General features: G+C 71.6%; 47 protein-coding genes, 8 tRNA genes and 1 other RNA gene (1 of these 56 cut by a window edge). 30 read left to right on the forward strand and 26 right to left on the reverse strand.

Annotation, left to right across the window (positions count from 1 at the left end):
• From ACZ5WC_RS29885 to ACZ5WC_RS29895, 3 genes are all read right to left on the reverse strand, one after another.
• Positions 1-1956, reverse strand: a 1956-nt coding sequence (locus tag ACZ5WC_RS29885; RefSeq protein WP_468543732.1) for a DEAD/DEAH box helicase, incomplete at its 3' end; no start/stop codon positions are given.
• A gap of 239 nt (positions 1957-2195) precedes the next feature.
• Positions 2196-2786, reverse strand: a complete 591-nt coding sequence (locus ACZ5WC_RS29890; RefSeq protein ID WP_468543733.1) for a hypothetical protein — start codon at positions 2784-2786, stop codon at positions 2196-2198.
• Between the two features lie 496 nt (positions 2787-3282).
• Positions 3283-3633 carry a metallopeptidase family protein gene (locus tag ACZ5WC_RS29895; RefSeq protein ID WP_468543734.1) on the reverse strand — a complete coding sequence of 117 codons (351 nt, stop codon included), beginning with the start codon at positions 3631-3633 and terminating at the stop codon, positions 3283-3285.
• A gap of 135 nt (positions 3634-3768) precedes the next feature.
• On the opposite strand from ACZ5WC_RS29895, the gene ACZ5WC_RS29900 reads away from it, so the two are divergent.
• The 4 genes from ACZ5WC_RS29900 (at position 3769) to ACZ5WC_RS29915 (ending at position 5756) form a co-directional block, all read left to right on the forward strand.
• Positions 3769-5391 (forward strand): metallophosphoesterase family protein, encoded by a 1623-nt coding sequence (locus tag ACZ5WC_RS29900; RefSeq protein WP_468543735.1) that lies wholly within the window; start codon positions 3769-3771, stop codon positions 5389-5391.
• A gap of 80 nt (positions 5392-5471) precedes the next feature.
• Positions 5472-5544 (forward strand) — tRNA-Glu (locus ACZ5WC_RS29905).
• Positions 5545-5582: 38 nt separating this feature from the next.
• Positions 5583-5657: transfer RNA gene (locus tag ACZ5WC_RS29910), tRNA-Asp, on the forward strand.
• 22 nt (positions 5658-5679) lie between these two features.
• Positions 5680-5756, forward strand: a tRNA-Phe gene (locus ACZ5WC_RS29915).
• 38 nt (positions 5757-5794) lie between these two features.
• Here the strand turns inward: ACZ5WC_RS29915 and ACZ5WC_RS29920 are convergent.
• Genes ACZ5WC_RS29920 through ACZ5WC_RS29930 form a run of 3 tightly spaced genes read right to left on the reverse strand, consistent with a single transcriptional unit; the run spans position 5795 to position 8141 of the window.
• Positions 5795-6649, reverse strand: a complete 855-nt coding sequence (locus ACZ5WC_RS29920) for a cytochrome c biogenesis CcdA family protein (RefSeq protein ID WP_468543736.1) — start codon at positions 6647-6649, stop codon at positions 5795-5797.
• Positions 6646-7500: a DsbA family protein gene (locus ACZ5WC_RS29925; RefSeq protein WP_468543737.1), complete on the reverse strand. Its 855-nt coding sequence runs from the start codon at positions 7498-7500 to the stop codon at positions 6646-6648. The genes ACZ5WC_RS29920 and ACZ5WC_RS29925 overlap by 4 nt, the downstream gene beginning before the upstream one ends.
• A gap of 53 nt (positions 7501-7553) precedes the next feature.
• Positions 7554-8141: a hypothetical protein gene (locus ACZ5WC_RS29930; RefSeq protein ID WP_468543738.1), complete on the reverse strand. Its 588-nt coding sequence runs from the start codon at positions 8139-8141 to the stop codon at positions 7554-7556.
• 135 nt (positions 8142-8276) lie between these two features.
• Here ACZ5WC_RS29930 and hrpA point away from each other — a divergent pair, with 135 nt between their 5' ends.
• The 3 genes from hrpA (at position 8277) to ACZ5WC_RS29945 (ending at position 12854) form a co-directional block, all read left to right on the forward strand.
• On the forward strand, positions 8277-12218 hold the full coding sequence (gene hrpA, locus ACZ5WC_RS29935; protein ID WP_468543739.1) for an ATP-dependent RNA helicase HrpA: 3942 nt from the start codon (positions 8277-8279) through the stop codon (positions 12216-12218).
• Between the two features lie 127 nt (positions 12219-12345).
• Positions 12346-12420 (forward strand) — tRNA-Asp (locus ACZ5WC_RS29940).
• 173 nt (positions 12421-12593) lie between these two features.
• Positions 12594-12854 carry a DUF6274 family protein gene (locus ACZ5WC_RS29945; protein ID WP_468543740.1) on the forward strand — a complete coding sequence of 87 codons (261 nt, stop codon included), beginning with the start codon at positions 12594-12596 and terminating at the stop codon, positions 12852-12854.
• A gap of 525 nt (positions 12855-13379) precedes the next feature.
• Here the strand turns inward: ACZ5WC_RS29945 and bldC are convergent.
• Positions 13380-13586, reverse strand: coding sequence for a developmental transcriptional regulator BldC (bldC, locus tag ACZ5WC_RS29950; RefSeq protein ID WP_003949541.1), 207 nt, complete (start codon positions 13584-13586; stop codon positions 13380-13382).
• A gap of 623 nt (positions 13587-14209) precedes the next feature.
• Complete coding sequence (locus ACZ5WC_RS29955) at positions 14210-15064, reverse strand: DUF8083 family protein (RefSeq protein WP_468543741.1); 855 nt, start codon at positions 15062-15064, stop codon at positions 14210-14212.
• A gap of 176 nt (positions 15065-15240) precedes the next feature.
• On the opposite strand from ACZ5WC_RS29955, the gene ACZ5WC_RS29960 reads away from it, so the two are divergent.
• Together ACZ5WC_RS29960 and ACZ5WC_RS29965 are read left to right on the forward strand one after the other, a co-directional pair.
• Entirely contained in the window at positions 15241-16332 is a 1092-nt protein-coding gene (locus ACZ5WC_RS29960) for a Leu/Phe/Val dehydrogenase (protein ID WP_468543742.1), read from the forward strand.
• Positions 16333-16613: 281 nt separating this feature from the next.
• Positions 16614-16871, forward strand: coding sequence for a DUF3073 domain-containing protein (locus ACZ5WC_RS29965; RefSeq protein ID WP_007447468.1), 258 nt, complete (start codon positions 16614-16616; stop codon positions 16869-16871).
• 126 nt (positions 16872-16997) lie between these two features.
• Here ACZ5WC_RS29965 and purM read toward each other — a convergent pair whose 3' ends face one another.
• The 9 genes from purM to purS all read right to left on the reverse strand — a co-directional run bounded on the left by purM (position 16998) and on the right by purS (position 26545).
• A complete protein-coding gene (purM, locus tag ACZ5WC_RS29970) occupies positions 16998-18071 on the reverse strand; it encodes a phosphoribosylformylglycinamidine cyclo-ligase (RefSeq protein ID WP_468543743.1) in 1074 nt (357 codons plus the stop codon).
• A gap of 63 nt (positions 18072-18134) precedes the next feature.
• On the reverse strand, positions 18135-19661 hold the full coding sequence (gene purF, locus ACZ5WC_RS29975; RefSeq protein ID WP_468543744.1) for an amidophosphoribosyltransferase: 1527 nt from the start codon (positions 19659-19661) through the stop codon (positions 18135-18137).
• A gap of 375 nt (positions 19662-20036) precedes the next feature.
• Positions 20037-20903, reverse strand: coding sequence for an META domain-containing protein (locus ACZ5WC_RS29980; protein WP_468543745.1), 867 nt, complete (start codon positions 20901-20903; stop codon positions 20037-20039).
• A 47-nt stretch (positions 20904-20950) separates the two neighbouring features.
• Positions 20951-21754, reverse strand: a complete 804-nt coding sequence (locus ACZ5WC_RS29985) for a maleylpyruvate isomerase family mycothiol-dependent enzyme (RefSeq protein WP_468543746.1) — start codon at positions 21752-21754, stop codon at positions 20951-20953.
• Positions 21755-21791: 37 nt separating this feature from the next.
• The gene (locus ACZ5WC_RS29990) at positions 21792-22643 is read right to left on the reverse strand and encodes a M23 family metallopeptidase (RefSeq protein ID WP_468543747.1); all 852 of its coding nucleotides are present in this window, start codon (positions 22641-22643) and stop codon (positions 21792-21794) included.
• A 59-nt stretch (positions 22644-22702) separates the two neighbouring features.
• Positions 22703-23245, reverse strand: a complete 543-nt coding sequence (locus ACZ5WC_RS29995; protein ID WP_468543748.1) for an ArsR family transcriptional regulator — start codon at positions 23243-23245, stop codon at positions 22703-22705.
• A 128-nt stretch (positions 23246-23373) separates the two neighbouring features.
• Positions 23374-25623 (reverse strand): phosphoribosylformylglycinamidine synthase subunit PurL, encoded by a 2250-nt coding sequence (gene purL, locus ACZ5WC_RS30000; RefSeq protein ID WP_468543749.1) that lies wholly within the window; start codon positions 25621-25623, stop codon positions 23374-23376.
• Positions 25620-26300 carry a phosphoribosylformylglycinamidine synthase subunit PurQ gene (purQ, locus tag ACZ5WC_RS30005; RefSeq protein WP_468543750.1) on the reverse strand — a complete coding sequence of 227 codons (681 nt, stop codon included), beginning with the start codon at positions 26298-26300 and terminating at the stop codon, positions 25620-25622. Before purQ ends, purL begins: the two co-directional genes overlap by 4 nt.
• Positions 26297-26545, reverse strand: coding sequence for a phosphoribosylformylglycinamidine synthase subunit PurS (purS, locus tag ACZ5WC_RS30010; RefSeq protein ID WP_069744404.1), 249 nt, complete (start codon positions 26543-26545; stop codon positions 26297-26299). Before purS ends, purQ begins: the two co-directional genes overlap by 4 nt.
• Before the next feature lie 421 nt (positions 26546-26966).
• On the opposite strand from purS, the gene ACZ5WC_RS30015 reads away from it, so the two are divergent.
• The 8 genes from ACZ5WC_RS30015 (at position 26967) to ACZ5WC_RS30050 (ending at position 31952) form a co-directional block, all read left to right on the forward strand.
• Complete coding sequence (locus ACZ5WC_RS30015) at positions 26967-27302, forward strand: histone-like nucleoid-structuring protein Lsr2 (protein WP_468543751.1); 336 nt, start codon at positions 26967-26969, stop codon at positions 27300-27302.
• A 199-nt stretch (positions 27303-27501) separates the two neighbouring features.
• Positions 27502-27573 (forward strand) — tRNA-Gly (locus ACZ5WC_RS30020).
• 80 nt (positions 27574-27653) lie between these two features.
• Positions 27654-27726: transfer RNA gene (locus tag ACZ5WC_RS30025), tRNA-Gly, on the forward strand.
• A 129-nt stretch (positions 27727-27855) separates the two neighbouring features.
• A complete protein-coding gene (locus tag ACZ5WC_RS30030; RefSeq protein WP_468543752.1) occupies positions 27856-28863 on the forward strand; it encodes an ABC transporter ATP-binding protein in 1008 nt (335 codons plus the stop codon).
• On the forward strand, positions 28860-29684 hold the full coding sequence (locus ACZ5WC_RS30035; protein ID WP_468543753.1) for an ABC transporter permease: 825 nt from the start codon (positions 28860-28862) through the stop codon (positions 29682-29684). The genes ACZ5WC_RS30030 and ACZ5WC_RS30035 overlap by 4 nt, the downstream gene beginning before the upstream one ends.
• Before the next feature lie 73 nt (positions 29685-29757).
• Complete coding sequence (locus ACZ5WC_RS30040) at positions 29758-31230, forward strand: sensor histidine kinase (RefSeq protein WP_468543754.1); 1473 nt, start codon at positions 29758-29760, stop codon at positions 31228-31230.
• Entirely contained in the window at positions 31227-31853 is a 627-nt protein-coding gene (locus tag ACZ5WC_RS30045) for a response regulator transcription factor (protein ID WP_096631296.1), read from the forward strand. The genes ACZ5WC_RS30040 and ACZ5WC_RS30045 overlap by 4 nt, the downstream gene beginning before the upstream one ends.
• Before the next feature lie 23 nt (positions 31854-31876).
• A tRNA-Gly gene (locus tag ACZ5WC_RS30050) sits at positions 31877-31952 on the forward strand.
• A gap of 52 nt (positions 31953-32004) precedes the next feature.
• Here the strand turns inward: ACZ5WC_RS30050 and ACZ5WC_RS30055 are convergent.
• The 6 genes from ACZ5WC_RS30055 to ffs form a co-directional block, all read right to left on the reverse strand.
• A complete protein-coding gene (locus ACZ5WC_RS30055; RefSeq protein WP_468543755.1) occupies positions 32005-32919 on the reverse strand; it encodes a phosphoribosylaminoimidazolesuccinocarboxamide synthase in 915 nt (304 codons plus the stop codon).
• Positions 32920-33093: 174 nt separating this feature from the next.
• A complete protein-coding gene (locus ACZ5WC_RS30060; protein ID WP_468543756.1) occupies positions 33094-34554 on the reverse strand; it encodes a N,N-dimethylformamidase beta subunit family domain-containing protein in 1461 nt (486 codons plus the stop codon).
• A 181-nt stretch (positions 34555-34735) separates the two neighbouring features.
• The gene (locus tag ACZ5WC_RS30065; protein ID WP_468543757.1) at positions 34736-36388 is read right to left on the reverse strand and encodes a M48 family metalloprotease; all 1653 of its coding nucleotides are present in this window, start codon (positions 36386-36388) and stop codon (positions 34736-34738) included.
• A gap of 328 nt (positions 36389-36716) precedes the next feature.
• On the reverse strand, positions 36717-37967 hold the full coding sequence (purD, locus tag ACZ5WC_RS30070) for a phosphoribosylamine--glycine ligase (RefSeq protein ID WP_468543758.1): 1251 nt from the start codon (positions 37965-37967) through the stop codon (positions 36717-36719).
• A 97-nt stretch (positions 37968-38064) separates the two neighbouring features.
• Positions 38065-40296: a DNA polymerase III subunit gamma and tau gene (locus tag ACZ5WC_RS30075; protein ID WP_468543759.1), complete on the reverse strand. Its 2232-nt coding sequence runs from the start codon at positions 40294-40296 to the stop codon at positions 38065-38067.
• A gap of 105 nt (positions 40297-40401) precedes the next feature.
• Positions 40402-40498, reverse strand: an RNA gene (gene ffs, locus ACZ5WC_RS30080) — signal recognition particle sRNA small type.
• 131 nt (positions 40499-40629) lie between these two features.
• Between ffs and ACZ5WC_RS30085 the strand changes: the two genes are divergently transcribed.
• From ACZ5WC_RS30085 to ACZ5WC_RS30095, 3 genes are all read left to right on the forward strand, one after another.
• A tRNA-Ser gene (locus ACZ5WC_RS30085) sits at positions 40630-40717 on the forward strand.
• 308 nt (positions 40718-41025) lie between these two features.
• Positions 41026-43446, forward strand: a complete 2421-nt coding sequence (locus tag ACZ5WC_RS30090) for a helicase-associated domain-containing protein (RefSeq protein WP_468543760.1) — start codon at positions 41026-41028, stop codon at positions 43444-43446.
• 94 nt (positions 43447-43540) lie between these two features.
• Positions 43541-44446 (forward strand): phosphorothioated DNA-binding restriction endonuclease, encoded by a 906-nt coding sequence (locus tag ACZ5WC_RS30095; protein ID WP_468543761.1) that lies wholly within the window; start codon positions 43541-43543, stop codon positions 44444-44446.
• A gap of 89 nt (positions 44447-44535) precedes the next feature.
• Here the strand turns inward: ACZ5WC_RS30095 and ACZ5WC_RS30100 are convergent, their stop codons facing one another.
• The gene (locus ACZ5WC_RS30100) at positions 44536-45729 is read right to left on the reverse strand and encodes a serine hydrolase domain-containing protein (RefSeq protein ID WP_468543762.1); all 1194 of its coding nucleotides are present in this window, start codon (positions 45727-45729) and stop codon (positions 44536-44538) included.
• Positions 45730-45881: 152 nt separating this feature from the next.
• On the opposite strand from ACZ5WC_RS30100, the gene ACZ5WC_RS30105 reads away from it, so the two are divergent.
• Both ACZ5WC_RS30105 and ACZ5WC_RS30110 read left to right on the forward strand, forming a co-directional pair.
• Positions 45882-47123: a sensor histidine kinase gene (locus tag ACZ5WC_RS30105; protein ID WP_468543763.1), complete on the forward strand. Its 1242-nt coding sequence runs from the start codon at positions 45882-45884 to the stop codon at positions 47121-47123.
• The gene (locus tag ACZ5WC_RS30110; protein WP_468543764.1) at positions 47120-47827 is read left to right on the forward strand and encodes a response regulator transcription factor; all 708 of its coding nucleotides are present in this window, start codon (positions 47120-47122) and stop codon (positions 47825-47827) included. Before ACZ5WC_RS30105 ends, ACZ5WC_RS30110 begins: the two co-directional genes overlap by 4 nt.
• 419 nt (positions 47828-48246) lie before the next feature.
• Here ACZ5WC_RS30110 and ACZ5WC_RS30115 read toward each other — a convergent pair whose 3' ends face one another.
• The gene (locus ACZ5WC_RS30115) at positions 48247-48810 is read right to left on the reverse strand and encodes a TetR/AcrR family transcriptional regulator (protein ID WP_468543765.1); all 564 of its coding nucleotides are present in this window, start codon (positions 48808-48810) and stop codon (positions 48247-48249) included.
• Between the two features lie 109 nt (positions 48811-48919).
• Between ACZ5WC_RS30115 and ACZ5WC_RS30120 the strand changes: the two genes are divergently transcribed.
• The 8 genes from ACZ5WC_RS30120 (at position 48920) to ACZ5WC_RS30155 (ending at position 57338) form a co-directional block, all read left to right on the forward strand.
• Complete coding sequence (locus ACZ5WC_RS30120; RefSeq protein WP_468543766.1) at positions 48920-49528, forward strand: DUF2867 domain-containing protein; 609 nt, start codon at positions 48920-48922, stop codon at positions 49526-49528.
• A 768-nt stretch (positions 49529-50296) separates the two neighbouring features.
• Positions 50297-51100, forward strand: a complete 804-nt coding sequence (locus tag ACZ5WC_RS30125) for a class II aldolase/adducin family protein (RefSeq protein WP_468543767.1) — start codon at positions 50297-50299, stop codon at positions 51098-51100.
• 16 nt (positions 51101-51116) lie between these two features.
• On the forward strand, positions 51117-52106 hold the full coding sequence (locus tag ACZ5WC_RS30130; RefSeq protein ID WP_468543768.1) for a hypothetical protein: 990 nt from the start codon (positions 51117-51119) through the stop codon (positions 52104-52106).
• 20 nt (positions 52107-52126) lie between these two features.
• Positions 52127-53710, forward strand: coding sequence for an FAD/NAD(P)-binding protein (locus ACZ5WC_RS30135; protein ID WP_468543769.1), 1584 nt, complete (start codon positions 52127-52129; stop codon positions 53708-53710).
• A gap of 20 nt (positions 53711-53730) precedes the next feature.
• Positions 53731-54243: a tyrosinase family oxidase copper chaperone gene (locus ACZ5WC_RS30140; RefSeq protein ID WP_468543770.1), complete on the forward strand. Its 513-nt coding sequence runs from the start codon at positions 53731-53733 to the stop codon at positions 54241-54243.
• Positions 54244-54304: 61 nt separating this feature from the next.
• Positions 54305-55171, forward strand: coding sequence for a tyrosinase family protein (locus tag ACZ5WC_RS30145; RefSeq protein ID WP_468543771.1), 867 nt, complete (start codon positions 54305-54307; stop codon positions 55169-55171).
• Positions 55172-55290: 119 nt separating this feature from the next.
• Entirely contained in the window at positions 55291-55770 is a 480-nt protein-coding gene (locus tag ACZ5WC_RS30150) for a MoaF-related domain-containing protein (RefSeq protein ID WP_468543772.1), read from the forward strand.
• Positions 55771-55946: 176 nt separating this feature from the next.
• Complete coding sequence (locus ACZ5WC_RS30155) at positions 55947-57338, forward strand: amino acid permease (protein ID WP_468543773.1); 1392 nt, start codon at positions 55947-55949, stop codon at positions 57336-57338.
• Positions 57339-57376: 38 nt separating this feature from the next.
• Here ACZ5WC_RS30155 and ACZ5WC_RS30160 read toward each other — a convergent pair whose 3' ends face one another.
• Positions 57377-57413, reverse strand: partial view of a LuxR C-terminal-related transcriptional regulator gene (locus ACZ5WC_RS30160; RefSeq protein ID WP_468543774.1) — the final stretch only. The gene runs 905 nt beyond the window's last position; the window shows 37 of its 942 coding nt (coding positions 906-942); the start codon falls outside the window, past its right edge; the stop codon is at positions 57377-57379.

Consider the following 57413-nt stretch of genomic DNA (forward strand, 5'->3'; position numbering starts at 1 on the left):
GGAGCGGAAGCCGCCCGAGGGACGGTCGTCACGACGGTCACGGTTGAAGGAGGGACGGTCGTTGTCGCGGCGCTCGAAGGAACGGCCACCACGGTCATCGCGGCGGTCGTTGCCGCCGGAGCGGAAGCCGCCCGAGGGACGGTCGTCACGACGGTCACGGTTGAAGGAGGGACGGTCGTTGTCGCGGCGCTCGAAGGAACGGCCACCACGGTCGTCACGGCGGTCGCGGTTGAACGACGGGCGGTCGTCGCGGCGGTCGTTGCCGCGGTAGCCGCCACGGTCGCCGCCGCGGTTGTCACGGCGCTCGTAGTTGCCCCGCTCGTCGCGGCGCTGCTCGTCGCGGGCGGCCGGCTGCTCCGGTACGGAGACGGCTGCCACGAGGGCGGCCTCGGCCTCGGCGGCCACCTCGGCCACCGCCGCCTCGGGGTCCTCGCCCCGCTCGCGCGCGGCACGGGCGACCAGGCGGTCGGCCTCCTCGCGCAGCTCGACGGCGCGGCGCTGGACGCGCTCCAGCTGCTTCGTCAGGTCGGCGGCCTCGCGCTCGGCCTGCTTGGCCGCGTTGTTCGCGGAGTCGGCCTGGACCTCGGTGAGCGAGCGGGCGCCGGTGATCTCGGCGACCTCCGGCTCGAAGACGCCCGCGCCCTGGACGATGTGGCGCGAGGCGTCGACGCCCGCGTCCTCCATCAGGCGGAAGATCTGGCGACGCTGGTGCGGGAGCGCCAGCGAGACGACGACACCGGACTTGCCGGCTCGGGCGGTACGGCCCGAGCGGTGCAGGTAGTCCTTGTGGTCACCGGCCGGGTCCACGTTCAGAACCAGGTCGATGCCGTCCACGTGGATACCGCGGGCGGCCACGTCGGTCGCGACGAGCGCGTTGACGTAACCCTTCTTGAAGTCCTCCAGGACCCGCGTACGGGCGCCCTGGGTCATGCCGCCGTGCAGCGCGTCGGCCTTCACGCCGGACTCGATGAGCTGCTCGGCGATGCGGTCGGCGCCCAGCTGGGTGCGGACGAAGATGATCGTGCGGCCCTTGCGGGCGGCGATGGCGGCCGTGACCGGCGCCTTGTCCTTCGGCTTCACGACGAGGACGTGGTGCGACATGGTCGTGACGTTGCCCTGGGCGCTGTCGACCTCGTGCGTGACCGGGTTGGAGAGGTAGCGCTTGACCAGCGTGCCGATCTCGTTCTCCATGGTGGCGGAGAAGAGCATCCGCTGGCCGCCACCGGGGATCTGGTCGAGCAGCTCGGTGACCTCGGGCAGGAAGCCCAGGTCCGACATCTGGTCGGCCTCGTCGAGGACGGCGACCTGGACGTTCTCCAGGGAGCAGGCGCCGCGGTTGATGATGTCGCGCAGACGGCCCGGGGTGGCGACGAGGACGTCGACACCGCGCTCCAGCGCGTAGATCTGGTTGCCCATCGACGTACCGCCGCAGACGACCTTCATCTTGAGGCCGAGCACGTCGCCGTACGGCTGGAGCGCGTCCGCGACCTGCATGGCGAGCTCACGGGTCGGGGTGAGGATGACCGCGCGGGGCTTCTTCTTCTCGGTGTGGCCACCGGCCAGGGCGGCCAGGGTCGGCAGACCGAAGGAGAGCGTCTTGCCGGAGCCCGTACGGCCACGGCCGAGGATGTCCTTGCCGGCCAGGGCGTCCGGGATGGTCGCCGCCTGGATCGGGAAGGGCGTGGTGACACCGTTCTGCGCGAGCTTGCGGACGATGCCCTCGGGCAGGCCCAGGTCGCCGAAGGTGACGGTCGGCTCGGCGTCCGCCCCGGCCTTCTCGGCGTCGGCGGTCGCGTCGGCGGCCTTCTCGGCGTCGGCGGTCAGGGCGGTCGCGTCGGCGGCCGGCACGGCCTCGGCCTCGGCCTCGGCGGCCGGGGCGGTGGTGCCTGCGGGGGCCTCGGTCACAGCGGCCTCGACGAGCTCGGTGAGCTCGGCGTTGTCGATGTTCTCGGGCATGACGGTGCGGTCAGAACTGGAAATTGACATGCGAAATGCGAAACCTTCCGGAGTCTCGGCACGCGCCCATAACTCCGTGATTCGCAATTTCGACCGCCTCAATGCGGTCCAGCCACGGCAAGGGAGAGTACGCGCCACACGGCGCTCTTCTGTGTCGGCGCCGGGCAATGGGATCAAACGATCTACCACCATACGCACTCTCACCCACATTGCGCAAACCGCCCTCCCTGTGACCCCGGCTACACCGGCCCCACCTGCGGTGATGCCTCCGGCGTCCGCCGCGAGGCGGCATCGTCCGGTCCGCTCATCGCATGGGTGCGGTGCTGTGCGGCGGGCGAGGCCGAGGGCGGCGGCTCCGGGGGGTCGGTGGGCTCCGGCTCGGGCTCCGGGTCCGGTTCCGGGTCCGGGTCGGGCACCGGCGGGGCGGGCGGCTCCGGGCTCTCCGGCGGCGGCTCCCCCGGCCCCGGAGTCGAGGGCGTCGGCGTCGGGGCGTGACCCCCTCGGCTGGGCTGCGGGGCGCCGGGCTCGGGGAGCGGCTCCTTCGGGGCCCCCGACGCCTCCTCGCCCTCGGACGCGTCCGGGCTCGGGGTGCCGTCGGGGGACTTCCGGTCCGAGTGCGGGTGGGGGTCGCCCGCCCGCCCCCCGGACTGTCCGGAGCCGGGAACCGCGTCCCCGGCCGGGTCGGCGGCCGACCCCTTCGAACCGGCGGACCGCGAGGGGCCCGGCCGGGCACCCTCGTCGCCGTCACCGACGCTCATACAGCCGGTGGACGCGGCGATCGTCAACGCGGTGACGGCTGCCCAGCGGACAGGGACGGACAAATGGCGCACAGGGGCACCTCCGGGGCGAGGGGGCGGGAACGGAGAGCGGGAGCAAGGAGCAGGAGCGGAGAGCGGGGAGTACGGGCAGGAGCGAAGTGAGCCGTACGCGATACGGCGACGCACCGTGCCCAACTCCCCCGACCCCGCCGGAGACACGCCCGGAACACCACCCGCCCGCCCGGCCCCCGCCGAAGCGGCCCCCGCCGCGTCCCTCCTACGCCCGCACCAGCACCGACCGCCCCGCCCCCTCCGGGCCCGCCCCTTCCTGACTCCCGCACCCGCCCCTACCGCCGCGCTCCCCCTACGCCGATGAGGGCGCCGCCGGACACGTCGACCGCGAACACCGCCCGCCGGAAGCCGTTCCCTCCCGGCCGGAGCGCCAGGGCCCCGGAGCGGACAAGGGCTCCGAGCGCGCCGCCCGCCGGTGCCACCGCCGCGAGCACCCGGTCCTGCGGGGGGGGGGCAGGCGGTCAGGGCTCCGGCGGCTCGTCCGGCGGCTGCTCACTCACCCGTAGCCCAGCGCGTGCAGCCGCTCGTCGTCGATGCCGAAGTGGTGGGCGATCTCGTGGACCACGGTGATCTCGGTCTCCGCGACGACGTCCTCCTGCGACTCGCACATCCGCAGCGTCGGCCCCCGGTAGATGGTGATCCGGTCCGGCAGCACCCCGGCGTACCACTCACCGCGATCGGTGAGGGGGGTGCCCTCGTACAGCCCGAGCAGGTCGGGGTCGCCGGGGTCCGGTTCGTCCTCGACGAAGACCGCCACGTTGTCCATCAGCCGTGTCAGCTCCGGCGGAATCCGGTCCAGAGCCTGGCTCACCAGCTCCTCGAACTGTTCGCGCGTCATCTCCAGCACGCCGCCATTGTCGCGTACGACGAGCCGCCGCGGGCAGCCCGCGGCGGCTTCCCGCCCCCTCGCCCGCCCCCTCGCCCGGCGGACGCCCGGCCGGTGCCCGGCATGGACGAGGCGGTAACGGGGCATAGGGGCCCAATGGTCCGCGTCCCGTTCCGTGCCGCAGCCGAACGCGTACGGCACCGCCTCAGCCTGCTCGTCCGCCGCCCGAAGTCCCGCTTCGCCCCCCGCCCCCGTCCCCGCACGGCCGCCCCCGGCGATCCGACCGGACCCGCCCAGCACCCCTACCTCCGCGCGCTCGGCATGCTCGCCGTCGTCGTGCTGGGCGCCTGGCTCGGGCTGCTCGCCGTGGGGTCCATCCGTACGCCGGTCGGCCCCATGGACACCAACATGACCCTGCGCCCCTCCCTCTCCGGCGGCAGCAAGATCAACGTGGCGCCGCTCGGGGCCCTGGAGCTGGACTCGCACGTCGCGCCGCTCCGGCTGGACGTGGACGTGGACCGGCTCGACCCCGAGCGCTCCCAGGTCCTGGTGGACCAGCCGGAACGGTTCTCCGGTCTCCAGGACGAGGTCACCCGGGACGTCGCCGCCGGCACCCGGGAGCTCGCCGTGCGCTCCTGTGTCGCGGTCGTCTCCGGAGCGACCGCGCTCGGCCTCGTCGTCTACCGCCGCCCCCGCCGCGCCCTGGCCGCCGGCGGGCTCGCGCTCACCCTGCTGGCCGCGTCCGGTGTCAGCGCGTACGCCACCTGGAACCCGAAGTCCGTCCTGGAGCCGAAGTTCTCCGGGCTGCTCTCCAGCGCCCCGTCCGTCGTCGGCGACGCCCGGTCGATCGTCACCGAGTTCGACATCTACCAGCAGGAACTGGCCCGCCTGGTCACCAACGTCACCAAGCTGTACGACGCGACCTCCACGCTCCCCGTCTACCGGCCCGACCCCGGCACCATCCGGGTCCTGCATGTCTCCGACATCCACCTCAACCCGGCCGCCTGGCACATCATCACCTCGCTCGTCGAGCAGTACGAGATCGACGTCATCGTCGACTCCGGCGACACGATGGACCACGGCTCCTCCGCGGAGAACAGCTTCCTCGACCCGATCCGCGACCTCGGCGCGCCCTACGTGTGGGTGCGCGGCAACCACGACTCCCTCGTCACGCAGGCCTATCTGGAGAAGTTCGAGAACGTGCACGTCCTCGACGACGGGAAGGCGGTGAACGTGGGCGGGCTGCGGATCGCGGGCACCGGCGACATCTCCTTCACCCCGAACCGGACCGCCCCGGTCGGCGGCAAGGCGGCCGCCCAGCTGGAGGGCGCGCGCCTGGCCTCCGCGCTGCGCGACCAGAAGCGGGCCGGCACCCCGGTCGACATCGCCGTCGCCCACGACCCGAACACCGCCCGGGAGACCGACGGCACGGTCCCGCTGGTGCTGTCCGGCCACCTCCACCGCCGGATCAACGAACAGCTGGAGCTCGGCACACGGCTGAAGGTCGAGGGCTCCACGGGCGGCGGCGGGCTGCGCGCCGTGGAGAAGGAGAAGCCGGAGAAGGTGCACGCGTCGGTGCTCTACATGGACCGCGCCAGCCGCCGGCTCCAGGCCTGGGACGAGATCACGCTGGGCGGTCTCGGCCTGACGACCGCCGAGGTCAGCCGCCATCTTCCCGAGGAGAACCTGAAGGCCCCCGCCCCCACGTCGCCCGCCCCGCCGTCGCCCTCCGGCCCCTCCCCGACCGGCTCCCCGACGCGGCCGACCCCCTCGCCGTAAACCGTTTTGGCGATAGCTCCACCCATCCCATATGCTTCTCTCGTCCCCGACGCGCTGCAAAGCGAACCGGCGGGCCAATAGCCCTCATCGTCTAGTGGCCCAGGACGCCGCCCTTTCAAGGCGGTAGCACGGGTTCGAATCCCGTTGGGGGCACGTTTCACCGTGTGCGAGACTTGTTTCGCACATTGCTTGGTCCTGTGGAGCAGTTTGGAGTGCTCGCCACCCTGTCAAGGTGGAGGCCGCGGGTTCAAATCCCGTCAGGACCGCTTGCAGCCCCAGCGGCTGCGTGGCTGGGTAGCTCAGTTGGTACGAGCGATCGCCTGAAAAGCGATAGGTCGCCGGTTCGATCCCGGCCCCAGCCACCACTCGAAGGCCCCGTCCACCGGACGGGGCCTTCGCCGTGTCACACCTTCTCGGACTCCTCCGCGGGTACGTCCGCCTCGCGCCGCCGCCAGGCCCGCACACCGAGAGCCAGCAGCACCACGAGCACCACGACCCCCAGCAGCACCGCGTCCGGCACCCGCTCGCCCAGCTTCTGCGCCCACTGCTCGACCGCGAACGAGTCGTCGACGCCCAGCAGGCCGGGCAGCGCCGTCGTCCCGTCGTACGCGAGGAAGAGCGCCCCCAGGCCGATGAAGAACAGGCCCGAGAGCAGCGACGTGGTGTGCAGCTCGAACCGGCCCAGCCGGACGGTGCGGCCGCGCAGCCAGGCGCGGCGGCCGAGGTCGAAGCGCTCCCAGAGCAGGGCGAGCACGAAGAGCGGGGCCGCCATGCCCAGCGCGTACACCGCCAGCAGCAGCCCCCCGTAGACCGGGCTGCCGCTGACCGCCGCCACGGTCAGCACACTGCCGAGGATCGGGCCCGCGCAGAATCCGGCCAGACCGTAGACCGCGCCCAGGGCGTAGACCGAGAACGCGGTGGTGGGGCGGATTTGGCCGCTGAGCGCCGCCATGCGCCGGGAGGCGAAGCCGAGGCCGACGATCTGCGCCGCCCCGAGCGCGATGATCAACCAGCCCGCGCCCGTCACCAGGGCGTCCCGGTGGCCGTAGAAGAGCCGGCCCGCGTACGAACCGGCGGCGCCGAGCGGGACGAGGGTGGTGGCGAGCCCGGCGTAGAAGATGCCGGTACGGGCCAGCAGGCGGGAGGTGGAGTCGATGGAGTACGCGAAGAAGGCGGGCAGCAGCAGGGCGCTGCACGGGCTGATCAGGGCGAGCAGCCCGCCGAGGAAGGCCGCGAAGTATCCGATGTCCGAGGTCACTTGTCGGAACCCTTGCCGGCGTCCTTGCCGGAGTCGTCGGGACCCTTGCCGGCGTCCTTGTCGCTTCCGGCCCCCGCCGTGGACTTCGCCTGCTCGGCAGCCGCCTCGATGGCCTGCGTGAACGTCTCCTGCGGCTGCGCGCCCGCGATCGGACGGCCGTTGATCAGGAACGACGGGGTGGACGTGGCTCCGATCCCGTACGCCTGCTCCTGGTCCTTCGCGACCGCCTCGCGGGCCGCCTTGCCGTCGAGGTCCTTCATGAAGCGGTCGAGGTCCTCCACCCCGGCCTCCTCCGCGAGCGCCTTGACCCGCTCCTTGCCGAAGCCCTTCTCCTTCGCCCCTTCGGCGTAGGCGGCCCGGTGGAATTCCCAGAAGCGTTCCTGCTGCCCGGCGGCCCAGGCGCCGCGCGCGGCGTTCTCGGACTCCTCGCCGAAGATCGGGAAGTTGCGCCACTCGATGCGGAGCGTTCCGTCCTTCACGTACTTCTCGATCAGCTCTGGCTCGGTGTCCCGGGCGAACTTTCCGCAGTACCCGCACTTGAAGTCGGCGTACTCGATCAGGACGACGGGGGCGTCCGCGCGGCCGACGGCCAGCTTGTCGTCCGCGTCACGGCGGGCGAGCTTGGCGAGCTCCGGGTAGATGCCCTCGCCCGGGTCGGCGGAGGCCTCGGCGGCCGGGGTGGCGGCGGTGTCACGGGAGGAGTCGTCGGGGGAGGTGGCCTTGTAGGAGGCGAACCCGAGAAGACCGGCGGCGAGGACGACCACCGCGCCGTAGAGCAGGGGCTTGCGGGAGGTCGTCGGCTTCGCGGACTTCGCGGACTTGGCGGACTTGGCGTTGCTGGGCGTGGGCATGCGGCACTCCGTGCTGATGGTGCGGAAGGAGAGGGAAAGGGCGCGGGGCGGGCCTACACCCGCAGCACGGAGAGTTCGACCGGGGTCGGTGTGTACGGGACCGGGGCACGAGCCCGTATCCCCGGCGGCTCTGCCTCCGGCGCGCCCGTCGCGACGGGCGGCCCCCACGCGGCGAGGCCGGGCGCCTGGTCGTACGCGGCACGAGCCCGGGAGGGAACGGCGGGCTCGCTGTCGTGGTCCGGCAACTTCCCACAGCCCGGAATGCCTGGGTCGGGGTCGCCGACCTCCAGCGCATGGGTCACCGCAGAGGCCGTGGCGAAGGCAGAGGCCGTGGCGTCGGCAGAGGCCGTGGCGTCGGCAGAGGCCGTGGCGTCGGCAGAGGCCGTGGCGTCGGCCCTGGCAGTGGTCGTAGCCGTGGCGTCGGCCCTGGCAGTGGTCGCAGCCGTGGCGTCGGCCCTGGCAGTGGTCGCAGCCGTGGCGTCGGCCGGAGCGGCCGTCGCCCTGACTGCTCCCCCGGTTCCCCCGGTTCCCCCGGTTCCCCCCGCGTTCTCCGCCGCCGATACCGCCCCCACCGGCCCGCACAGCAGCCCCACGACGACCGCGAGCAGCGCCGCCAGGCTCCACCACTGTCTACGGGACACGGGACCGGACCTTTCTCGCGCCAGGAGCGGGGTGGGCTGAGCGTTCGACTGCCCGAAATGGTACGTGCCGCGTGACGCGGTCCGCGCGAAATGAGGTCGCCACTCCCCGGGCCCGGGTGAGATCCTGGAGCTCGTATGTCTACTTCCTTTGCCGATCTCCAGTCCCAGCTCGCACAGCTCTCGCTCCGCGACGCGAACCGGCTCGGCCGGCGCCTCGAAGGGGCGCGCCGCATCCGCAAGCCCGAGGCCCGCCAGTCCGTGCTGGACGAGATCGCGGCAGAGTCGGGCAAGGCGGCCGAACGGCTCGCGGCCCGCGCGGCCCGGCTGCCCGCCCTCTCGTATCCGGAAGAGCTGCCGGTCAGCCAGAAGAAGGACGAGATCCTGGAGGCGATACGCGACCACCAGGTCGTGATCGTCGCCGGTGAGACCGGGTCCGGGAAGACCACGCAGATCCCCAAGATCTGTATGGAGCTGGGGCGCGGGGTGCGGGGCATGATCGGGCACACCCAGCCCCGCCGGATCGCCGCCCGTACGGTCGCGGAGCGCGTCGCGGACGAGCTGAAGACGCCGCTGGGCGAGACCGTCGGCTGGAAGGTGCGCTTCACCGACCAGGTGAACCCGGAGTCGACGTATCTGAAGCTGATGACGGACGGCATCCTGCTCGCCGAGATCCAGACGGACCGCGAGCTGCTGGCGTACGACACGATCATCATCGACGAGGCCCACGAGCGGTCGCTGAACATCGACTTCCTGCTCGGCTATCTGGCCCGGCTGCTGCCCCGCCGCCCCGACCTGAAGGTCGTCATCACCTCGGCGACGATCGACCCGGAGCGGTTCGCGCGCCACTTCGGCGAGGCGCCGATCGTGGAGGTCAGCGGGCGGACGTATCCGGTGGAGGTCCGCTACCGGCCACTGCTGGAGGGGGCCGACGAAGACACAGCGGACTCCGACCGGGACCAGATCACAGCGATCTGCGACGCCGTCGACGAGCTGGGCCACGAGGCCCCGGGCGATGTCCTGGTCTTCCTCTCCGGTGAGCGAGAGATCCGGGACACGGCGGACGCGCTGAACAAGCGCAACCTCAGACATACCGAGGTGCTCCCCCTCTACGCACGCCTCTCGCACGCCGAGCAGCACCGCGTCTTCCAGCGCCACACAGGACGCCGCATCGTCCTCGCCACGAACGTCGCCGAGACCTCGCTGACCGTCCCCGGCATCAAGTACGTGATCGACCCGGGCAACGCCCGTATCTCCCGCTACAGCCACCGCACCAAGGTCCAGCGGCTGCCGATCGAGCGGATCTCCCAGGCCAGCGCCAATCAGCGCAAGGGCCGCTGCGGCCGTACGTCGGACGGCATCTGCATCCGGCTCTACTCCGAGGACGACTTCGTCACCCGGCCGGAGTTCACCGACCCGGAGATCCTGCGGACCAACCTGGCCTCCGTCATCCTCCAGATGACCGCCGCCGGGCTCGGCGACATCGAGAAGTTCCCGTTCATCGACCCGCCGGACCACCGCAACATCCGCGACGGCGTGCAGCTCCTCCAGGAGCTCGGGGCGCTGGATCCGGCGGAGAAGGATCCGAAGAAGCGGCTCACCCCGCTGGGCCGCAAGCTCTCCCAGCTCCCCGTCGACCCGCGCCTGGCCCGCATGGTCATCGAGGCCGACCGCAACGGCTGCGCCCGCGAGGTCATGGTCATCGCCGCCGCGCTCTCCATCCAGGACCCGCGCGAGCGGCCCTCGGAGAAGCAGACGCAGGCCGACCAGCAGCACGCGCGGTTCAAGGACGAGACGTCCGACTTCCTGGCGTATCTGAACCTGTGGCGTTACGTCCGCGAGCAGCAGAAGGAGCGCGGCTCGTCCTCGTTCCGCCGGATGTGCAAGCAGGAGTACCTGAACTTCCTGCGCATCCGCGAGTGGCAGGACATCTACGCGCAGCTGCGTACGGTGGCCAGGCAGATGGGCATCACCGTCGAGGAGCCCAAGGCCGACGAGGGCGTTCCCGAGCAGGCGGTGCACACCTCGCTGCTGGCCGGACTGCTGTCGCACATCGGGCTGAAGGACACCGAGAAGAACGAGTACCTGGGCGCGCGCAGCGCCAAGTTCGCGATCTTCCCGGGATCGGCGCTGTTCAAGAAGCAGCCCCGGTTCGTGATGTCGGCGGAGCTCGTGGAGACCTCCCGGCTGTGGGCGCGGGTCAACGCCAAGGTCGAGCCCGAGTGGATCGAGCCGCTGGCCCAGCACCTGCTGAAGCGCACGTACAGCGAGCCGCACTGGGAGAAGGACCAGGCGGCGGTGATGGCCTACGAGCGGGTCACGCTCTACGGGGTGCCGATCATCGCCCAGCGCAAGGTCAATTTCGGACGTATCGACCAGGAGGCCTCGCGGGACCTGTTCATCCGCAACGCCCTGGTCGAGGGCGACTGGCGCACGCACCACCAGTTCTTCCACGACAACCGCAAACTGCTCGGCGAGGTCGAGGAGTTGGAGCACCGCGCCCGACGTCGCGACATCCTCGTGGACGACGAGACGCTGTTCGACTTCTACGACCAGCGGATTCCCGAACACATCGTGTCCGGGGCGCACTTCGACTCCTGGTGGAAGCACAAGAAGCGCGAGGAGCCGGACGCCCTCGACTTCGAGCGCTCCATGCTGATCAACGAGAAGGCCGGGGCGGTCACCAAGGACGACTACCCGGACTCCTGGCGGCAGGGGAAGCTCAAGTTCAAGGTGACCTACCAGTTCGAGCCCGGCGCGGACGCGGACGGCGTGACCGTTCACGTGCCGCTCCAGGTGCTCAACCAGGTCACCTCCGAGGGCTTCGACTGGCAGATCCCGGGGCTGCGCGAGGAGGTCGTCACCGAGCTGATCCGCTCGCTGCCGAAGCCGATCCGCCGCCACTACGTCCCCGCGCCGAACTACGCGGAGAAGTTCCTGGACCGGGCCGTCCCGCTCCAGGAGCCGCTTCCGGTCACCCTGGCGCGTGAGCTCCAGCGGATGGTCGGGGTTCCGGTCACGGCCGACGACTTCGACCTCTCCCGGGTCCCGGACCACCTGAAGATCACGTTCCGCATCGTCGACGAGCGGCGGCGCAAGGTCGCCGAGGACAAGGACCTGGAGGCGCTGAAGCTCCAGCTCCGCCCGAAGGCCCGCCAGGCGCTCTCCAAGGCCGCCGCGGCGACCGCGGGGCCCTCGGGCGAGTCCATCGAGCGTTCGGGCCTCACGGACTGGACGATCGGCACGCTGAACAAGGTCTTCGAGACCCGGCGGGCGGGGCAGCCGGTGAAGGCCTACCCGGCGCTCGTCGACCAGGGCGACACCGTCGCCGTACGCCTCTTCGACACCGAGGCCGAGCAGCAGCAGGCCATGTGGCGCGGCACCCGGCGGCTGATCATGCTGAACATCCCGGTGCACCCCGCGAAGTTCGCCTCGGACCGGCTCACCAACCAGCAGAAGCTGGCCCTCTCCCGCAATCCGCACGGCTCGGTGCAGGCCCTCTTCGAGGACTGCGCCACCGCCGCCGCCGACCGGCTGATCGCCGCGCACGGGGGCCCGGCGTGGGACGAGAAGGCGTTCCGGACGCTGTACGACAAGGTCCGCGCCGATCTCGTGGACCTGACCGTCCGCACGATCGACCAGGTGCAGCAGATCCTGGCCGCCTGGCAGGCCTGCGAGCGCCGGCTGAAGTCCACGAACAGCCTGACGCTGGTCGCCAACGTCACCGACGTACGCGACCAACTGGCCCGACTCGTACCGTCCGGTTTCGTTACGGCCACCGGTCTGCGCCGGCTGCCGGACCTGATGCGCTACCTCGTGGCGGCCGACCGGCGGCTCCAGCAGATGCCGACGGCCGTGCAGCGGGACACCACGCGGATGGCGAAGGTCCACGAGATGCAGGACGAGTACGCCTGGCTGCTCGAACAGCTCCCGCAGGGCCGCCCGGTGCCGCAGGAGGTCCTGGACATCCGCTGGATGATCGAGGAGCTGCGGGTCAGCTACTTCGCCCACGCCCTGGGCACCGCGTTCCCCGTCTCGGACAAGCGGATCGTGAAGGCCATCGACGCCGCGGCGCCCTGACTCCGTCACCGCCCCGCGGGCCGCGGGGCGGTGACGGAGTCACCACCAGGAGTGAAGTCGACCTGGACCTCATCCCTCCTGTACAGTCTGGTTTCGCAGCAAGCCGCACGGCAAGCAGCGAAAACCTGGTCCTGTGGAGCAGTTTGGAGTGCTCGCCACCCTGTCAAGGTGGAGGCCGCGGGTTCAAATCCCGTCAGGACCGCAGTAGAGAAAGCCCGGATCGTTTCGATCCGGGCTTTCTCGCGTCGTGCCCCGCGTCTTGACGGCGGCACCTGCCGCGGGTACCCCGTAGAAGCAGAGGCTGTCCCTGTTTCTCGGCGTTCCTCGGCGCTTCAGACGGCGGGGGACGGCCGGGCCCACCGGGAGGTGGCTCGTATGTCCGCGTCCACAGCACGACACGAGACCCGCGCGCTGCTGCGCGCCCATCTGGCGGCCGCTTCCGGCTATCGCCACCTCACCCGGCACTGCGCGGTCTGCCACCGCCTGCTGCGCCTCGCCATGGACCCCGGGGACCCCGGCGGGCGGAGCGGGCCCACCAGCCCCTCCGACGCCCCTCAGGAGGCCGCCGGGCAGCCGGACGACCGCGGGGACGGGGGCAGGGACGGGGGCAGGGCCGAAAGGCCCTCCGCGACATGACCATCGGCCGGGTGATTCCGCGTTCGGACCGTGGCAGGCTCGTAGTTGGCAAGCATCGCGCGGTGTGACGGTAGTCACCGAAACAGTTTTCAGACCGGGGGATTTTACGCCTCCCCTACAACTGGTGAATTTAATATGTGCAATTGCACGGGGGGGGGCAGGTGCACGAGGACCGTTCCGTCCGGGGCTGTCCCACCGCGTCCGGGACGCTCACCCACACTCCCGCACAGACCCGCTCACAGGCCCACGAACACCCCCGCCGACCTCCTGAAGCCGACCGACCGCCCGGTTCCGAGGAGCCCCGCGGAGAGCGCGGGCAGAGGGCACAAAAAAGATCGCGCTGGACCCGGCGGAGTCCAGCGCGATCGATACGACGCACCCGCAGAACACAGGTATGACGCCCGTTGGGGCAGGCGTCCGTCGAGTGGAGCTATGGGCGGGCGGCTGGGGTTGGGGGACCCGGGAGCTGCCCGATGGTGCTGCTGTACTGCGTTACTGCTGTGCTGCTTGCGCGGCAGGGGTGTGTCAGGCCTCGCTGCGCTGCTGCGGAATACCCGCAAGCAGTGCGCGGACCTCTGCCTCGCGGTACCGGCGATGTCCACCGAGCGTGCGGATGGACGTGAGCTTGCCAGCCTTGGCCCAACGGGTGACCGTCTTCGGGTCCACGCGGAACATCGTGGCAACCTCAGCCGGGGTCAGCAGCGGCTCGGCATCAGGGGTGCGAGCGGTCATGAGCGGCCTCCTCGGGAGAACCGAACCTTCTCGGTTCTTTCCTCTAAATTCTGCACCTTGACCCGCGTTGCCCGAAATGGCGGACGCGGGCCGAGTCGGTTATAGGACGAACGGCTTGTCCTCGGCACTACAACTACACCATCCGTCCAGCCACGTCGGCCAAACCGATGGAATTGCCCTCCCAGGTGTTCATCAGCGACGGAAGCCGATGGACCATGCCATAGCGGACAGTCACGCCACAGTGACGATCAGTCACAGAGCGATCAGGAGTCGTCAGACCCCCCATAGAGTGCAATGCTGAGCATTCTGCTCTTACTTGGACAGAAGGAGCCCTCCCCGGACTCCTTGTCCTATTTTGGCATGAGGAGTAGGGATGGGCGCAAGGGCCCCGTAAGTGCTGTCCATCACGCTTGAGACAAAGGCCCGGTTCGGGACGTAGGTCCTGCGCCCAGCGACGTACGCTCCCGCCCCACTCGTCCCATGAGACCTCACGCATCACACGGGCCACCGGTTCACAGCCCGTCAGTTCTGCCTCCTCCCTTCGGTCGGCGTCCTCTGCCTTTCGTCCTGGACGAAGGATGCCCCGGTTCCATCACGTTGATGCCGCTGTGGGTCTTTTCACGTCAATTGGTGAACTGGCGGTCCCGGACCGCCCGCCAGCGCTCCGCCAGCCGCGCGTAGGCCGCGCCCGCCGCCTCGCTGTCACCGTCCCGGAGCGCGGCGAGCCCCTCCGCCACATCGGCCGCCGACCGGTCCGCGTCCAGCTGCTCCGCCGGCAGCGCGTGCACCAGGCCGCCGTAGTCGAGCTCGACCAGCGAGCGCGGATGGAACTCCTCCAGCCAGCGGCCCACATCCACCAGGCCCTCGGTCAGCGGGCCCTCGGCGACGCTCTCGCGCAGCGTGCGCAGCGCCCGCGCCAGCCGCCGCCGGGCCTCCACCATCGGGGTGCGGTAGCGCAGAACAGGGCCGGCGCCCTCACCGTCCGCCGCCGCGTACTCCCGCTCCTCGTCGTGGAAGAGGACGAACCAGCGCACCGGGACCTGCCACACCGTGGTGCGGATCCACGGCCGCGCGTCCGGGTGCCGGGCCTGCCAGCGCTCGTGGTCCGCCCTCGCCTGGCCGCGCACCACCGACGGCAGCAGGGCGTCCAGCACGTTGGCCGGAAACACTCCCCCCTGCTCCTCCAGCCCCTCCAGGGCAAGCCAGCCCCGCAGCCGGGTGCGCCACGGGCAGACGCACACCGCCCCGTCCAGCTCCGCCACGAACGCGTCGCCGCTCTCGTGCACGGGCACGCCCACCGGCGGCGTCGGCACCAAGTCGGCCAGCGAGCGGCGCAGTTCGTCCTGGGCCGTGGGAAGGTCCGCACGCTGCGCGTAGCGCGCCCAGTGACTTCGCTCGGGCTCGGCGAACGCGGCGAGCGGCTCGTAGATCCGGAGGTAGGACGCGTAAGGGACGAGCACCGAAGACACCACCGACATGCAGCGCATCGTGTCACGGCCGTACACCCCCAGGGGGTGATCCTCCGCACGGGGGCAGATCCGCGCCGCCGGAGGACTTACGCTCTTGCCCATCGGACCGGCCGTGCCGGTCGGTCCGGGGTCCTCCCCACCCTCAGGAGGGCCTCCTGCCGCTTCGTTATTTGGGAGTCACCACAGTGACCGATGTGACCGGCGCGCCTGTCGATGTACTGCACACCCTGTTCCACTCGGATCAGGGTGGCCACGAGCAGGTCGTGATCTGCCAGGACCGTGCCAGCGGCCTCAAGGCCGTCATCGCCCTCCACTCCACCGCCCTGGGCCCGGCCCTCGGCGGCACCCGCTTCTACCCGTACGCCTCCGAGGCCGAGGCCGTCGCCGACGCGCTGAACCTCTCGCGCGGAATGTCGTACAAGAACGCCCTGGCCGGGCTCGACCACGGTGGCGGCAAGGCCGTCATCATCGGCGACCCGGAGCAGATCAAGAGCGAGGAACTCCTCCTCGCCTACGGCCGGTTCGTCGCCTCTCTCGGCGGCCGCTACGTCACCGCCTGCGACGTCGGCACGTACGTCGCCGACATGGACGTCGTCGCCCGGGAGTGCCGCTGGACCACCGGCCGCTCCCCCGAGAACGGCGGCGCGGGCGACTCCTCGGTACTCACCGCCTTCGGTGTCTTCCAGGGCATGCGCGCCTCGGCCCAGCACCTGTGGGGCGACCCGACGCTGCGCGGCCGCACGGTCGGCGTCGCCGGGGTCGGCAAGGTGGGCCACCACCTCGTCGAGCACCTGCTCTCGGACGGCGCGAACGTGGTGATCACCGATGTCCGCGAGGAGTCGGTACGCCGGATCACCGACCTGCACCCCGAGGTCGCGGTCGCCGCGGACACCGACGCGCTCATCCGTACCGAGGGCCTGGACGTCTACGCGCCGTGCGCGCTCGGCGGCGCGCTCAACGACGACACCGTGCCCGTCCTCACCGCGAAGGTGGTGTGCGGCGCGGCCAACAACCAGCTCGCACACCCGGGCGTGGAGAAGGACCTGGCCGACCGGTCGGTTCTCTACGCACCCGACTACGTGGTCAACGCCGGTGGCGTGATCCAGGTCGCCGACGAGCTGCACGGGTTCGACTTCGACCGGTGCAAGGCGAAGGCCGCGAAGATCTTCGACACCACGCTGGAAATATTCGCACGTGCGAAGAAGGACGGGATTCCGCCGGCCGCGGCGGCCGACCGGATCGCCGAGCAGCGGATGGCGGAGGCGCGCGGCCGCTGAGCCGGGCGCGACCCCGGACCGCCGACCGGCGAGACAAGACTCACGCCGGTCGGCGGGTCGTACGCCCACAAGAGGTTAAAATCGCAGTTGACCAGCGAGGACGGGGCTCCTCACTGGCCCTGTGCCGGGGACCGTGATGCGGGCGGCGTACCGTATGGCCACGGAAGCAGGTACCGTTAAAGCCCTACAGGCGCGGTCTCTCTGCCGAGAGTCCGTCCTGAAACATGAACGCGTGTCAAGACTCTGGGGCCGTCGAGCCCCGTCACCGAGGGGGTCGAGCCATGGGGCGCGGCCGGGCAAAGGCCAAGCAGACCAAGGTCGCCCGCCAGCTGAAGTACAGCAGCGGCGGGACGGACCTGTCGCGTCTGGCCAATGAGCTGGGCGCATCGCCTTCGAGTCAGCCACCGAACGCAGAGCCGTTCGAGGACGACGACGAGGAAGATGACCCGTACGCACAGTACGCGGATCGCTACAACCAGGATGATGACGAGGATCAGGACGATCAGTCCGGTCCCTCGTCCCAGCGCCGCGGCGCTTGACCTCGCGCTGACACAACAACCCGGTCCGGGCCTGCCCCGGGCCGGGTTCTGTGCTGTCCCGACACGGAGCGGACACCTTCGTCCGTTGTGCGCCGGGCGGACGCCCGGCGCACAACGGCATGCTTCCTAGCGTGCGTAGCTGCCGGTCAGCTCGGCTCCCGTGGTGCGGTCACCGCGGTCGGTGATCTCACCGGCGACCCAGGAGTCGACCCCGCGGTCGGCCAGGGTCGTCAGCGCGGCGTCCACCGAGTCCGCCGGGACGATCGCGATCATGCCGACGCCCATGTTCAGCGTCTTCTCCAGCTCCAGCCGCTCCACGTTCCCGGCCTTGCCGACGAGGTCGAAGACCGCGCCGGGCGTCCAGGTGGAGCGATCGACGGTGGCGTGCAGCCCGTCCGGGATGACCCGGGCCAGGTTGTTCGCCAGGCCGCCGCCGGTGACGTGGCTGAAGCCGTGCACCTCGGTCGTCCGGGTGAGCGCCAGGCAGTCCAGGGAGTAGATCCGGGTGGGCTCCAGAAGCTCCTCGCCGAGCGTCCGGCCGAACTCCTCGACCTGCCGGTCCAGCGTCCAGCCCGCCCGGTCGAAGACCACATGGCGGACGAGCGAGTACCCGTTGGAGTGAAGACCGGAGGACGCCATGGCGATGACCGCGTCACCCTTGCGGATACGGTCCGGGCCGAGCAGGCGATCGGCCTCGACCACGCCCGTACCGGCTCCGGCGACATCGAAGTCGTCCGGTCCCAGCAGACCCGGGTGCTCGGCGGTCTCGCCGCCGACCAGGGCGCAGCCCGCCAGGACACAGCCTTCGGCGATCCCCTTCACGATGGCCGCGACACGCTCGGGGTGCACCTTGCCGACGCAGATGTAGTCGGTCATGAACAGCGGCTCGGCACCGCAGACGACGAGGTCGTCCACGACCATGCCGACGAGGTCGTGGCCGATGGTGTCGTACACGCCCATCTGCCGCGCCAGGTCCACCTTGGTACCCACGCCGTCCGTGGCGGAGGCCAGGAGCGGGCGCTCGTAGCGCTTGAGCGCCGAGGCGTCGAAGAGACCGGCGAACCCGCCGAGGCCGCCGAGGCCCGCGACCTCGGGACGCTGCGTCTTCTTCACCCACTCCTTCATCAGCTCGACGGCACGGTCACCGGCTTCGATGTCGACGCCGGCCGCCGCGTAGGAAGCACCTGTTGTCTCAGACATGGCCTGGGATCTTTCGTGTGGAGATACGGGGCTGGGGAGGGAGGGACGCGGAACCGGTCCGGGTCACGGACGGCGCAGCGCGTCGGCCGCGGCGGTCGCCGCGGGGCCCGCCGCCAGCTCGGTCTCCAGCAGCTGCTTGCCGAGCAGCTCGGGGTCCGGGAGCTCCATCGGATATTCACCGTCGAAGCAGGCGCGGCAGAGGTTCGGCTTGTCGATCGTCGTCGCCTCGATCATCGAGTCGATCGAGATGTACGAGAGCGAGTCGGCGCCCATGGAGGTGCAGATCTCGTCGACGGTCATGCCGTTGGCGATCAGCTCGGCGCGGGTCGCGAAGTCGATGCCGAAGAAGCAGGGCCACTTGACCGGCGGGGAGGAGATCCGGATGTGGATCTCGGCCGCTCCGGCCTCGCGGAGCATCCGGACCAGGGCGCGCTGGGTGTTGCCGCGGACGATCGAGTCGTCGACGACCACCAGGCGCTTGCCCTTGATGACTTCCTTGAGCGGGTTCAGCTTGAGCCGGATGCCGAGCTGGCGGATGGTCTGCGAGGGCTGGATGAAGGTCCGGCCGACGTAGGCGTTCTTCACCAGTCCGGCGCCGAAGGGGATGCCGCTGGCTTCCGCGTACCCGATCGCGGCGGGGGTGCCGGATTCCGGGGTCGCTATGACGAGATCCGCCTCGACGGGGGCCTCGGCGGCCAGCTTGCGGCCCATCTCCACGCGGGAGAGGTAGACGTTCCGCCCGGCGATGTCGGTGTCGGGGCGGGCCAGGTACACGTACTCGAAGACACAGCCCTTGGGCTTCGCTTCTGCGAATCGCGAGGTGCGCAGACCGTTCTCGTCGATGGCGACGAGCTCGCCCGGCTCGATCTCGCGCACGAAGCTGGCGCCGCAGATGTCGAGGGCGGCGGACTCGGAGGCGACCACCCAGCCGCGCTCCAGCCGGCCGAGGACCAGGGGGCGGATGCCCTGCGGGTCGCGGGCGGCGTAGAGCGTGTGCTCGTCCATGAAGACGAGGGAGAAGGCGCCCTTGACGTCGGGGAGCACCTTGGCGGCGGCTTCCTCGATGGTGAGGGGCTTGTCGTCCTCGTCGCGCTGACCGGCGAGCAGCGCGGTCACCAGGTCGGTGTCGTTGGTCGCGGCGACCTGGGTGGCGCGGCCGTCCTTGCGCGGGAGGTCGGCGACCATCTCCGCGAGCTGGGCGGTGTTGACCAGGTTCCCGTTGTGGCCGAGGGCGATCGAGCCGTGCGCGGTGGCACGGAACGTCGGCTGCGCGTTCTCCCACACCGAGGCACCGGTGGTGGAGTAGCGGGCATGACCGACCGCGATATGGCCCTGGAGAGAACCCAGAGACGTTTCGTCGAAGACCTGCGAGACCAGTCCCATGTCCTTGAAGACCAGGATCTGGGACCCGTTGCTCACTGCGATGCCCGCGGACTCCTGTCCACGGTGCTGCAGGGCATACAGTCCGAAATAGGTGAGCTTGGCGACCTCTTCACCCGGAGCCCAGACACCGAAGACGCCACAAGCGTCCTGGGGGCCTTTCTCTCCGGGGAGCAGGTCGTGGTTGAGTCGTCCATCACCACGGGGCACAGCACCGAGTGTAGGCGAGATCGACCACTGGTCCGAATTCGGGACCGGTCGGCAAAGGCACGGCGGAGCACGGGGAACGCGTCGCGGGCCGGTGCCGGGAGGGCGTTTCGGGGGGCTTCGGCCGGTCACCCAGGGTGAGTGGCCGAAGGGCGGGCAGGCCCCCCGTGGCCGGCGTCCGGCGCTTGCCGCCCGGCTGAGGAGCCGGTTACCGGCCGGTCGGGGCGTCCGCCGGGACCGGAGGCCGCGACCCGGTGACGACCGCCCGGCCGTGGCGTTCGGTGAGGCCCCCGGGCCCCGGCCCGACCGCTGGCCGAACGCTCGTTTCGTGGTGAGCCTCACACCGTACGCGCGGTGTGCCGGGGCCTGTGGCCGGAGTCAGCCGTGCTGCCGCGGGGTCTTCGGGGCGCCCTCCGCGTCCGCGACCGTGGCGGCGATCCCCTTGTCGTCGGCGGCGGTGAGCGTGAGCGTCTGTCCCTTGATCGTGTACGTCACCTTGCCGTCGAGGGCGGCGAGCACCGCGCGCTCCGTCTCCATCTCCGCCTTCGGGCACATCCTGCGGGTCCCGGCCACCGGCCCGAAGGTGATGGTGTCGCCCTTCACCGTGGCCTTGGCGTGGAAGGCGTTGCAGCCGGAGTCGCCCTCGACCGTGCCGTTCTCGCGGAAGGTGAGGTGCGGCGTCCGCTCCTGGGGCAGATCGGCCGGGACGGAGGTCGCGCTCTCGCCGCTGAGCAGGGTGTTCACCGCCCAACGGGTGTCCACGAGATCGGCGGCGGACTGCTCGCTGAGCGCGACGGTGTCGCCGCCGCCGGTGGTGAGGGTGAGCTCCTTGCCCGCGAGCTTCGCGGTGAGTTCGCCGGTGAGCACGCGGGTGGCGGCCCTCTCGAACGCCTCGATGTCCTCCTCGCACGCCATCTGCGTGGAGACGGGCCCGCCCACGGTGATCCGGTCGCCCTCGACCCGGGCCTCGGCGCTGATGTGGTTGCAGCCGAAGTTCGCGGTGGCCCGGCCCTTCGGGTCGATCTCCAGCCGGGCACCGTCGGGCGCCTCGGTCTTCTTGCCCCCGACGGTGACCGAGTCCACGTTCCACCGCACCCCCGTGACGGGCACATCGCTCCGCACGGTGTCGCCGCGGTCGCCGGAGCCCGCGCCGGAACCGGACCCGGAACCCGGCTCCGTACCGCAGGCGGCGAGGGTGAGGAGGGCCAGGACGCTGACGCTGAGGGCCATACGTTGTGTGTGCATGGCGATGGGACGGTACGAGGGGCCGATCCGGTTTCGCGCCCTCGGGCTCAGCTCATCAGGGGCAGCAGCGCGGCCAGGTCCGCCCGCTCGCCGCCGGCGCTGACCTCGGCGTCCGCCAGGGCCCGCGCCCATTCCGTACGCCCGGTGGCGAGCCGGATCCAGGTCAGCGGGCCGGTCTCCACGACATTGGGCGGGGTGCCGCGCGTGTGCTTGGGGCCGCCGATGCACTGGACCACCGCGAACGGCGGGACCCGCACCTCGACGGAACCGCCGGGCGCCCGGTCCGCGAGGGCGTCCGCCAGCAGCCGGGTGCAGGCGGCCAGGGCCTGCCGGTCGTACGGGATCTCCAGTCCGAGCGCCTCGTTCAGGTCGTCCGTGTGGACGACCAGCTCGACGGTCCGGGTGACCAGGTAGTCGGTCAGGCGCATGGAGCCGACCCGGGTGGCCAGCAGCCGTTCTCCGGTGCCGGACGCCGGGACAGCCGCGGTGAACCCCGCCTCCGCCTCCTCGTACAGCGCGGCCAGGTCGCGACGGGCGGCCGCCAGCTCCTCGACGTCCTCGGCGATCCGGCCGGCGTGGGCCGCGGTGACCGAGGGCCACCGGGGCAGGATGACCTCGGGCTTGGGGCCGGGCGGCTCCGGCTGGTCCAGGGACCGGCCGACACTGGCGAGCCCCATCGCGACATGCGCGGCGAGCTCGCGCACCGTCCAGGGGCCGAGCCGGGTGGGCCGGGCGAGCTGGTCGGGCGTCAACGTGCGGACGGCGTCCCGCACATGGCCGAACTGTGCGAGGACGGCGGTCCGGGTCCTGAGGTGGTCGTAGGCGCGCGGGCGCTTCTTGGCCGGGGTCATGGGGCCGAGACTAACCGGCCCCTCCGACATCGCCCGGTCAGGCTGGTTCGACCTGCTCCCCGGCCGTGAACGTCTCGCCGCCCGCCGGGACTCCGACGCCCCGCCAGGTGAACGGGACGCCCCGGGCGGTGTCGAGATCCGGGCCGTCCATCAGCTGGAAGTGGAGGTGGGGTTCGGTGGTGTTGCCGGAGTTCCCGCACCGGCCGATCCGCTGCCCGGCCCGGACCGTGTCCCCCGCCTTCACCGTCAGCGAGCCGCGCTGGGCGTGGGCGTAGGCCGCGTACGTACCGTCCCCGAGGTCGAGGATGACGTGGTTGCCGAAGACCCGGTGCACGCCGAGGACCGACCGGATGCTGGCCTCGACGAGCATCAGATAGGCGAGCGCGGGAAGCGAGTTGCGGCTCAGGTGGTCGCGCTGGCCGTCGCTCGCCGCCACGACCGTGGCGTCGGCCACCGCGAGCAGCGGGGCGCCGAAGGCCGGGAAGTCGCGGTTGCGGCGGAAGACCGGCCACAGCATCCGGAACGGCGGACGAGCCGGAGCCCCGCCGTCCGCCGGCTCCGGGTCGGCCAGGATGTCGATCGCGTACGTCTGACCGTAGACGTGCGTCCCGTGGCTCGGGGCCTTGTCCGCCGGGCTGTTGAGGGCCGCCCAGCGCCCGGCCACCGGCGGGTCGACCGCCACCGGGTCCCGCGGCTCGCCCCGGGGCGCGGCGGCCCTCGTCTGGAGCGCGAGCGTCGTCAGCAGGAGGACCGACACGACGGCCGCGGGCAGCAGGGTGGTCGTCCACCCCGGTCCGGGCAGATCCGTGAGGAACTCGGCGGTCACCAGCGCGAACAGGACCACCCAGGAGATGCGGTGGGCCCTCTCCACGGCACTGCGAACGGACATCTTCAGCTTCCCCCTGTTGTCGTAGGTCGTCTCGTCGTAAGCCGTCCGCGGACGTCGGTCTACGGCCGCGCCGCCGTCAGCACCACCAGCAGCGGTACGACCCGGGCGGCCGGAACCTCGTACCGTCCGCGCCCGGCCGCGTGCAGCCAGCCCGAGCCGGTCAGTTGGCGCAGGTGGTGGTAGATCTGGCCGGTGGTGCCGACCCCGTCGAGCGCGGCCAGCTCGGCGGTCGTGCGCAGGCCGCCGAGGATCTCGCGGAGCAGGCGCAGCCGGACCGGGTGGCCCAGCGCGGCCAGGGCCTCGGCGGCACCCGCCCAGGCGTCGCCCTCCTGGCCCTCGTCCCCCTGCTCCGCGCCCCCGTCGAGCAGCGCCTCGGTCAAGGCGCCGTACTGCCATTCGTACTGCTCGCCGGTGGGCAGCCGGACCGAGCCCGTGTAGAGGACCCCGCCGTCGGCTGCGGCCTCCCCGGCGTCGGCGAGCTGCTGCTTGAGCCCTTCCAGCGCCCAGAGGCCGCCGTCGCCCAGGCGGGGCGCCTCGCGGTCCTGCCGCTCAAGCGCCGTGAGCCGCCTCTCCAGCTCGGCGACCCGCTCCTCCAGCTCCATGACACCAACCTTACGTAATTACGTAATTTCCATCAAGAGAGTTCCGGAACAGGTTCCGGGAAGGCCGAAGCCCCCGCCCGGGTCATCCGGGCGGGGGCTTCGGGCGTACGGTGCGACGCGGCTCCGGCTCAGGCGAGCAGCGCGGGGATCGTCGCCTCGTGGGCCGTACGGAGCTCGCTCAGCGGGATGGAGAACTCGCCCTGGAGCTCGATCTCCTCGCCGTCCACGACACCGATGCGGGTGACGGGCAGACCGCGCGCCCCGCACATGTCGGTGAAGCGGAGCTCCTCGCTGCGCGGGACCGCGACGACCGCGCGGCCCGCCGACTCCGAGAAGAGGAACGTGAACGCGTCCAGGCCGTCCGGCACGACCAGCCGGGCGCCCTTCCCGCCGCGCAGGCAGGACTCGGTGACGGCCTGGATCAGACCGCCGTCGCTCAGGTCGTGCGCGGCGTCGACCATGCCGTCGCGGGAGGCCGAGATGAGGATCTCGGCGAGCAGCTTCTCGCGGCCGAGGTCCACCTTCGGCGGCAGGCCGCCGAGGTGGTTGTGGACGACCTCGGACCAGGCCGAGCCGCCGAACTCCTCTGCCGTGTCGCCCAGCAGGTAGAGGAGCTGGCCCTCTTCCGCGAAGGCGACCGGCGTACGCCGGGTGACGTCGTCGATCACGCCGAGCACGGCCACGACCGGCGTCGGGTGGATCGCCGTCTCGCCGGTCTGGTTGTACAGCGAGACGTTGCCGCCGGTGACCGGGGTGCCCAGCTCCAGGCAGCCGTCCGCGAGACCGCGGGTGGCCTCGGCGAACTGCCACATGACATCCGGGTCCTCGGGCGAACCGAAGTTCAGGCAGTTGGAGATGGCCAGCGGCTTGGCGCCGGAGGCGGCCACGTTGCGGTACGACTCCGCCAGCGCGAGCTGGGCGCCCGCGTACGGGTCGAGCTTGGCGTACCGGCCGTTGCCGTCGGTCGCCATGGCCACGCCCAGGTTGGAGTCGGCGTCGATGCGGACCATGCCCGCGTCCTCGGGCATCGCGAGGACGGTGTTGCCCTGTACGAAACGGTCGTACTGGTCGGTGATCCAGGACTTCGAGGCCTGGTTCGGGGAGGCGACCAGCTTGAGGACCTGCTCGCGCAGCTCGGCCGCGTTCGCCGGACGGGCCAGCTTGCCCGCGTCGTCCGCCTGGAGCGCGTCCTGCCAGGACGGGCGGGCGAACGGGCGGTGGTAGACCGGGCCTTCGTGGGCGACCGTGCGCGGCGGCACGTCCACGATCTGCTCGCCGTGCCAGAAGATCTCCAGCTGGGAGCCCTCGGTCACCTCACCGATGACGGTGGCGATGACGTCCCACTTCTCGCAGATCTCCAGGAAGCGGTCCACGTGCTGCGGCTCGACGATCGCGCACATGCGCTCCTGCGACTCGCTCATGAGGATTTCCTCGGGCGAGAGGGAGGAGTCGCGCAGCGGCACGGTGTCCAGCTCGACGCGCATCCCGCCGGAGCCGGCCGAGGCCAGCTCGGAGGTGGCGCAGGAGAGACCGGCGCCGCCGAGGTCCTGAATACCGTCGACGAGCTTCTCGCCGAAGATCTCCAGGGTGCACTCGATGAGCAGCTTCTCCTGGAACGGGTCGCCTACCTGGACGGCGGGGCGCTTCGCCGGTCCGGTGGACTCGAAGGTCTCGCTCGCCAGCACGGAGACGCCGCCGATGCCGTCGCCGCCGGTGCGGGCGCCGTACAGGATGACCTTGTTGCCCGCGCCGGAGGCCTTGGCCAGGTGGATGTCCTCGTGCTTCATCACACCGATGCACCCGGCGTTGACGAGCGGGTTGCCCTGGTAGCAGGCGTCGAAGACGACCTCGCCGCCGATGTTGGGCAGGCCCAGGCAGTTGCCGTAGCCGCCGATGCCCGCGACGACGCCCGGCAGGACGCGCTTGGTGTCGGGGTGGTCGGCAGCGCCGAAGCGCAGCGGGTCGACGACCGCGATCGGGCGGGCGCCCATCGCGAGGATGTCGCGGACGATGCCGCCGATGCCGGTGGCCGCGCCCTGGTAGGGCTCGATGTACGAAGGGTGGTTGTGCGACTCGACCTTGAAGGTGACCGCGTACCCCTGGCCGACGTCGACCACACCGGCGTTCTCGCCGATGCCGACGAGCATCGCGTCGTTGGCGGGGACCTTCTCGCCGAACTGCTTGAGGTGGACCTTGCTGCTCTTGTACGAGCAGTGCTCCGACCACATCACCGAGTACATGGCGAGCTCGGCGCCGGTGGGACGGCGGCCCAGGATCTCGCGGATCCGGGCGTACTCGTCCTCCTTGAGGCCGAGCTCCTTCCAGGGCTGCTCGGCGTCCGGGGTCTCGGCCGCGTGCTTGACCGTATCCAGGCTCATGCGTTGACCAGCTTCTTGATGATCGAGGTGAAGAAACCGAGGCCGTCGGTGCGGCCGGTGCCGATGAGCGGCTCCACGGCGTGCTCGGGGTGCGGCATCAGGCCGACGATGTTGCCCGCGGCGTTGGTGATGCCCGCGATGTCCCGGAGCGAGCCGTTGGGGTTGCCGTCCAGGTAGCGGAAGGCGACGCGGCCCTCGGCCTCCAGCTCATCCAGCGTGCGCTCGTCGGCGGTGTAGCGGCCGTCCATGTTCTTGAGCGGGACGCTGATCTCCTGGCCCGCGCTGTAGTCCGCGGTCCAGGCCGTCTCCGCGTTCTCCACCCGCAGCTTCTGGTCGCGGCAGATGAAGTGCAGGTGGTTGTTGCGCAGCATCGCGCCGGGCAGCAGGTGCGCCTCGGTCAGGATCTGGAAGCCGTTGCAGATGCCGAGGACCGGCATACCGGCCTTCGCCTGCTCGACGATCGTTTCCATGACCGGCGAGAAGCGGGAGATGGCTCCGGCGCGGAGGTAGTCCCCGTAGGAGAAACCACCGGCGAGGACGACCGCGTCGACCTGGTGCAGGTCCTTGTCGCGGTGCCACAGGGACACGGGCTCGGCGCCCGCGATCCGGACGGCGCGCAGGGCGTCCTGATCGTCGAGGGTGCCGGGAAAAGTGACGACGCCGATACGGGTGGTCACTTCTCCTCCACCTTCACGACGAAGTCCTCGATGACGGTGTTGGCGAGGAACGTCTCGGCCATCTCGTTAATGCGGGCGAGGGCGGCGTCGTCGACCGGCCCCTCGACCTCCAGCTCGAAACGCTTTCCCTGACGAACGTCCGCGATTCCCTCGAAGCCGAGACGGGGCAGTGCGCGCTGCACCGCCTGTCCCTGCGGGTCGAGGATCTCGGGCTTGAGCATGACGTCGACTACGACGCGTGCCACTGGCACTCCCGGTGTGGTGGTGTGGTGCGGCTGTCTCTCCGGGGGGTTCCCCAGACCCCCGCGGGTCCACTCAGCGTACCTGCCCAAAATTTCTACGCGGGTAGATATCGGGCGGCACGGAGACGGAGGGGACCCGACGGAGATCACGTCCAGATATCGGCCGGGACACCGCACGGGAAAAGGTCCGGAAAAAATCTCGCCCGGATTGTGCACGGATTGCGCACGGACACGCGGATGCAATTGGCTGGGCTTCACAATGCGGTACCCGTCGCTGTACAAATGATTACCGGGGAAAGCAGCATTGCCCCGGGACAACGGAACAGTCGACATCATGTCGATCCGCATCCGCCCGCCTGACAGCCGGAAGGCCGGCATCCGCGTACGCAGAACGCGCCGATGCCGTAGGAAAGGACCGATATCCGTGGCTCAGCGCGTAGTGGTGACACTCTCCGACGACATCGACGGGGGAGCAGCGGCGGAAACGGTGACCTTCGCCCTGGACGGGAAGACGTACGAGATCGACCTCAATCCCGCCAACGCGAAGAAACTGCGGAAGACCCTGGCGCCTTACATGGCGGCCGGTCGAAAGCAGACAAATGCCAGCAAACACGGCAGGACGCCCACGGCCTACCGCCACACCGCCCTCGCGCCGGACCCGGCGGCCGTCCGCGCCTGGGCCCGCTCGCACCGCATGGAGGTGCCGGCCCGCGGCCGCATCCCGAAGAAGGTCTACGAGGCGTTCCAGGCCTCCGATTGAGAGCACGGCGTCCGCCATCGGGCCCCGGGGTCCGGCGGCGGACGCTCCGTCAGGCGGGGCGCGGGGCACCGCGAACGCCCCCTCGGGGACCCGTGCGACGGGACCCGCCGGGAGCCGACTTGCGCGACACCCCCGCAGGTCGGCTAGAGTCTGGAGCACGCCGAGGGGCGAGGCCGCAAAGCCGAATCCCACGCAGCGTGCGGGTGTAGTTCAGTAGTAGAACATCCCCCTTCCAGGGGGAAGGCGCAGTGTGCAATTCCTGTCACCCGCTCTGCACGACCTCTTCAGACCACTTCGCTGGATCAGGTAGAGTAGTGCTCGCTCCACCGGTGAAAGCCGAGTGGCTGCAATGCGGACGTAGCTCAGTTGGTAGAGCGCAACCTTGCCAAGGTTGAGGTCGCCAGTTCGAACCTGGTCGTCCGCTCGGATCAAAGGCCCCGATCGATTTCGATCGGGGCCTTTGTCGTGCCCGCACTCCGCCCATGACGTTTGTCATGGGCAGTCATGACAGCGCGCACTGCCGACGGGCCCTCTCCGGCGGAAACCTTGAAGCATGACCAGCGACGACATCCTCAGCGACCGCGTGGACGCTCCCGTGATCGAGGCGAACGGGGTCCGGCGCCGCTACGCCGGCGGCTTCGAGGCCGTGTCCGGGATCTCCTTCTCCGTGGCCCGCGGCGAACTGTTCGCCCTGCTCGGGACGAACGGGGCGGGCAAGACCTCCACCGTGGAGCTCCTGGAGGGCCTGGCACTGCCGACCGACGGCACCGTCCGGGTCCTCGGCCACGACCCGTACCGCGAACGCGCCGCCGTCCGCCCCCGTACCGGGGTGATGCTCCAGGAGGGCGGCTTCCCCTCCGACCTCACGGTCATGGAGACCGTTCGCATGTGGTCGGCCTGCACCACCGGCGCCCGCCCCGCCGCCGAGGCCCTGGAGATGGTCGGCCTGACCGCCCGGGCGAAGGTCCGGGTCAAGCAGCTGTCCGGCGGTGAGAAGCGCCGGCTCGACCTGGCGCTGGCCCTGACCTCCCGGCCCGAGGTCCTCTTCCTCGACGAGCCGACGACGGGGCTGGACGCCGAGGGGCGGCAGGAGACCTGGGAGCTCGTCCGGGCGCTGCGGGACAGCGGCACGACCGTGCTGCTGACCACGCACTACCTGGAGGAGGCCGAGGCGCTCGCGGACCGGCTGGCGATCATGCACCAGGGGAGGATCGTGACGTCCGGAACCATCGCCGAGGTGACCGCACAGCAGCCCGCCCGAATCCGGTTCGTCCTGCCCGAGGCCGTGCCCGCGGCCCGCCTGCCGCTCTCCCTCCGGGCGGCGGCCGAGGGGCAGCGGGTCGAGATCCGCACCCCCGCCCTCCAGGAGTCGCTGCACGAACTCCTGGAGTGGGCCCGGGAGTCGGGCGTACGGCTGCACGGGCTCGACGCCCGCTCCGCCTCGCTGGAAGAGGCGTTCCTCGACATCGCGAAGACCCAGCACGCACCCCGGGACGAGGACCCCCGCCAGGTTCCGGCCCGGCCCACCCGCACCACCCGGACGAAGAAGGTGACGGCATGACGACGACCACGCCCCCCGTGCACGACCGGGCGGCCGCGACCCGACCCACCGCGAACACCCCGGCCGTGGCCCGACGGCTGGCCGCGCTCGGGCGCGCCGAGCTGATCCTCCTGGTGCGCAACCGGACCGCGATCGTCGTGGCCCTGCTGGTGCCGCTCGTGATGATCTTCGCGATACGGTCCTCGCTCGAACAGATCGACCTCGGCGGCACCGGCCTCACCGTCGCGGGCGCCACCCTCACCGGCGGCATCGGCATGGTGCTGGTCCAGGTCGTCTACATGAACCTCGTCTCCGCGTACGTCGCCCGGCGCGAGGAGCTCGTCCTGAAGCGGCTGCGCACCGGCGAGATCTCCGACCGCGAGATCCTCACCGGCACCGCGCTGCCGTCCGTGGCGCTGGCCCTGGCCCAGTGCGTGCTGCTGGTGGTGGCGGGTGCGCTCGCCTTCGACCTGAGCGCACCGCACCGGCTCGATCTGCTGGTGGCCGGGCTGCTGCTGGGCTTCCTGCTGATGTCGGCGCTGGCCGCGGCGACCGCCGTGGTGACCCGTACGGTGCAGACCTCGCAGCTCACCACGTTGCCGCTGTACTTCGTCTCGCTGTTCGGCTCCGGGCTCTTCGTCCCGCTGGAGGTGTTCCCGGACCGGCTGGCGTCGGTGTTCGAGCTGCTGCCGATGACGGGCGTGATGACCCTGATCCGGCACGGCTGGCTCGGCGGCGTGGAGAGCGGTGACCTGGTCACAGCCGGGGTGACCGCGCTGGCCTGGACCGCGTTCGGGGTGTTTGCTGTGCAGCGGTGGTTCCGCTGGGACCCGCGCGGCTGAGCGGCGCACCGGGCGGCTCCACCGGGAGCCTTCCGCAGGGGCCGTCCGCAGGAGTCTTCCGCGCGGGGGCGAGATGAAAGGGCTGACAGGCGTGATCGGTCGGGTACGGGGCTGGCGGCGGGGCTGGCACGAGGGCACCAAGCTCCAGCGCATCGACCTCTACACCCGGGTCACCCTCTGCGCGATGACCTGGATCTTCCTGCTGACCTGGGGCCTGCTGCCGCTCGGCACGATCCTGGACCGGGGCGCCTGGGCACTGGCCATCGGTGCGGCCCTGTTGGTCCTGAACATCACCCAGTCCGTGCTGAGCAACCTCAACGTGCGACCCGCCTTCGCCCACTACCGGGGAGCGGAGCCCTTCCCCCTGCGCCTGCTGCGGCTCCCGGCGGTGCTCCTGGTGGCGATGTCCGGGCTGGCGATCGCCCTGGCGGCGGTGGGCGGGATCGACGACGAGTCGCTGCCGGTGCTGGCGATGGACCTGCCGGTGGCGTTCGGAGTGCCGTACGCCCTGCTCGTACCCGCCCGGAAGTTCCTGCTGCACGGCGCGGCCTACATCGCGGCCTTCCTCGCGCTGCTGGCGGTCTTCGGAGGCAGCGGGACCCCGCTGCTGGCGACGGGCGCCACGATGGCGATCGCCATCACGCTGGTGGTCAGCTCCGTACGCCCCAGCGGCTGGAGCCTGTCGGTGATGTGGCAGGCGGAGGAGGCGCGGGACATGCAGGCCCGGCTGGCGGTGGCGGAGGAGCGGCTGCGGTTCGGCCGGGACATGCACGACGTGCTGGGCCGGAATCTGGCGGTGATCGCGCTGAAGAGCGAGCTGGCCGTGGAGCTGGCACAGCGCGGCAACCCGGCTGCGGTGGACCAGATGGTCGAGGTGCAGCGGATCGCACGCGCCTCCCAGCAAGAGGTACGCGATGTCGTACGGGGCTACCGGGAGGCCGACCTCGCCACCGAACTCATGGGCGCCCAGGGCGTGTTGCAGGCCGCCGGAATCACCTGCACCGTCGAGGGCGCCGACGGCCCGGCGGGCCTCGGCGCTCCGGCGGCCGTCCAGGCCGCCCTGGGCTGGGTGGTGCGGGAGGCGGCGACGAACGTCCTGCGCCACGGCGATCCGCGCCACTGCGCGATCCGCCTCACCCGGACCCGGGACGCGGTGGTGCTGGAGGTGCAGAACGACGGGGCCTCCACGGGTGCGCCCGGCCCGGACGGCGGCGGTTCGGGACTGGCCGGACTGCGCGAGCGGCTGGGCGCGCTGGGCGGATCGCTGACGGCCGGAGTCGTCGGGGGCGCTACGGGCTCGGGGGCCGCCGGGGGCGGCAAGGGGCCCGGTGGCTTCGGCGGCGCCGGGAGCACCAGGGGTTCCGGAGCCGCTACAGGCGTCGGCGGCGCTGCGGATTCCGATGGCTCCGGAGCCGCCGAGGGCTCCGGGGGCGGCCTCTTCCGGGTGACGGCCACGGTGCCGCTCGCCGCCGACCCGCGTCCGGGTGCACACGGCCGCCCGCCCCTCGCCGCCACCCCTCTTCCCACCATCCCGGAGGAACGATGACCACCGGCACCGACCGACCCCTGCGGGTCCTGCTGGCCGATGACGAGCACCTGATCCGGGGAGCACTGGCCGCGCTGCTCGCCCTGGAGGAGGACCTGATGGTGGTCGCGGAGGCGGCGAGCGGCCCCGAGGCGCTCGCGATGGCCCTCGCGCACCGGCCCGATGTCGCCGTCCTCGATCTCCAGATGCCGGGGGCGGACGGTGTGAAGGTCGCCACATCCCTGCGGGCGGAACTCCCCCGCTGCCGCACCATGATCGTGACCAGCCACGGCCGCCCCGGGCATCTCAAGCGGGCCCTGGCCGCCGGGGTGCGCGGGTTCGTCCCGAAGACGGTCAGCGCCCGCAGGCTCGCCGAGATCATCCGTACCGTCCACGCCGGAAACCGTTACGTGGACCCGGAGTTGGCGGCCGACGCGATCTCCGCCGGGGACTCGCCGCTGACCGCCCGGGAGGCCGAGGTGCTCGAACTGGCGGCGGACGGGGCGCCGGTCGCGGAGATCGCCGAGCGGGCCTCGCTGTCCCAGGGAACGGTACGCAACTACCTGTCGTCGGCCGCCACCAAGATCGGTGCGGAGAACCGGCACACGGCAGTGCGTCTCGCACGCGAGCGGGGTTGGGTATAGTAGGCATCGCGCTTCGGCGCACTGCGAACGTAGCTCAGCTGGTAGAGCGCAACCTTGCCAAGGTTGAGGTCGCGAGTTCGAACCTCGTCGTTCGCTCCACAACAGAAGCCCCGGTCCTCTCGGACCGGGGCTTCTGCGTATCCGCCTGCCGCTACGACCAGCTGGTTCCGGTCAGCACCTCGTACGCCTCGATGTACTTGGCGCGGGTCGCGTCCACGATCTCCTGCGGCAGCGCCGGGGGCGGCGTCTCGCTCGCGCGGTCCCAGCCGGAGGCGGGCGAGGTCAGCCAGTCGCGTACGAACTGCTTGTCGTAGCTGGGCTGTGCGCGGCCCGGCTGCCAGGTGGCGGCGGGCCAGAAGCGCGAGGAGTCCGGGGTCAGCACCTCGTCGGCGATGACCAGGCGCTCGCCGCCGTCCTCGGTGGTCTCGAAGCCGAACTCGAACTTGGTGTCGGCCAGGATGATGCCTCGCTCGTGCGCGATGCCCCGGGCCCTGCCGTAGACGTCGAGCGTCGTCCGCCGCAGCTCGGCGGCCGTCTCGACGCCGACCTCGTGGGCGACCTCCTCGTAGCTGACGTTCTCGTCGTGGTCGCCGACGGCCGCCTTGGTGGCCGGGGTGAAGATCGGGCCGGGCAGCTCGGAACCGTCGACCAGCCCCTCGGGGAGACCGATGCCGCAGACCGTACGGGAATCGTTGTACTCGACGAGCCCGGAGCCGGTCAGATAGCCGCGGGCCACGCACTCCACCTGGACCATGCGCAGGGAGGTGCAGATGAGGGTGCGGCCCTCCCAGTCCGCCGGGGCGCCCGGGGGCAGCTCGGTGGAGATCACATGGTTGGGGACCAGATCGGCGAGCTGGTCGAACCACCAGAGCGAGAGCCGGGTGAGGACGCGGCCCTTGTCGGGGATCTCGGTGGGCAGGACCCAGTCGTACGCGGAGATACGGTCGCTGGCGACCATGACGAGCTGCCCCGCCTCGTTCCGGTACAGGTCACGCACCTTGCCGGTGTGCAGGTGGGTGAGGCCCGGAACCTGCACGGGCTCGGGCTTTTCTACAAAACCGGACACGGTGCCTCCGCGTAGATTGATCCAGGAGCGGTTCCGATTGTCCCGTACGGGGGGAGCGGGGCGCGCGCGGGGCTCGGCGAGGTGCGTTCGGGACGCGGCCGGATGCGCTCGGGGCTCGGCCGTGGCCTGCCCGCGCTTGGTCCGGACCCCGTCCGGTCGCTGTCCGGGCCCCGATCAGTCGCGCTTGCAGATCCGGTCGAGGAGGTTGGCCGTCGCCTGCTGAACGCGGGGGTCGACATGGCCGGGGCGGTCCAGGGCCGGGGACCAGGCGAAGGTGCCGGAGGCGAAGACGAGCGCACCGGAGGGGGACTGGTACAGCGAGGTCTCCTGGTGGCGGAGGGAGCCCTCGGAGTCCGCGTACGGGGAGTGGGCGAGCAGGATGCGGCTGTCGTGCTCGGGCAGGCTGACGCGCGGGAAGTAGCGGTCGGCCTCGCCCGCGACCAGGCCCTCGATCTCGTCGCCGTCGACCGCGCCCGTGGCGTCCCAGAGCCAGTGCTCGGCGTTGCGCACGACCAGCGGGCGGGGCTCGGGCACCCGGCCCGCGTACTGGATGCCCAGGAGCTGCTGCTCGGGGCGGTCCACCTCGCGCCACAGCGCGGACTTCCCCGGCCCCCGGCGCTTGCGGCAGGTCAGCAGGCGGTCCGGTTCGCCGGAGGCGGAGGGGGCGAGACCCACCTGCCAGTACATGGTGTTGGCGGAGAGGAAGACGAGCGAGGTGCCGGAGTCGCGGGCGCGTTCGGCGGCCCGGCGCATGGGCGTGGACCAGTACTCGTCGTGGCCGGGGAAGACCAGGCCCCGGTAGCGGCTGGGGTCGACGCGCCCCGCGTGCAGGTCGCGGGCGTCGGCGTAGGCGAGGTCGTAGCCGTACCGCTCGGCCCAGCGGATGAAGTCGTAGGCGTGTCCCACGTGCAGCGGCAGGCCCGCCCCGGCGTAGGGGCGGTCGAAGGAGATCGTGACGGCCGCGTCCTCCTCGCCGAGCAGCCGCCCCTTCTCGTCCCACGCGTGGTAGAGGCTGGCGCCGGTGCGGCCGTCCTCCGGATAGAGGTTGTACGCCTGCCAGGTGATGTCCGGCAGCAGGAGCAGCAGGTCGGCGGGATGGTCGTGGCGCACGGTGAAGGGGACGTGCGAGCGGTGGCCGTCGGCGGTGGTCAGGACGGCCACATGGGCGCCGACCGACCAGTAGCTCGGGATCTGGAGCCGCCAGGACATCCACCAGTGGTGGCAGGAGACGGTCCGGTCGGCGGCGAGCGGCGGGGGCTGGACGATGCCGGAGAGCCGCGGGCTCGTGGTGATCTTGGCCGCGCCGTCGCCGCCGTAATGGCCGATCCGGTAGACGTCGACGGAGAACTGCTGGGGCGGATCGACGGTGATGTGGAAGTCGATGGCCTCGCCCGGGGCCGCCGCGCCGGGCGAGACGAAGCCCTTGATCTGCCGGTGCACGTCGTCGGCGGTACGGGTGCCTCCGCCGGTGCCACGGCCCAGCGCCACGTCCGCGTACCAGGGGACGACCTGGCCCGTGTCGTCGAAGTAGTGCTCACTGCCGCGCAGCCAGGGCAGCGGGCCCTGTCCGAAGGGATCGCTCACCGCGTGCGCGAGGGCACCCGACTCCCACCGTCGAATCTGCTCCGCCCCCATGCCGCGCCCCTCCCTCACGTCCCCCGGACAACTGTGGTGCGCCGGATGTCAGCGCCGGTCCCCAGCACATCACATAACGCATGCAGTCCGTCACCGTTCGTCGCGAATTGACGGGAACGGAACGTGGGCTTCCGATTTGTGACCCGCGGCCGAAGCCTGGTGCTTCCGCGACGGGGGCCGCTCACACCAGCCGGACCGGTTTGTCGGAGCGGACTCCGACCTCCGCGAGCCAGGAGCGCAGCGGGTCCGGGTCGCCGTCCTCGACGAGGCTCAGGACGGGCGTCGCGAGGTCCGCCCGGCGCTCCCCGTCGACGAGCAGCGCGGGGCCGTCCAGCCAGTCCAGGCCGGGCGCCGCGCCCGCCGTGTCCACGGCCGCGCAGCAGACCATCGCCGCGACGTGGTCGACGAGCAGCTCCGTGCCCGTACGCGGCGGCTGGAGCGGGAAGAGGGGCAGCGGGCCGGAACCCCAGAGGTCGAGGGGATCATCGACGGCTGGACCGGGCTGTGCCGCCGGGACCTTCGCCTCCTCGCGGGCTACCGCGGCGCCGATACCCGCGGCGAGCGCGTCGCCGGGGCCGCCGGGCCCGGACAGGTGCTCCATGACCCGGGCCAGGGTGGGCACGGCCGGGTCGGCCGCGGGCGCCGGAGGAACGTCCATCGTGTCGAGGACCCGGTGGAGCCGGGCGGCCTCGGTGCGCCACTTCCGGTCGACGACCTCGTCGGGATACTGCTGCCAGTCCACCGGCGCCCAGTCCGGACCGCTCTCCGCGGGGCCGCCGTGGAACAGCCGGGCCGCGAGCAGCGAAGCCGCCTCGTCGGCCACACCGGGCTCTTCGAGCAGATCGCAGGCGGGGCGCTCGCCGAGCCGGGAGGCGAAGCCGTCGGCCAGCCGGTCCCGGCGGGAGAGCTCGGTGAGCGCGGAGACGACCCCGGCGTCCAGCCGGGACGGCCAGCGCCCCATCCGCCAGGCGGGCAGCGCGACCCGGGTGAGCAGCCGGTCCCAGCCCGCATAGGCGAGGCCGACCTGCTCCTGGGCGGCGATACGGAGCCCGTAGTCGACCGACTGGGCACGCAGGGAGGCGGCCGTGGCCACACAGCGCTCCATCTCGGCGGCATGGCCCCGGCAGGCACGCAGCAGCAGCCGGGCGACCCAGCCGACGAAGGTGAGCGGCGCCCCGCGCACCGCACCCCGGCCCGGGGCGGCGGCATCGGCGACCGCGGCGTCCAGACCGCGGACGAAGCGGCGGGCGGCGGCTATGTCGGGGTGCGCGGCGGGGCCGGTGCCCGCCACGACGGGGGCGAGCACGGCGCGGAGCTCGGCGACCCGCATCCACCACAGGAACGGCGAGCCGATGACCAGCACCGGGGCGTCCTGCCGGGACGCGGCGCCGTGCTGCCCGTGCCGGAGGCGCCGGTGCGCGCGGTGCGTACGGTCCTCCAGCCAGCTGTCGCAGTCCGGGGTGAGCGCTATGGCCGAGGGCGCCGGGACGTCGAGGCGGTCGGCCAGGTCCCGGACCAGGCGGTAGAGGTCGGGGGCCCCCTCCTCCGGCACCGGGACGGTCGGACTCATGGCGGGCCGTGCGCGGGCCACGGAGACCGCCACCAGGACGGTCACCAGCAGCACGACGACGGCCACGCCGAGGGCCGCCCAGCGCACGGCGTCCCAGACCGGGCCGCCCAGGTGCCCCTGCGCACCCGCGGCGAACAGCACGACGGCGACGGCCGCGGGCAGGATCGCCACGGCCAGCGCCCTGCCGCGGATCCGCAACAGGGAGAGCGCTCGCGCCTGCGCGGCCCGCGCACCCAGCTCCTCACCCACATCGATACCTGACACGGCCGGACGTCACCCCCTCTGCCCTCACTGCCCTCGCGACGGTGTTGCTCACTCCCCCACTGTGGCACCCGCCACCGACATCGCAATGCCGGTGGGCCAAGTGCCGGAACGCTTGCGCCGCACCCTAGTTGGGCCTCAGGCGGCCGTCATCCGGATGGCCCAGTCGTCACCCGATGGAATGGCTTTGGGTAAAGCTGCTGACGTGTTCGCGCCCATGGGGCAGGTCACGGGCAGACCTGGGCGCCCATGGGTCAGCCCCTCGCGCCCGGCGCGTACGCCGGTGGCGTACGAGGGCGGGCGGAGGGGCTGGGGGCGGTCCGGGGGCGGGTCAGCCCCGGGCGGCCTTCAGGGCGATGTCCGTACGGTGCTGGGAACCGTCGAGGCGGATGCGGCCGAGGGCGGTGTAGGCGCGCTCACGGGCTGCAGCGAGGTCCTTGCCGGTCGCGGTCACCGAGAGCACCCGGCCGCCCGCGCTGACGATCGCGTCGCCCTCGGCGCGGGTCCCGGCGTGCAGGACGTACGCGTCGGGTCCATCCTGTGCCGCGACCTCGGCGAGCCCGTCGATCGGGTCGCCGGTGCGCGGGGTGTCCGGGTAGTTGTGCGAGGCGATGACCACGGTGACGGCGGCGTCGTCGCGCCAGTTCAGCGGTGGGAGGACGTCGAGGGTGCCGTTGGCGGAGGCGAGCAGGACACCGGCCAGCGGGGTCTTCAGCCGGGCCAGGACCACCTGGGTCTCCGGGTCGCCGAAGCGGGCGTTGAACTCGATGACCCGCACCCCGCGCGAGGTGATCGCGAGACCCGCGTAGAGCAGCCCGGAGAAGGGCGTACCCCGGCGGCGCAGCTCGTCGACGGTCGGCTGGAGCACGGTCTGGAGAACCTCGTCGACCAGCTTGGGGTCGGCCCACGGGAGCGGGGAGTAGGCGCCCATGCCGCCGGTGTTCGGGCCCTCGTCGCCGTCGAGCGCGCGCTTGAAGTCCTGCGCGGGCTGGAGCGGCAGCACCGTGGTGCCGTCGGTGATCGCGAAGAGGCTGACCTCGGGCCCGTCGAGGAACTCCTCGATGACCACGCGGTCGCAGGACAGCGCGTGAGCGCGGGCCGCCTCGACGTCTTCGGTGACGACGACGCCCTTGCCCGCCGCGAGGCCGTCGTCCTTGACGACGTACGGAGCGCCGAAGGCGTCGAGGGCCTCGTCGATCTCCGCGGGGGTGGTGCAGACGTAGCTGCGGGCGGTGGGCACTCCGGCGCCCGCCATGACGTCCTTGGCGAACGCCTTGGAGCCTTCGAGCCGCGCGGCTTCGCCGGAGGGGCCGAAGCAGGGGATGCCCGCCGCGCGCACGGCGTCGGCGACCCCGGCGACGAGCGGTGCCTCCGGGCCGACGACCACCAGCCCGGCGCCCAGCTCGGTCGCGAGGCGCGCGACGGCGTCACCGTCGAGCGCGTCGACCGGGTGCAGTTCGGCCACCTCTGCGATGCCGGCGTTGCCGGGGGCGCAGTACAGAGCGGTGACATCGGGGTCGAGGGACAGAGAGCGGCACAGGGCGTGTTCGCGGGCGCCGCCGCCGATGACGAGGACCTTCACGGGATGCAGCCTAGCCGCCGGGCCCGGAGAGCCTTGACGCCAGCCGGTGGGCGGACGGGATCGGGCCGCCCGGCGGGCCGGCCCGATCAGTGGCAGCTCACTGCTCGTTCGTGAACTCCTCGATCACCGTGGCGCCCAGCTCCCGGACGATCAGGTCGTGGCCGGAGAGCGCGGAGTCGACGAGATCCGGATCGTCGGCCTCCGGGGTGTCGTCCTCGGGGGCCACGGAACGCGGCGGCTCCGGTGCGGGCGGCGCGGCGTCCCGGCCGCCCTGGGGGGACGGGGACGCCGAGGAGGGCGGCGTCTGCTGGGGAGGCGGCGCGTGCTGCGGCTGGGACGGGGCCGAGGGCTGCTGGGGGGCGGAGTGCTGCGGCCGGGGCTCGTACGCGAGCGGGGCGGCGGGGGCCGTGGGGGCGGGCTGGTACTGCGGGGCGGGGCGTCCGCCGCCGGGCTGCGGGGGCGTCCCACCGCCGCCGGAGGGGTCGACGACCGCTTCGACCCGCCACTGGGCGTTGAAGCGCTCGGCGAGGGCCTGCTTCAGGACCTCCTCGCTGCCGCTGCTGGCGAAGTTGTCACGGGCGCCCGCGTTGAGGAAGCCGATCTGGAGGGTGGTCCCGTCGAAGCCGGTCACCTGGGCGTTCTGGCTGAGCAGGATCCAGGTGAAGCGGCGGCGGTTCTTGACCGCCTCCAGGATGTCGGGCCACATGTTCCGCACCTGGGCGGCGCCTTGGGCCATGCTCTGGCCGCCCTCGGGCGCGACCGGCGCCGCGGGGGCCGCCGGGGCCGGGGCGGCGGGAGCGGTGGGCCCGGTGGCGGGCGGGGCGGCGGGGGCGGGGCCGCTGCCGGGGGCGGACGCGGTGGGCCAGCCGCCGGGGCGGCGGGCCTGGTCCCCGCCTCCGGCGGTGGGCCAGGACCCGGGCCGCTGGGCGGGGGCGGGCGCCTCGGCGGGGGCCTGCGGGGCGGCGGGGGCCTGCGGGGCGGCGGGCGCAGGCGCAGCGGGGGCCGGGGCGGGGGGCGCCTCGCCCCGTACGGCGGCACGGGCCGCGTCCGGACCGGCTGGGGCGGCGGGGGCGGCGGGGGCCGGGGCATGAGCGTGGGCCTCGGGCCCGGGGACGTACCCCATGGGCGCCGCGGCGGCGGGCGGGGCGGTGAAGGAGGCGGCAGCGGCGGAGGCCCCGCGCTCCAGCCGGTCGAGCCGGGCCTGCATCGACCGCTCGTCGTCGAAGGCGGCGGGGAGCAGGACCCGGGCGCAGATCAGCTCCACCTGGAGGCGCGGGGAGGTGGCGCCGCGCATCTCGGTGAGCCCGTCGTTGACCAGGTCGGCGGCACGGCTCAGCTCGGCGGCGCCGAAGACGGACGCCTGGGCCTGCATCCGCTCGACCACATCGGCGGGCGCGTCGATGAGCCCCTTGTCCCCCGCGTCCGGCACGGCGGCCAGGATCACCAGGTCGCGCAGCCGCTCCAGCAGATCCGCGACGAAGCGACGCGGATCGTTGCCGCCCTCGATCACCCGGTCGACGACCTCGAAGGCGGCGGCCCCGTCGCCCGCCGCGAACGCGTCCACGATCGAGTCGAGCAGCGAGCCGTCCGTGTACCCGAGGAGCGAGGTGGCCATGGCATACGTCACACCGTCGTCGCCCGCACCGGCCAGCAGCTGGTCCATGACGGACATCGAGTCACGCACGGACCCGGCCCCGGCCCGCACGACGAGCGGCAGCACGCCGTCCTCGACGGGGCTGTTCTCCCGGCCGCAGACATCCGCGAGATAGCTGCGCAGGGTCCCCGGGGGCACCAGCCGGAAGGGGTAGTGGTGCGTACGCGAGCGGATGGTCCCGATGACCTTCTCGGGCTCGGTGGTCGCGAAGATGAACTTGAGGTGCTCCGGCGGCTCCTCGACCACCTTCAGCAGGGCGTTGAAGCCCGCCGGGGTGACCATGTGCGCCTCGTCGATGATGTAGATCTTGTAACGACTGGAGGCGGGCCCGAAGAACGCCTTCTCCCGCAGGTCACGAGCATCGTCGACGCCGCCGTGCGATGCGGCGTCGATCTCGATCACATCGATGGACCCCGGCCCGTTGCGCGCGAGGTCCCGGCACGACTGGCACTCACCGCACGGGGTGGGCGTCGGCCCCTGCTCGCAGTTCAGACAGCGGGCGAGGATGCGCGCACTGGTCGTCTTTCCGCAGCCACGCGGCCCACTGAACAGGTACGCGTGATTGACCCGGTTGTTCCGCAGGGCCTGCTGGAGCGGGTCAGTGACATGCTCCTGACCGATGACCTCGGCGAACGACTCGGGGCGGTAGCGGCGGTACAGCGCAAGGGACGACACATCTACGAGGTTATCGGGGCGGACTGACACCCGGCCCCACGCGGGCACTCCCAGCGAACACGACGGGCAGCCCCCAGGGAACACGACGGGCGCCCTCCAGGGAACGCAAAGGGCCCCCCACGCACCCGCCAGAGCCAACCTACCCTTGCTGCCTTCCGGCCCTGGGGGAGTTCAGTCAGATAGCGCCACGTGAGGGGCTGACGCCCACCTTAACCGATCCCCACCCCCTCCGGTCCACCCGCCTGCCCCGCCGAACGACCTGCGGAGCCTCTCCGGACGATCTCCGGGGATCAGGTTCGCGAGCACCCTCCAACGTCTTGTATTGTTTGCGGCGGAGGATTCGCCTAGTGGCCTAGGGCGCACGCTTGGAAAGCGTGTTGGGGGCAACCCCTCACGAGTTCGAATCTCGTATCCTCCGCCATTGCTCTCACCGGGCAATACGTCGAAGGGCCCCGCAGCTTGCTGCGGGGCCCTTCGACGTTGGTGGTCTCAGTTCCGGTCTCATTCATTTCCGACATAAGAGACATTCCCTTCCGCCGACTTGCCGTCGCCGGGTCGAGTCACAGGACATCGCCTTCACTCAGAAGCGGGTTTCTGCCGACTCAGGACGCAGGCGTCCCCCGCGATCCGCCATTCTGGGTCTGTGCAGGACCGATTCCAGTCGGAGACCACTGGCACTCGTCTTTGTGAGGTGTCCCCATCGGCAAGCCCAGCGGATCGACTCTGGCCATGTGGCTGAGTGATCTGGAAGTCGACCGGCTCGAGCGGGTCCTGGCAGCTCGCCCGGATGCCGTGTCCCCGCCGGAGCCACGATCGTTCGGCGAACTCGCGGACCGCCTTCAGCGCCCGGCGTCGGTGGCCCCGGTGCTGCCCGGACTCGCGCTGCCACACCTGCAGGTAGCCGAGGCGCTGGCGGCATTGGGGCCCGTTCCGTATGCCGCCCTGGCCGATCTGCTGGATGCGACCGGAACGGAGAGCAGTCGCGGGCTGGACGCGGCCTTGGAGGCGCTGGCCGACCGCGCACTCGTCTGGCCGGACGGCGCAGGGCTGCTGCGCATGGCGACGCCGTTGCGGCAGGCGTGGGACTCGCCGCTGGGGCTGGACGCTCCGCTCACCCGGCTACTGGCGAACACGACCTCCGAGGAACTGCGCCGCATGCTGGTGGCCCTGGGCATCCCGTCGCCCGGCACCACCAAGAAGCATCGGCTGACCGCCCTGCTGGAACACCACAGCAATCCGGAGCGGGTGGCCGCGGTGATCACTTCGGCACCTGCGTCCACCCGGAAGCTGCTTGAGCGGCGAGCGTCTCACCAGGGTGAACAGGCTCAATCACCGGCGCGTTTGATCACGTCCAGGGCCCCGTCGGCCGACTCCGAGCCGGGTGCGCGCTGGGCACTGGAGCGGGGACTGCTGGTCCAGGACCGGTACTCCGGGTACGGATCCACCCGCATGCCCGCCGAGGTGGCGCTCGCACTGCGCGGAGTCGGCTGGCACGCCCCCTTCGATCCCGTCCCGCCCGTCGTGCGGACGGCGTCCGTCACCTCGGCGGAAGTGGACCGGGAGGCGGCGGCAGCCGCCACGGCGTTCGCCGCACATGCCGCGTCGGTTCTGGCGACGTGCTCCGCTGCTCCGCCGGTCCTGCTGAAGTCAGGCGGGGTCGGAGCACGTGAGCTGTCCCGAATCAGCAAGGCGGCGCAGTGCGACGACATCGTCGTACGCCTTGTTCTGGAGACGGCGTACGGCGCCGGGCTGCTGGCCCGGGACGGCGACCGGGTCGCGGCAACGGACGGATACGACGCCTGGGCGGAACGAGAACCAGCGGAGCAGCTCACCGCGCTTCTCCACACCTGGCGGACGCTGCCACTGACTCCGGCCCAGGCCCGCGACGAGGACGGCAAGGTACTGCCCGCGCTCGCCGGAACATCGCCCTGCGGCGGCTGTATACAGGCCCGAGAGGGGCTCCTCGCCGCCGCAGCGGAGTTGCCGGCGCACCGGGGAGTGCACAGCCCCGCGGAACTGGGGCCGATGGTTGCCTGGCACCGCTCGCTCGCCGAACAACTCCCCCAGGACACCACGCCCTTCGCCACCGTAATCCGGGAAGCGGAACTGCTCGGGGTCATCGCCCGCGGCTGCCTGTCCCCCATCGGTGCTGCTCTGCGGACCGACTGCGCCGAAGCCGCCGAAACGCTCGCCGCTGCCTGTGAGCGGCTGCTGCCGGCAGCCACCAGGGCAGCCCGTTTCGGCGCGGACCTCACCGCCGTTGTCACCGGCACACCGTCCGCCCGCCTCGCCGCACTGCTGGACACCGTCGCGGACAAGGAAGTCGGTGGCACCGCATCGGTGTGGCGGTTCAGCCCCACAACCGTTCGCCGTGCTCTGGACACGGGCCGCACGGCGGATGCCATCGCGGCCGACCTGGGCGCCGTCGCGGTCGGCGCCCTCCCCCAGCCGCTGTTGTACCTGATCAACGACTCCGCACGCACTCACGGCCGTGTGCGCATCGCCCCCGCTTCCTGTGTGATCCATGGTGAAGAAGCCGCCCTCCTCTCCGAACTCGTCACTCACAGAAAGCTCGCCGCCCTCGGCCTACGCGTGTTGGCACCGACCGTGCTGGTCAGCCGGACCCCACTCGACAAGACCCTCGCCGCGCTCCGGGCCGCCGGCTACGCACCCGTCGCCGAGAGGGCCGACGGAACCGTACGCGTCGAGAAGACCCGGCGTCGGCGTGCCGCCGCCCCGGTCCCGGTACCCCCACTCCCAGGACAGCGGCAGCGGTCCGTTCCGACGGTGACTCAGATGACTCCGGTGACTGTCGACCTGAGCACGCTGGCCGCCAGGCTGCGGGCCGCCCCGCCGACACTCCCGGCTCCCGACCCGTTCGGCACCGGGGTCCCCTACGGCACGGACACCGAGGAGATCGTCGCCGCGTACGCGAAGAACCTGGCGTACAGCGACGTCCGCCAGCTCGCCCATGCCGTCGACGCCGGCACAGCGATCACGGTCGAGTACGTCGCCGCCTCGGGCAACCGGACCGTACGTACCCTCAGCGAGCTCGTGCTCGACCCGCCCTACGTGTACGCCTGGTGCCACCTGCGCCACGACGAACGGGTCTTCACCCTCTCCCGCATCCACGGCATCATGCCCGGGTAGCCGGGATCCGCGTAGTGGCTCGGTGTTCGGCCGGTCACTGCGGCCATGCCCCGCCACCAAGTACTGCGACGAGCCGCCACTACGATCGCCGACCATGGACTGGGTCGAGCGCACCGCGCAGTTGAGGCAGTGGACCAGGAGCGGGGCGCGGGCTCCGCACAAGCCGTTGCTGTTCCTGTACGCGCTCAGCCGGTTCCAGCAGGACGCCGACGACGAGCTGCGGTACAGCACGGTGGAGCAGGACCTGCGGCGGCTGCTCGCCGAGTACGGTCCGGGGAACCGGACGACGCCCGCCTATCCCTTCCATCATCTGGTGAGTGACGGCGTGTGGGAGGTGCGCACCGAGCGCGGTCCGGGCAGCCCCGGGACCGGGGTCAGGGAGCTGCGCGCAACCGGCGCCGCCGGGCGGCTGACGCCGGAGCTACGGGCGGCGCTGCGGCGGGATCCGCCCCTGCTCGGCCGGATGACACGCGTACTCCTCGATCTGAACTTCCCGCCCTCCCTCCACGGCGAGCTGTGCGAAGCCGTCGGCCTGGAACTGGAGGAGGCCGAGACCGGACTGGTCTCGGCCAAGCGCAGGCAGCGGGACCGGCGCATGCGGGAGATGGTCCTGACGGCGTACGAGTACCAGTGCGCCTTCTGCGGGTACGACGGCAGGATCGGCACGGTGCCGGTCGGGCTTGAGGCCGCCCATGTCCGCTGGTGGGCGTTCGACGGACCGGACGACCTCGAAAACGGGCTGTGCCTGTGCTCGCTGCACCACAAGTTGTTCGACAAAGGCGTACTCGGTCTCGGCGAGGGCCGTGGCGAGGGCCACCGCATCCTGGTCTCACAGAGCTTCGTCGGCCGCAGCACCGCCGCCCGCGAGCACGTCATCACGCTCGCCGGCCGTCCGGTCATCGGCCCCCAGCCGGGCGTCCGAACCGTCGCCGCAGCCCACCGTTCCTGGCACACCAGCCAGGTCTTCCACGGCAGCCCACGTCCCGCCACGACCGCCTGACCGCCGACCTGCCGACCTGCCGGCCACGAGACTGCGCTGTTAAGGAGCGTGGTACCAGAAGCATGGTCTCTTATGCGGCGACGCGGGACTCAGCGGCACAAGGCGGTGTCCACGGCGCGTTCGAGGCGTCCACGGGCCGCCTCGCCGGTGAGCTGCATGGTGACGGCGACGTTGGCGGCGCGGCCGTCGTCGGTGGCGCCGCCACGGGTCTCGTACCCCGGGAAGCTGCCGCCGTGGCCCCAGGAGAGGCCGCCGCACGGCAGCGGCCTGCTGACTAGTCCAAGTCCGTAGCGGGCGCCCGGGCCGAAGGTCGCTTCGGCTGGGACGGTGGAGCGCATCTGGGCGAGCTGGGCCGGGGGCAGGAGGCGGCCGGAGAGCAGCGCCCCGAAGAAGCGGTTGAGGTCGGTGCTGGTGGAGATCATCTGGCCTGCGGCCCAGCCCCAGGAGGGGTCCATCTCCGTGATGTCGCGCAGCGGCCTCTCCGTCGATTCCTGGTAGTAGCCGTGGGGGTGAGGCTCTCGGATCCTCGCGTCACCGGGAGCGGGGAAGTACGTGTGACGCAACCCGGCGCGGCGGACGACGCGTCGGTCGATCTCGTCGGCCAGAGGGCGGCCGGTGACCTTCTGGACGATCAGGCCCGCCAGGATGTAGTTGGTGTTGCTGTACCCCCATGTCTCCCCCGGGTCCGCGTCGGCCTTGTGCCGGAGTGCTGTGGCGAGCAGTTCACGGGGGGCGTAGTAGCGAACGTCGTCCCCGAGGTGGTTGCTGTACTCGGGGAGTCCGCTGGTGTGCTGGAGGAGCTGGCGGACGGTGATGCGACGCCCGTCGATGCCCTCCCCGCGGACGAGACCGGGCAGATAGGTGTCCACGAAGGCGTCGAGATCGACCTTCCCCTCGCCGACCAGTTGCAGCACCACAACCGCGACGAAGGTCTTGGTGTTACTGCCGATCCGTACCTGACCGTCCCTGGGCACCTTCGAACCGGTCGTCAGGTCACCGACCCCCGCCGTATACGTGCGGGCCCGGCCGTCCCGGCCCCTCACGCTCGCCAGCGCGGCAGGCAACTTGTCATCGCGGACCAACACGTTCAGCGCACGCTGCACGCCGTCCGGCCTGACAGCAGCATCAGCCGGGGCAACCGAACCGGAGGCGGCAGGCGGAACCAAGGCCACGGACCCCAGAGTCAGGGCACCGACGGCCACCGCGGCAGCCGCCGACCAGGCGCGTCGCCGACCGCCCTGCCGGGTCGAGAAACGAGGACTCCGCCGTTTCTGAAGACGCATCTGAAGACGCATAAGTCAACTCCTCAGCAATCATTTGGTCGGGGCACGATCCTTGTTTCCAGCGCCCTCTGACCGCATCGCGGGAAAGCAGGAGAAATCGCTCCCCCGATCGAGGGAGGCCGCCGGCGGGCCGCCCGGCGATACTGGCGACCATGAACAGGGGAATTCGGCTGCTGCTGCGCGGCTCCACGTACTCAGGTGTGCTGTTCGCCTATTGCGGCGCGTTGGCGAGCCTTCCGCTGCTGCCGTTCGCCCTGTTGCCGGCGCTGTCGTGGCGGTCCGCCCCCGAGAGCGTGCAGATCGTCTTGGTGCTGCTGATCTGGGCGGCGCTGGTCGGCGTGGCCGGACTGGCGCGCCCCGTGCGGCGAGCGCTGGTCGCGTCAGCCCGGCGGCTGCTGCGGGTGTCACTGCCGAACCCGGCTTCCGGTCGCCCGGCCTCAGGTTCACCCGCCCTCGACCGCTGGCGGACTCCGCTCTGGCTGGTGCTGCACGTGGCTGTCGGGTGGACGGGCGCACTGGCGAGCGGGGTGCTGCTCATCATGGGCCTCTCCCTGCCCACGAACTGGCTCGGCGGCGAGGTGCGGGCGAGCCTGTTCGGTACGTCGGTCCGGGTGTCGGGCGGGTGGAGCTGGGTGGCCGCTGCCGCGTGCATCCTGCTGGCGCTCGCCGTCTGCGTACTGGTCACCAAAGCCCTGCGGTGGTCGGCGCCGCGGTTGCTGGGGCCGTCGGCGGCCGAGCGGCTCGCGCTGGCTGCCGAGCGGGAACTGCTGCTGGCCGAACGCAACCGGGTCGCCCACGAGTTGCACGACTCGATCGGGCACACGCTGACGGCGGCGACCATCCAGGCGGCGGTGGCGGGCGAGGTGCTCTCCGCCGATCCGACCGCGGCGCGGGCCGCCATGCGCAGCATCGAGGAATCGACGCGGGCCGCGCTGGAGGACCTGGACTACGCGCTCGGAGTGCTGCGTGAGGAACAGCCCGGGACGGCGCCGACCCGGACCCTGGCCGACCTCCCCGAGCTGCTGGAACGCCTGCGGCACACGGGGGCGACGGTCGAAGCGGAGCTGTCGGGTGAACTGGCGCGGGTACAGGGGACGCTCTCCCGGGCGGCGTATCGGATCCTCCAGGAGGGGCTGACGAACGCGCTGCGCCACGGGGTGGGCGGCCCCATCCAGGTTCGGGCGGCGGCCGGACCGGACGGACTGGACCTCACGGTGGTCAACCGGACCGGAGCACGTACGGGGCCGAACCCGGGACCCTTCTCGACGTCCGGCCACGGCCTGCCCGGACTGGCCGAGCGCGTCCGGCTGCTGCAGGGTGAGTTCCGGTCCGGCCCGGAGGGAACGCAGCACTGGCGGCTGGCCGTCCGGCTGCCGGTACGGGTGTCGGCGTGAGTGGATCCGACGCGGCCGAGGGCGAGACCCTCCCCGCGGTCACAGGCCCCGCCGTCACCCTCCTGATCGCGGACGACGACGAGGTGACCCGCAGCGGTCTGGGCATGCTGCTCGCCGCACAGCCGGGGATCACGGTGCTCGGCGAGGCCGCCGACGGCGTCGAGGCGGTCGACCGGGCGCGGAGCCTGCGGCCGGACGTGGTCCTGATGGACGTCCGAATGCCGCGCCGCAACGGGATCGAGGCCACCCGACAGCTTCTGGCCGAGGCGGCCGACCCGCCGAAGATCGTGGTGATCACCACCTTCGAGAACGACGACTACGTCACCGCCGCCCTCAGCGCGGGCGCCAGCGGCTTCATCCTCAAACGTTTCCCGGTCCGCCGGATCGCCGAGGCGGTCCGGGTGGTGGCGGCGGGCGAAGCGGTGCTCTTCCCGGCCACTCTGGGCCGCATGGTCGCCGCCCGCCCGCTGGGCTCCGCGGAGGCCCTGCCGCAAGCCGCCCTGACCGGCCGTGAGGAGGAGGTTCTGCGCCTGATGGCCACCGGACTCTCCAATCCGGAGATCGCGGAGTCCCTCACGGTGAGCCTGGAGACGATCAAGACCCACGTCGGGAACGTGCTGACCAAGCTCGGCGCGCAGAACCGGACCCATGCGGTGGTGATCGCTTACGAGTCCGGCCTGGTGGTCCCGCGCTTCGCCGGCTGACCGGGCTCCGCTCACCCCTTCACGGCCGCGCGCACGGCTCTCCGGGCTCGGGCCCGGTCTCGTTCACCTCCGTCCGGAGCTGCCCGGACGCGACCATCCCGTCTGCCCTGCCACAGACCAGGACAGGTTCGGGTCGCGCTCGGTACGAACCGAGTTCAGGCAATCGGGGAAGTGGGCGGCCCCTCCCCCGCCGTGCCGCGGCGGCCTGCGGCTGCCGACGCCCCTCCCACGGCGGGAGTCTGCTTTCCCACGCGTCCACGGATCACGCGGACACGCCATCCCTGAACCCGGTGCCGGGGCCCCGGCCCACTGCCGATGCCGCCCGGTCTCACGAGGTACACCGGCATGAGGTCCCGGTCCACACCGGCGACATGGCTGGGCGGCCTCGATAGTGGCCTGCCTCGGTGGCCTTCGACGCGCTAGCTCAGGCTCAACAGCCGGTCCTTGACCGCGTCGAGTACCTCCGCGCGGTCGAGCGGGCCGTTGTCGGCCACGATGAGGTGGTCGCCGATGCGCAGCGAGAAGGTGATCAGGCAGCGGGCCTCGACATCGCCCTCGTCGGGGCAGAAGGCCCCGTAGAGCTCGCGCAGATAGTCCATGCGGCGGTTGTCGGCCCGGCGGAGGCGATGCGCGACTCCCTCGTCGCGCCGGGCCCACTCGCGGATCGCCAGCTCCAGCCCGGCGTCGGTCGCGACCGCCCCGCTCGACCCCACGAAGTCGAAGAGGTGCCGGAGCCGTTCACGGGCGTCGCCCCCATCGCGCTCGATCCGCTCGATGACGGCCTCGGTGACCTCGCGCTCCCAGGTATCGAGCATCTCCTCCAGCAGGGCGGCGCGGTTGCGGAAGTAGCCGTAGAAACCGCCCTTGCTGACACCGAGCGCCTGGGCGAGGACCTCGACCCGGACAGCCTCGGGACCGCCGGCGGCGAGCATGCGGAGCCCCTCCTCGATCCACCTGTCGCGCGGCGTACGGATCGCACCCATAGCGTGTCCCTCCTCACAAACCCCCGAACGTAACCCCCGGCCAATATACGGAACCGTACAGATGGACCTATGCTCGTTCTATACGGCACCGTATAGACAGGAAGCTGCCATGAGCGATCTGCGCCTTCCCCCGACCGATCACACGTCCCGCCCCTGGCGTATCCACGAGATCGCCGGCGACTTCCGGCTGGAGGATGTGTGGGCACTGCCGACGCCGGGCGGCCCGGACGATCTGCACCAGCTGGTCGATCAGATGGCGAGCGGCAAGGACGGTCCGGACGGCGGCGACCCCGTGGGCCGCTTCCTTTTCGCGGTGCGCTGGAAGCTCGGTGCACTCCTCGGCTGGGACAAGCCGGGCACAGGCATCGGCGGCCGGGTGGCGACGCTGCGCGACCGGCTGCCCGAGGATCTGCGCGAGGGGCCACGGGGCCCCGACCTCAGCACGGCGCCCTTCACCTCGGTCTTCCAGACACACGACGAGTGGGCCGCCGAGTACGCCAACGGGACCATGCACGGGGTACTGCACATCGGCTGGGTCCCCGACGGGAACGGCGGCTATCGCGGCCAGATGGCCGTCCTGGTGAAGCCCAACGGCCGCCTCGGCTCCCTGTACATGCTCGGCATCAAACCCTTCCGGTACCTGGGGGTCTACCCGGCTCTCATCCGATCGATCGGCCGGGAGTGGCAGGAGAACGCGGAGCGTCGGATCACACCCTGACGCCTCCCGCCTCCCGCCTCCCCGCCTTTCCGCCTTTCCGCCTTTCCGCCTCAACAGCTCCGGCGAGAAGTCAGCGCCAGGCCGCCCAAACGGTCGTCGTCAAGAAGGTGCCACCCGAGGCCCCGGGTCCGGTCCCAGTTCCGGGTCCCGGTCCGGGTCCAGGTCCAGGTCCCGGGGGCACAGCCGGCCAGGTCGGCGCCCTGAGCATCAGATAACAGGGGGAGTGCCGGTGGCGATCGACATCCATCGGTCTCCCTCTCCCCCCCCCCGAACGTTTGCGCCTTTCGACGGAACCCGAAGCCGCCGGGCCGTCGGGCCGCCGCCCCGGGAAATGACGGGGCCCTCGACGCCCGTCACAACAGGGCGCACGAGCGCGGGTATCGCCGCTTCCGCACAGCAAGGCGCACGGCCACGCGTATCGCCATTCCCGCACACCACGCCGAATTCGCATGCCTCCGCGAGCCCTCGGACCGGAAATACGGCCGACGGCAGCGCCCGGCTGCCAGGGCGTGATCCGGACACACCTGCCGGAAACCCCGCCGTCTCCACGCCCTTCAAGGCCCGGACTTTGCCAGCTCTTTCCAGGGACTTTCGGCCACTCTTCTCAAATGTGCAGCTGCCTGCACATTTCGGCAATGCAGGTTCATGAAGTCCGAAATGCGCTAATTGCCAACCCCCGTTGACACGTGATCGGGCCAAGCTCACTGGCGTATTGGGCGCCGCACCGACGGCGCCCGCTGCATTCCCAGCACTACGAGAGGGACCGTTGTGACAGACAGCCCGCCGGCCGGCTTCCTGGCCGACACCGCGACCGGACTGCCCATTCCCGACGACGCCGTGTTCGCCTCGGTCGGGGAGGAGCGCCGCCACCGCAAACAGCGCCTGGCCGCCGCGATGCGGCTGTTCGGGAAGGCGGGGTTCGCCGAAGGGATATCCGGCCACATCTCCGTCCGCGACCCCGAACACCACGACCGGTTCTGGGTGAACCCCTTCGGCCTGTCCTTCAACCAGGTCAAGGTGAAGGACCTGATCTGCGTGGATGCCACCGGCCGCGTGGTCGAGGGCGAGGGGAAGGTCAACCCCTCCGCCTTCACCATCCACTCGAAGATCCACGAGCGGCCCGAGGCCGAGGCCATCGCCCACGGCCACACCGTTCACGCGCGGGCCCTCGGCTCCCTCGACCGGCTCCTGGAGCCGCTCGACCAGGAGTCCTGTGCCTTCTACGAGAACCAGGTCCTCTACGGCGACTACGACGGCCCCGCGATCAGGATCGAGCACGGCGAGGACATCGCCCGCCGGCTCGGCGACAAGAGGGCCCTGCTCCTGCGGTACCACGGACTGCTCACCGTCGGCGGCAGTATCGAAGAGGCCGTGCACTGGTTCTTCACCTACGAATCGTGCGCCCAGGTCCAGCTCGCCGCGCTCGCCGCGGGCACCCCCAAGCCCATGAGCCACCAGCAGGCCCTCGCCGCTCGCGACGGATTCGGCGACGACCAGCTCGGCCGCTTCAGCTTCCAGGTCATGTGGGACGAGATCACCGCCGAGCAGCCCGAACTGCTCGACGAGCGATGAGTCCGGAGCACACGCCATGAGCGCACACCTCACATCAGCCAAGCGCGAGATGGCCAAGGCCGTCATCATCGTCGCCCTCGTGCAGTTCGTCGTCGGCGGCTGGTTCTCCTGGACGGCCTCCCGCTCGGAGCCCACCCGCGTGCCCGTCGCCGTCGTCGCCGACAACGGCCCGTACAAGCAGCTCGACGCGCTCCTCGGGGCACACGGCGACGACTTCGACACCCGTCGGGTCGACACCGCGGGCCAGGCCGAATCGCTCCTGCGCGACCGCGAGGTCTACGGCGCCTTCGTCCAGGACGACGCCGCCGGCCACGGCTGGCGGCTCAAGGTCGCCTCCGCCGCCTCCCCCGCCGTGTCCGCCGCACTGTCCGGGCGGCTGGCCGAGCTGACAGGCACCTCCGAGCTCGTCGAGGAGGTCGTCCCCGCCAACGGCAGCGACCCGCACGGCTCCGGCATGACCATGGGGTTCTTCCCCCTGATCGTCACCTCCGTCATCATCGGCCTGCTCCTCGTCCTCAAGGTGCCCGACGCCCGCCTGCGCCTCGCCGGCGTCGCCGCGTTCGCCGTCCTCTCGGGACTCCTCAGCTCACTCATGCTGACCGTCGTCTCCGGTGTGCTGCCCGGCTCCTTCCTGACCAACGCCGCCGCGATCGTGCTGCTGGAACTGGGTATGGCGGGCTTCATCACCGGCCTCGGCGCCCTGCTGGGCCCGGGCGGAATCGCCGCTGGAGCCGTCGTCATGTTCCTGATCGGCAACCCCCTCTCCGGCATCGCCACGGGCCCCGACCTGCTGCCCGGATGGCTCGGCGGCATCGGCCAGCTCCTGCCGCCCGGCGCGGCGGGATCGTTCATCCGCGCCGAGGGCTCCTTCGCGGGTACGGGCAGCGGCTCCCCCCTCGCCGTACTGGCCGGGTGGGCCGTCATCGCCCTGGCCCTGCTGCTCCTCGCCGTAGTCAAGGAACGTCGCAGGCGCCCGGAAGACGCCCGCGTGCTCCAGAACGTCTGACCAGGGAAACCACACACTCCATGAACGACATGACCGATCAGATGTCCAACGAGCGCACGGCCGACGAGCGCACGGCCGACGAGCGCACGGCCGACGAGCGCATGGCCGACGAGCGCATGGCCGACGACATAGCCATCATCGGAGGCGGTGCGGCGGCCGTAGCGGTACTCGACCGTCTCGCCCGGCTGCCCGAACCCGGCAACGGCCGCGTGGTCGTGTTCGAACCCGACGGCTCCCGGCTGTGGCGGGGCCGCGCCTACCAGCACGACGCCGACTCCGTGCTGGTCAACATCCTCCCCGCGGAGATGTCCGCCACCGTCGGCGACCCCGGCGCGTTCGCCGACTGGCTGAAGCGCACGGAATCCCCCTACGGCGGCGGCGCCTGGGACGAGGACGGCCACTTTCCGCCACGCCATGTCTTCGGCTCCTACCTGGAGCACACCGCCGAGCAGGCCGTCTCCTCCCTGTCACTGCGCGGCAGGCCCGTCACCGTCGTCCACCGCCGGGTCACCCGGGTGCGGGACGCGGACCCCTTGCTCGACGTCACCGACGACAGCGGGGACACCTGGCGGTTCGGCCATGTCATCTGCGCCGTCGGGCCCGGAATCCCGGCCGACCACTACGGGTTGACCGGTGAGGAAGGCTTCCTCCCCGACCCCTATCCGTTGGCCGACACCCTCGCCCCCATCCCCGCGGACGCGGCGGTCGCGGTGATCGGTACCGGCCTGGCCGCCGTCGACACGGTCGTGTCCCTGTACCGGGCCGGACACACCGGACCGGTCGTCATGGCCTCCCGCAACGGATGCCTCCCCGCGATCCGGCAGCGCCCGGTACACCCCGAGATCCGCCACTTCACCCCGGCCCGCATCCACGACATCGCCGCCGACGGCAACCCGATCGGCCTGGAGCAGCTGACGGACCTGCTGGCCGAAGAGCTGCGCGCCCACGGCGCCGATCCCGCCATCGCCCTGGACGAACTGATGTCGGCCGAGCGCGAGGACCCGCTGGACCGGCTGCGCCGCCAGTACCAGGAGCTCGACCACCCCGACACCGGCATGCGCGTCATGCAGGAGGCCGTGCCGACGACCGGCCCGGACGCCTTCCCCCTCCTGCACCCCGAGCTCCAGGACTACATCCGCGAGAACCTCTACCGGGGCATCATGTCGCTGTGCTGCCCGATGCCGCCGGAGAACGCCCGCGTCCTCCTGGACATGGCCGACCGGGGCCAACTGCACGTCGAGCGGGGCCTGCACACCGTCAAGCCACGTGACGGCGGGGGCTTCCTGCTCGGCGCGGACCGGTCGGAGGAGGCCGACCGGGTCGTGAACGCCGTCTCCGCACCGGCCCACCGCATCCCCGAGGCCGCCCGTGCCGTGTTCACGTCCCTGACGGAGGCGGAGCACGCCGAGTACCACCCGGCGGGCGGGATCGCCGTCGAACCGGCCACCTCCCGGGCGACCGTCGACGCTCGGCCCCACCAGCGGCTCTACGCCATCGGGGACGTCGCCGGGGGCACCTTGTTCTTCACCTCCGGCATGCCCTCGATCGTCGACCGGGCCCAGGACATCGTCAACGCCGTCAGCGGCACCGGCCGGAAGGGCTGAGGACCATCAACACCTCCACCATGACCCGCCGTTCACTGCTGCGGAACGCCGCCGTCGCGGCGACCGCCGCCGCCGGCGTCACCGCCGTAACCGCCATGGCCACGGCCTCCGCGTCGCCGGAGCGGCGCCTGCAGGCCGCAGCCGAGGAGACGGACCCGGCCGTCCCGTTCGACGAGGTCTACAAGGGCCGCCGGATCGAGGGCAGGCCGGTCCCGGAGGGCCACGCCCACCACGGCGGGGCCGCCCACGGGGCCTCCGCCGCGGACACGGCCCGCACCGCGGGCACGACGCGCACCGCGGGCCTGGCCCGTACCGCCGCCGCCTCGTCGCACGAGCAGGGCCTCCCGCCCGCCCCGGCGGTCGAGATCAAGATCGACGGGAGGGTGCTGCACGTCATGCGCCGCGCTGACGGCACGTACATGAGCCTCCTCAACCACTACGAGTCCTTCCCGACCGCACGCGCCTGCGCCCAGGCCGCGGTCAACAACCTCGGCCCCAACTCCCAGCTGGCCCTGGGCAACATCCACGGCTGACCGGCCGCCCGCCACCAGCCGTCCGTCTCCGCCCCAGCGACACCGCAGGAGCACCTTCTCCGTGCACATCCGCAAGAACTGCAAGGACCTGACCGCCGTCGAGCGCAAGCGCTTCATCGACGCGGTCCTCGAAGTGAAGAGCAAGGGCGTCTACGACGACTACGTCAGGACCCACGCCCACTATTTCGTCGCCGACGGCGAGGGCGGCAAGCGCTACGGCCACATGGGCCCCAGCTTCCTGCCCTGGCACCGCGCCATGCTCATCGACTTCGAGAACGAGCTGCGCAAGGTCGACGACCGCGTCACCCTCCCGTACTGGGACTGGACCTCCGAGCAGTCCACCACCGGCATCCCCTGGACCGAGGACTTCCTGGGCGGAAACGGCCGCGCCGGTGACCGCCAGGTCACGAGCGGCCCGTTCGCCCACCGGGCGGGCCGGTGGGACATCAACGTCCAGGTCACCAACGACCCTTTCCTCATGCGGGACTTCGGCGGCTGGAACAACGGGGTCTCGCTGCCCGGCCCGGCCGACCTCGAAGAAGCGCTGTCCGACGCGCGCTACGACAGCTACCCGTACGACTCCACCGCCACCACCACCGGCTTCCGCAACAAGCTGGAGGGCTGGACCGTCGGCCAGGACGTGGGCTGGAAGCTCCACAACCGCGTCCACGCCTGGGCGGGCGGCCAGATGACCGGCGGCAGTTCACCGAACGACCCGGTCTTCTGGCTGCACCACTGCTTCATCGACCTGATCTGGACGCGGTGGCAGGAACGCCACAAGGACGTGCCCCAGTACCTGCCGGAGAAGCCCATCGCGGCAGGCGACAGCCAGCACGGGCGCGTCCTGTCCCTCGACGAGAAGCTCACACCGTGGGACGTCACCCCGCGGCAGATGCTCGACCACACCGGGTTCTACCGGTACGCCTGACCTCCCCGCTTCCCGGGGCGGCGCCCCCGCGTCCGGTACCGAGAACTCCGGAGCGCGCGGGCGGCCAAGTCATCTCATCCGTACACCACTTCATCACCGCAGCAAGGAGCTGATCCGTCATGCGCAAGACCGTCAACACCACTCGGGTTGCCCGGGCCCTCGTCCCCGCACTCGCCCTCGCCTCCGCCGTCGCCCTCGCGGGACCGGCCGCCGCCGACGCCCCCGCCCGCACCGGCGCCACCGCCGGCGCGGCCGTCGAGCAGAACCGCAGCGAGCTGCCCGCCTTCGCCGGACACTCCTACCGCCTGGAGGTCGACAACGGCGTCGTCTTCCACAACAGCTACTCCGCCGACGGCACCAAGCTCCACTGGGAGGCGACCGCGGGCCCGATGAAGGGCAACAGCGGCGACCAGGACCTCGCGGTGAAGAAGGTCAACGACGGTATCTACCACGTCAACTGGGTCGAGGAGTCCGGCATGACCGTCTCCCACGTCATGGACCTGAACTCCGGGAACGTCTCCGTCTACTGGACGTACGTCAACGAGAGCGGCGACCGGGTCGGCGAGCTGCACACCGCCACCCTCGCCCGCATCGCCTGACCCACCGGGTGACGCCACCGGGCCGGCCCGACCTCCACGGGCCGGCCCGGCCCCGGCTCCAGACCCCGCCTGCTCGCCCAGCGCCCGCCCGTTCTCCCAGCACCCGCCTGTTCTCCCAGGCACCGCCAGTTCTCCCAGCGCCCGCCCTGCCTTCCGGCACCTTCCCGAGGAGCCCCGTGGCCGCACCTGCCGCTACCCGTGCACCGCACCCCCCGCAGCATCCTCCCGCCGAGCACCGCCTCAAACCCCACCTGGCCTCCCGCCACCTGACCATGCTCGCCCTCGGCGGTGTCATCGGCGCCGGTCTCTTCGTCGGCTCCGGGCAGGGGCTGGCCCTCGCCGGGCCCGCGGTCCTCGTCTCCTATCTGCTCGCCGCGCTCATCGCCCTCGCCATCATGCGGATGCTGGGCGAACTGGCCGCCGCCCTCCCCGTATCGGGGTCCTTCTCCGTCTACGCGGACAAGGCGCTGGGGCCCTGGGCCGGGTTCACCACCGGCTGGCTCTACTGGTGGATCACCGCGATCGCCATCGCCGTCGAAGCCGTCGCCGCCGCGGGCATCGTCCACCAGTGGATACCGGCACTGCCCAGCTGGACCGCCGCCCTCGTCTTCATGGCGCTGTTCACCGCGCTGAACACGCTGTCGGTGAAGATGTTCGGTGAGGCGGAGTTCTGGTTCGCGTCCCTCAAGGTCGCCGCCATCATCGCCTTCATCGCGCTCGGCGTCGCCGCCCTGGCGGGCTGGCTGCCCGGTACCCCGTCCCCCGGCACGGCCCATCTCACCGGGCACGGGGGCTTCGCCCCCCACGGCGTCACCGGCATCCTCGCCGCTCTGCTCGCCGTCATCTTCGCCTTCGGCGGCATGGAGGTCATCGCCATGGCCGCCGCCGAGTCCGCCAACCCCTCGCTCGCCGTCTCCCGCGCCGTACGGTCCGCGATCTGGCGTATCGCCCTGTTCTACATCGGCTCGGTCGCCGTCCTGGCCGCCCTGCTGCCCTGGACCTCCGCCCGGCCCGGGCACAGCCCCTACCCGCAGGTCCTGGAACGGCTCGGCATTCCCGCCGCGGGCACGGTCACCGAGGCCGTCGTCCTCATCGCGCTCCTCTCGGCCCTCAACGCCAACCTCTACGGCACCTCCCGGATGCTGCACTCGCTCGCCCTGCGCGACGACGCCCCGGCAGCCCTCGCCCCGGTCAGCCCCAAGGGCTCCCCGCGCCGGGCCGTGGTCGCGTCCGCCGCCATCGGGTTCCTGTGCATCCCGCTGGAAGCGGCCCGGCCCGGAGACGTACTGCCGGTGCTGGCCGAGGCCATGGGCGGTGCCATGCTGTTCATGTGGCTGACGGTCGCCGTCTCCCACCTGGTCCTGCGCCGCCGCCTCGAACGTACGCAGCCCGACCTCCTCGTCCTGCGTACCCCCGGTTTTCCCGGTGTCACCATCGCGGTGATCGCCGTCCTCGTGGCCGTCATCGCGGCCATGGCCCTCGACCCGTCCGCCCGCGGCCAGATCCTCGCCTCCGCCCTGCTCGCCTGCGTTCTCGCCGGAGTCGGCCGTCTACGCCGACGCGGCTGACGGCCTGCGACGAGAACGCCGGGGAGCGACGAGAGGCATCAGGGAACGGCAAGGTCCTCCGCACCGTCGTGCGTG

This window comes from Streptomyces sp. NPDC033165, assembly GCF_055577965.1.

Bases quoted from the DNA above. Each gene is read 5' to 3' on its own strand.
- ACZ5WC_RS30030 (WP_468543752.1), top strand. From the start codon at position 27,856: ATGACCAGCGACGACATCCTCAGCGACCGCGTGGACGCTCCCGTGATC.
- ACZ5WC_RS30035 (WP_468543753.1), top strand. From the start codon at position 28,860: ATGACGACGACCACGCCCCCCGTGCACGACCGGGCGGCCGCGACCCGA.
- ACZ5WC_RS29995 (WP_468543748.1), bottom strand. From the start codon at position 23,245: ATGGAGCTGGAGGAGCGGGTCGCCGAGCTGGAGAGGCGGCTCACGGCG.
- ACZ5WC_RS30105 (WP_468543763.1), top strand. From the start codon at position 45,882: ATGAACAGGGGAATTCGGCTGCTGCTGCGCGGCTCCACGTACTCAGGT.
- ACZ5WC_RS30135 (WP_468543769.1), top strand. From the start codon at position 52,127: ATGAACGACATGACCGATCAGATGTCCAACGAGCGCACGGCCGACGAG.
- ACZ5WC_RS30100 (WP_468543762.1), bottom strand. From the start codon at position 45,729: ATGCGTCTTCAGAAACGGCGGAGTCCTCGTTTCTCGACCCGGCAGGGC.
- ACZ5WC_RS30115 (WP_468543765.1), bottom strand. From the start codon at position 48,810: ATGGGTGCGATCCGTACGCCGCGCGACAGGTGGATCGAGGAGGGGCTC.
- ACZ5WC_RS30140 (WP_468543770.1), top strand. From the start codon at position 53,731: ATGACCCGCCGTTCACTGCTGCGGAACGCCGCCGTCGCGGCGACCGCC.
- ACZ5WC_RS29925 (WP_468543737.1), bottom strand. From the start codon at position 7,500: ATGCCCACGCCCAGCAACGCCAAGTCCGCCAAGTCCGCGAAGTCCGCG.
- ACZ5WC_RS29980 (WP_468543745.1), bottom strand. From the start codon at position 20,903: ATGCACACACAACGTATGGCCCTCAGCGTCAGCGTCCTGGCCCTCCTC.
- ACZ5WC_RS30095 (WP_468543761.1), top strand. From the start codon at position 43,541: ATGGACTGGGTCGAGCGCACCGCGCAGTTGAGGCAGTGGACCAGGAGC.
- ACZ5WC_RS29900 (WP_468543735.1), top strand. From the start codon at position 3,769: ATGGTCCGCGTCCCGTTCCGTGCCGCAGCCGAACGCGTACGGCACCGC.
- hrpA (WP_468543739.1), top strand. From the start codon at position 8,277: ATGTCTACTTCCTTTGCCGATCTCCAGTCCCAGCTCGCACAGCTCTCG.
- ACZ5WC_RS29985 (WP_468543746.1), bottom strand. From the start codon at position 21,754: ATGACCCCGGCCAAGAAGCGCCCGCGCGCCTACGACCACCTCAGGACC.
- ACZ5WC_RS29955 (WP_468543741.1), bottom strand. From the start codon at position 15,064: ATGTCGGTGGTGTCTTCGGTGCTCGTCCCTTACGCGTCCTACCTCCGG.
- purM (WP_468543743.1), bottom strand. From the start codon at position 18,071: ATGTCTGAGACAACAGGTGCTTCCTACGCGGCGGCCGGCGTCGACATC.
- ACZ5WC_RS30045 (WP_096631296.1), top strand. From the start codon at position 31,227: ATGACCACCGGCACCGACCGACCCCTGCGGGTCCTGCTGGCCGATGAC.
- ACZ5WC_RS30090 (WP_468543760.1), top strand. From the start codon at position 41,026: ATGTGGCTGAGTGATCTGGAAGTCGACCGGCTCGAGCGGGTCCTGGCA.
- ACZ5WC_RS30130 (WP_468543768.1), top strand. From the start codon at position 51,117: ATGAGCGCACACCTCACATCAGCCAAGCGCGAGATGGCCAAGGCCGTC.
- ACZ5WC_RS30150 (WP_468543772.1), top strand. From the start codon at position 55,291: ATGCGCAAGACCGTCAACACCACTCGGGTTGCCCGGGCCCTCGTCCCC.
- ACZ5WC_RS30060 (WP_468543756.1), bottom strand. From the start codon at position 34,554: ATGGGGGCGGAGCAGATTCGACGGTGGGAGTCGGGTGCCCTCGCGCAC.
- bldC (WP_003949541.1), bottom strand. From the start codon at position 13,586: ATGACCGCTCGCACCCCTGATGCCGAGCCGCTGCTGACCCCGGCTGAG.
- ACZ5WC_RS29965 (WP_007447468.1), top strand. From the start codon at position 16,614: ATGGGGCGCGGCCGGGCAAAGGCCAAGCAGACCAAGGTCGCCCGCCAG.
- ACZ5WC_RS30120 (WP_468543766.1), top strand. From the start codon at position 48,920: ATGAGCGATCTGCGCCTTCCCCCGACCGATCACACGTCCCGCCCCTGG.
- ACZ5WC_RS29945 (WP_468543740.1), top strand. From the start codon at position 12,594: ATGTCCGCGTCCACAGCACGACACGAGACCCGCGCGCTGCTGCGCGCC.
- purL (WP_468543749.1), bottom strand. From the start codon at position 25,623: ATGAGCCTGGATACGGTCAAGCACGCGGCCGAGACCCCGGACGCCGAG.
- ACZ5WC_RS29990 (WP_468543747.1), bottom strand. From the start codon at position 22,643: ATGTCCGTTCGCAGTGCCGTGGAGAGGGCCCACCGCATCTCCTGGGTG.
- ACZ5WC_RS30040 (WP_468543754.1), top strand. From the start codon at position 29,758: ATGAAAGGGCTGACAGGCGTGATCGGTCGGGTACGGGGCTGGCGGCGG.